Source organism: Salmonella sp. SG203 (assembly GCF_013350575.1).
Classification (GTDB): Bacteria; Pseudomonadota; Gammaproteobacteria; order Enterobacterales; family Enterobacteriaceae; genus Salmonella; species Salmonella enterica.
Genome location: NZ_SNMT01000001.1, coordinates 459,785 through 515,682, shown reverse-complemented (window position 1 = coordinate 515,682; position 55,898 = coordinate 459,785). Strand labels below are relative to the sequence as shown.

Sequence of the window (55,898 nt, the reverse complement as noted above, 5' to 3'; positions counted from 1 at the left end):
ATCATGATTACCCACGATCTGGGCGTGGTCGCGGGTATTTGCGATAAGGTCCTGGTAATGTATGCCGGGCGTACCATGGAATACGGTAAGGCGCGCGATGTCTTTTATCAGCCCGTTCATCCGTATTCGATAGGCTTGCTTAATGCGGTGCCGCGTCTGGATAGCGAGGGGGCGGAAATGTTGACGATTCCGGGCAATCCTCCCAATTTATTGCGTTTGCCTAAAGGTTGTCCGTTCCAGCCGCGTTGTCCTCATGCGATGGAGATCTGCAATAATGCGCCGCCACTTGAAGCGTTTAGTCCTGGTCGCTTGCGCGCCTGTTTTAAACCGGTGGAGGAACTGCTATGAATGCTGTGATTGAACAACGTAAAGTTCTCCTCGAAATCGCCGATCTGAAAGTACATTTTGATATCAAAGAAGGGAAGCAGTGGTTCTGGCAACCGCCGAAAACTCTGAAAGCGGTGGACGGCGTTACGCTACGCCTGTATGAAGGCGAAACGCTGGGCGTGGTGGGCGAATCCGGCTGCGGCAAGTCGACGTTTGCGCGCGCCATTATTGGTCTGGTGAAGGCGACAGATGGTAAAGTCGCCTGGCTGGGAAAAGATCTGCTGGGCATGAAAGCGGATGAGTGGCGCGAGGTGCGCAGCGATATCCAGATGATTTTCCAGGACCCGCTGGCGTCACTCAACCCGCGAATGACGATTGGCGAAATTATCGCTGAACCGCTGCGCACTTATCATCCTAAACTTTCGCGCCAGGACGTGCGTGACCGCGTGAAAGCCATGATGCTGAAAGTGGGGCTGTTGCCGAACCTCATCAACCGTTATCCCCATGAATTTTCCGGGGGGCAGTGCCAGCGCATCGGTATCGCCCGGGCATTGATCCTGGAACCTAAGCTCATTATTTGCGATGAGCCGGTGTCGGCGCTGGACGTTTCTATTCAGGCGCAGGTGGTGAATTTGCTCCAGCAGTTACAGCGAGAGATGGGGCTGTCGTTGATTTTTATTGCGCACGATCTGGCGGTCGTAAAGCACATATCCGATCGTGTCCTGGTGATGTATCTCGGTCATGCGGTAGAATTGGGCACCTATGATGAGGTGTACCATAATCCACTGCATCCTTATACCAAAGCGCTGATGTCGGCGGTACCGATTCCCGATCCCGATCTGGAGCGAAATAAGAAGATACAATTGCTGGAGGGCGAATTACCTTCGCCCATTAACCCGCCTTCCGGCTGCGTGTTCCGTACACGCTGTCCGCTAGCCGGGCCAGAATGCGCGCAAACGCGACCGGTGTTGGAAGGGAGTTTTCGCCATGCCGTTTCCTGCCTTAAAGTAGACCCGTTATAATCGCAAGGGCTGACAATTCGTCAGCCCTTCTTTTAGGTGAGGTTACCGTGTCACTTTCTTTGTCGTCGGTTCGCCGTCGTCTTTATCATAATCTGTTCGATTTGACTACGCGCTCAGGTCGCCGTTTTGAAGGGTTATGCGCGCTGTTTGCGCTGCTTAGCGTACTGGTCATTTTTGTTGAATCAGGCGTAGGAACGGAATATCACCTGACATTTGATGAATGGCATATTTTTGTCTGGCTGGAGCTCTGCGTTACCCTGATATTTACCGGTGAATACTTGCTCAGACTGTTTAGTTGGCCCGCCCCGGCAAAATACGTTTTTAGTTTCTGGGGATTTATTGATCTGGTGACGATTTTGCCGCTGTACGTCATGTGGCTGTGGCCGGAAATTAGCCTGAACTATATGTTTGCCTGGCGCGCTATGCGAGCGATTCGCGTGCTGCGTATTCTTAAACTGCTACGCTTTATGCCATCGCTGCGGGTATTCTGGAGCGCCATTATTAGCGCGCGTCATCAGCTTATTCTGTTCTATTCATTTATTGCGATCGTGATGATTATTTTCGGTGCCCTGATGTATCTTATTGAAGGACCGAAATATGGCTTCACGACGCTTAATGCCTCGGTGTATTGGGCGATAGTGACAGTCACAACCGTGGGGTATGGTGATATTACGCCGCATACGCCGCTGGGACGTATTGTCGCGTCGGTGCTTATTTTGATTGGTTATTCGGTGATTGCGATTCCTACAGGACTGATTACCACGCACATGAGCAGCGCGTTTCAAAAACGTCACTGGCAGCGAAAATGTCCGCAGTGCCAGCAAAGCCAGCATGAACATAGCGCGCAATATTGTAACCGATGCGGCAGTAAGCTACCGGATTAAACAGGCTTGCCGGAGGGCGCAATCAGACGCCATCCGGCCTGAACCGCTTATTCGCGCCAGAGAATATGGCACAGCTTGTGGTCCTTTTCCCGGCACAGCAGAACGCGGGCGAAAATGTCGTTAATTTCGCCGTCTTCGGTATCCGCCAGGCCAATCACCACCTCGGCAAAAAAGTCTGGATTCAGGTCAAAATCGACGTGCTCTTGCCAGTCTTCAGCGGGATCAAACAACTCCGCGCCGCCGCGCTCCTCGAATTGCAAATTGAACAGAATGATATCAGCCGGATCAAGATTATCCGCCGCCAGCTCAAGAAAAATATCGTAAGCCTGCTCAAGCGTTTCGTCTTCAGTCAGGCGATTGTTCAGATCCATTTCCATAGTGACTACCTGTTTACTCATGTTGGTCACGTTTTACAGCAATGGACTAAAGAAGTAAAACAATCGCTCGGTAATACGCTGCCATAACGGACGTTTTACCCACAAACGCGCATCTAACAGGCGGGAGCGCGAAATATAATCGTCCTGTACCGCAGCCAGATCGGCGCCGAAACCCGTATCATCAATGACCAGCGTAATCTCGAAATTAAGCCACAGGCTACGCATGTCGAGATTCACGGTACCGACCAGGCTCAGTTCGCCATCGACCAGCACGCTTTTGGTATGTAACAGCCCGCCTTCGAACTGATAGATTTTCACGCCCGCCGCCAGTAACTCGCTAAAAAAGGCGCGACTGGCCCAGCCGACGAGCAGTGAATCATTTTTACGGGGCAGGATAATACTGACATCCACGCCGCGCTGCGCAGCGGTACAAATGGCGTGCAGCAGATCGTCGCTGGGGACGAAATATGGCGTGGTCATAATTAAATATTCGCGCGCAGCATAGGTGGCGGTTAATAGTGCCTGGTGAATGAGATCTTCCGGAAAACCAGGACCGGAAGCAATGGTATGAATGGTATGCCCGCTGGCCTGCTCAAACGGCATAATATTCACGTCCGGCGGGGGAGGCAGAATGCGTTTACCCGTCTCGATTTCCCAATCGCAGGAGTAAACAATCCCCATTGCTGTCGCCACGGGACCCTCCATCCGCGCCATCAAATCGACCCATTGTCCAACGCCGGCATCCTGTTTGAAAAAACGCGGATCCACCATATTCATACTGCCGGTATAGGCGATGTAATTGTCAATCATCACCATTTTACGGTGCTGGCGAAGATCCATACGGCGTAAAAAGACGCGCATCAGATTCACCTTCAGCGCCTCTACGACTTCAATGCCAGCGTTACGCATCATGGCCGCCCAGGGGCTGCGGAAGAAAGCGACGCTACCCGCGGAGTCCAGCATAAGCCGGCAGTGGATGCCGCGGCGGGCGGCGGCCATTAACGATTCAGCGACCTGATCCGCCATGCCGCCTGGCTGCCAGATGTAAAACACCATTTCGATATTATGCCGCGCCAGTTGGATATCGCGAATAAGCGCCTGCATGACATCATCGGAGTCGGTAAGCAATTGCAACTGGTTGCCTTTGACGCCCGCAATCCCCTGACGTCGTTCGCACAGCTTAAACAAGGACGATGCGACGCTACTGTTTTCTTGCGCGAAAATGTGTTTGCAGGCTTTGAGATCATTCAACCATTTGGCGGTAGACGGCCACATGGCGCGGGCACGCTCGGCGCGACGTTTGCCTAAATGCAATTCGCCCACGGACAAATAGGCGATGATCCCGACCAGCGGAAGGATATAGATGATTAACAACCAGGCCATTGCGGAGGGAACTGCGCGCCGTTTCATTAGAATACGTAATGTGACGCCGGCAATGAGAACCCAGTATCCCAAAATGACCAGCCAACTCACCACGGTGTAGAAGGTTGTCATAACTTTAAAAATCCTTTAGAAAGCGTGTTGTTAAGAGTTTACGCGTCAGGATTCACATGGCAAATAAAAACACGGGAAAAGCGCTGGTCTGCATCCGGCGAGGGGGTATAATGGCGCTTCTGTTACAGTGAGAGTCGTAAACATGAAGCGTAGTAGAACGGAAGTGGGGCGCTGGCGAATGCTACGTCAGGCGAGCCGCCGTAAAGCGCGTTGGCTTGAAGGGCAATCACGCCGTAATATGCGTATCCATACTATCAGGAAATGCATCTTTAATCGTCAGCGTAATTCATTACTCTTTGCGATTCACGGTGTGTGAGCCAGAAAGGGCACCGTATGCGGTGCCCAACAGGCCATCCTTTTCAAAAGATCTTCTTATACGGTTTGACCGAAACCTGCGCATAGACGCCCGCGGCGACGTAGGGGTCCGCATCAGCCCAGGATTGCGCTGCTTCTAAAGATTCAAATTCAGCAATCACCGTTGACCCGGTAAATCCGGCTACCCCAGGATCGTTACTGTCCACTGCGGGCATCGGCCCGGCAGTTAATAATCGCCCTTCATCATGCAGAAGTTGCAGGCGCGCCAGATGCGCGGGCCGTACCGAGAGGCGTTTTTCAAGCGAGTTGGCATTGTCCTGAGCGTAAATAACATACAGCACGGGTAGAGCTCCTTAATCGGTAAAAGTTGCTGATTACGTTATTGGAAAGGGCATTTAACTGCAATGTAAAGATACCGACTTTGTTAAACATGCACATTTTGTGTGGTGTTTTTGTGCGATATCATCTTTTAAATGCCGCTATCGGCAATGCCTTATTGAATATGATTGCTATTTGCATTTAAAATTCAGCTCTGGTTTTTCAACTGAAACGATTATGACTTCAATGACCCTTGATTTACCTCGTCGCTTTCCCTGGCCGACACTCCTTTCCGTAGGCATTCATGGTGCTGTAGTGGCAGGTTTGCTCTATACCTCGGTACATCAGGTTATTGAATTGCCTGCGCCAGCGCAGCCTATCACGGTGACAATGGTTTCACCCGCCGACCTGGAGCCGCCCCAGGCGGTTCAGCCGCCGCCGGAGCCGGTGGTTGAACCCGAACCGGAGCCAGAGCCGCTCCCTGAACCGCCTAAAGAAGCGCCCGTGGTGATTGAGAAACCCAAACCTAAGCCAAAACCCAAGCCAAAACCGAAACCGGAACCGGTGAAAAAGGTTGAAGAGCAGCCGAAGCGCGAAGTCAAACCAGCCGCGCCGCGTCCTGCCTCACCGTTTGAAAATAGCGCCCCGGCGCGGCCAACAAGCAGCACCGCCTCGGCGACCAGCAAGCCGGCGGTGAGCGTACCCACTGGACCTCGCGCTCTGAGCCGTAACCAGCCGCAATATCCGGCGCGAGCACAGGCGTTACGTATTGAAGGCCGCGTAAAGGTGAAGTTTGACGTGACCTCTGCTGGGCGAGTGGAAAATGTACAGATTCTGTCCGCGCAGCCAGCCAATATGTTTGAGCGTGAAGTTAAGAATGCGATGCGAAAATGGCGCTATGAAGCAGGCAAGCCGGGTTCCGGGCTGGTGGTCAATATTATCTTCCGTCTGAACGGTACGGCGCAGATTGAGTAATCTCTGGCGCCGCCAGCCAGGAATATACCATCACCTGCTGGCGGCGTAAGCGGGTATACTTAACCCTGAACCGGGAGCGGGCGAGGTTTACCGTCCGGATCGACGGCAACATAAATAAACAGCGCCTCGGTGGCCTTGTAGCGCTGTCCAATCGGTTCTGACGCGACTTTTTTCACCCAGACTTCAATATTGATGCTAATAGACGTCGTACCGCGTTTAACGCAGCGCGCGTAGCAGCATACGACATCGCCAACCGCGACGGGGCGCAGAAATGTCATTCCTTCCACGCGTACGGTTACAACCCGACCGTGCGCGATCTCTTTGGCCAGTATCGCGCCGCCAATATCCATTTGCGACATCAGCCAGCCGCCAAAAATATCGCCGTTCGCATTGGTATCGGCAGGCATGGCCAATGTACGTAAAACCAGCTCGCCCTGAGGAGTATTATCCATTGTTGTCATTGTAAAACCGACTATCAGAAAAAATTACAGCCGCGATGCTACTATGAATTTTGTGTGGAGAATAGTGGGAATAAAGGTACTGACGGGAAAGCGCAGGGCGTAAAGGCGAAGAAAATATCGCCAGGCGTTCGCAGTCTGGCGATGATAAGTCACGGGAGGGTTATGATTTATCTTCCTGTGGCAGATGCCGGTAGATATAGACGCCGCTCAGCAGGGTAAAAATGAGCGTCAGCGCCGTGAGTCCAAAGACCTTAAAGTTAACCCAGATATTTTGCGGCAACCAGAAGGCGATATAAATGTTAGCCAGACCGCACGCAATAAAAAACAGCGCCCACGCCAGGTTCAGCTTTGACCAGACCTGCTGCGGCAACGCCAGTTCTTTACCTAACATACGTTGAATTAACGGTTTTTTCATCACCCACTGGCTTATTAACAGCGCGCCGGCGAACAGCGCATAAATAACCGTCACCTTCCATTTAATAAATTCATCGTTATGGAAGAAGAGCGTCAGACCGCCGAAGACGGCAACCAGAACAAAGGTAATCAGCGCCATCTTCTCTATTTTCCGATAGCGCACCCAGCTATAAATCAGCACGATTGCCGTCGCGACAATCAGTGCGGAGGTCGCCGCATAGATGTCATAAAGTTTATAAAACGCAAAAAAGACAACCAGCGGTAAAAAATCCAGAAACTGCTTCATTCTTCGATTCCATCATCAACGAGCGTCGAATGCGCCGCGTAACGGCGCATTGCGGATTATTGGCGAATCAACATATACAGGCGGAATAAGTAGATAAGCAATACTGCGGAAATCAGATTGCTCAACGTATTCGCCAGTACAGCGCCTACATTTGGGGTCAGTACAGCGAAGCTGGGCGCGAACAGCAATAGCAATGTTTTAGCCAGTAACCAGCCTATCACCGCAGGCGCGACCAGTCTCATGTTAGCCCAGGCTAAACGCATACTGCTGCGCATTGCGGCAAACACGCCCATTTTCTCTTCAACCAACATCACTGGCGCAAGCGCCAGCACAATGGCCATAATAATCCCCGGAACGACAATCAGCATTATACCGATTTGCACTAACAGGGTAGTCAGAAAAATGAGAATAAACAGTTTAGGCAATGCAGGGGCGCTGGCGCCGATAGCGCGCAGCGCGCTAACCCGATGTCCCGCTGAAACTAACTGAATCATCAGGATGATACCGCCGGCCAGAATAGCGTTGCCGATAAGCCCGGAAAACGTCGAGGCGGCAGAGGCGCGCAACAGGATCTGCTGCTGCTCCGGCGTCATATTTTGTACCAGCTCAAACAGGCCAGCGCTGCCTGCCAGATGTTCTCCTTCACTGAGTTGCGCGATTTGCGCATCGCTGGGTGAAAAGGCATGACCTAAGACCACCGTGATAAATGCGCACAGCAACGAAACCAGCAAGATAGTAATAAATTGATTTCGGAAAAAATTTCCGGCGTCACGGTAAACGGACTTCGCCGTGATAGACATGCACTCTCCTTGAGTTTTGCAGGTGTTAATTTGCGGGCAATTGTACCCTGGATAACTCTACAGTGGCAGCATCAGCAGTTGTATGGAAAAGCATATCTTTGTAAAGCGGCGGTAATCCGTATCGCGCGCGGGCGCGATTACACGCCTCATTCACTTCGCCTCCTTCGCCCGATATCGAAAATTCGCGACAGGTTGAAGGGCGGTTTTCATAAATAGCGCAACTGACGTTTTCACCCGGCGTGCCAATTAGCGCTTTACAGTGCGGCTGTTTTTGGTTGGTACCGGCCATACAACGTAAAAAAGGGGTAACAGGCTCGGTTAATGACGCCGGAACGCGTCCGCTGGCATCGTCGCCTTCAGCCCAATAAAAGGAGACACGAAAATAGGCACAACAGGCACCGCATGTCATGCATGGGTTAAGAACGCTCATGATTCACCTGCAAAAAACTCACGTATCAATAGATTACAACGGAAATTAATCTGTCCCGCAGTGTTCGCGAATCTTACCGCCACGCGCCATTGCGGGACATTGATTACCTTAGCCAGCCTTTATCGCCAGGGCAACAGGAGCAGACAAATATTTGCATAGCGTGAATATGTCAAAATTGATCTGAATTCCTATAACCAGGATTTTCAATACAAGTTCTAAATTAATCTGGATCAATAAATGTTAAATTATAAGAACAAATGTGATCTGTGTTAGATCACTTATTACTTCATTGTGGGTATATTCATCACGCTTTTATAACCATAACGATGGAGCGGGTATGAAAAAATTTACAGTGGCGGCACTGGCGTTAACAACTCTTCTCTCAGGCAGCGCGTTCGCGCACGAAGCCGGAGAATTCTTTATGCGTGCAGGTCCGGCAACCGTCAGACCTACAGAAGGGGCGGGTGGTACGCTGGGGCATTTAAACGGGTTTGATGTGAGTAATAACACGCAACTCGGCCTGACATTCACTTACATGGCGACGGACAATATCGGGGTTGAATTGCTGGCGGCCACGCCGTTCCGCCATAAGGTGGGTACGGGCGCGACGGGCGATATCGCCACGGTCCACCTGTTACCGCCAACGTTAATGGCGCAGTGGTACTTCGGCGATTCCAGCAGCAAAGTGCGTCCTTATGTCGGCGTGGGGGTGAACTACACCACCTTCTTCGATAACGACTTTAACGATAATGGTAAAAAGACCGGGCTGTCCGATCTGAGCTTTAAGGATTCCTGGGGCGCGGCAGGGCAAGTTGGGGTAGATTACCTGATTAACCGCGACTGGTTAATTGGCGCCTCTGTCTGGTACATGGATATTGATACTACCGCCAATTATAAAATGGGCGGCGTGCAGCAGCATGACAGCGTGCGTCTGGACCCATGGGTATTTATGTTCTCGGCAGGCTATCGTTTCTAATCGCGTGATGTTGTGACGAAAAAAGACCCCGCCAGGCGGGGTCAAAAAAGGACATGACACACGGATTTTACTTGTCGGAACTCACTTGTCTTCTTTCGGTTCGCCGCAGCCTAGTTCTGCGCCAGTGAGAGGATCAACGGTGGGGTCCGATTTCGTTCTTTCTGCCATCGCTTTGAGCAGCGCCAACTGCTCGCGCGGCAATTTCACTGTCGCCAGGCCATCGCCGCCATCAACAGCAGGCATCGGTTCTGCGACATAGTTGAAGTTCTCATCGCTATTCCAGCTACCTCGCGGATCGTCGCCTTGCGACATGTTGTAGTACACGTCGGTATACTGTTCTACCGGCGGTAATTTACCCGGCGGGAAGTTGTTACGAATCGAATACAGCGCCTTTTCAAAAGAGAGCTGGTGCGCGACTTCACGGGTCATTAAGAAACTGAGCGTGTCTTTTACGCCAGGATCGTCGGTCAGGTTAATCAGGCGTTCATAAATAATCTTCGCTCGCGCCTCGGCCGCGATGTTTGAGCGTAGATCGGCTGTGACTTCGCCGATAGTATCAATATAAGCCGCGGTCCACGGTACGCCGCCGGAGTTTGTCAACGCAGGGCCGCCGCCATACAGCAGAGAGGTGATATGGCTGTCATTACCATTCTGCGTCAGCGAGCGATAAAGTTCCGCTTCGTTTTCGGTACCTTCCGCCAGCTCGCCTTTAGCGCCTTTATTAAGCATTCCTACCAGTGAGCCGATAATTTCCAGATGACTCAGCTCCTCGGTGGCGATGTCCATTAACATCTCTCTACGACCGGCATCATCATCGCTTAAACCTTGCGTGAAGTAGCGGCAGGCGGCCGCCAGTTCGCCCTGCGGGCCGCCAAACTGTTCCAGCAGCAGGTTCGCTAATCCAGGATTAGGTTCGCTCACTCGCACAGTATATTGAAGTTGTTTTACGTGTCGAAACATATTGCCTCCTGCTTATTATTTATTTTTTGGCTTCAACGCCATCTGCTTCAGATCGCAGTAAAAATTGTTCCGTTGTCTGCGGAATATGTTTGATCAGCCAGTCAGCCATTTGCATTTCTTCTTTCAGAATGGCTTCAATCGTCGGAATTGAGGCAGTGTCGCCAGCTTTTTTTGCCGCCGCCAGCAGGGAGGTATAACAAGCAATTTCGAACTGCTCGAAAACATAACCGCTAATTGAGCCTTTGACAATTTCATCGGAAGGGAACATGCCACCGATAGATTGCCCCATTGCTGCCATTTTACTCATGGAGTCTTTCAACACCGAACGGGAAATGCCATTACGGTCCAACACTTCTTCGAGCATGGTAATTTGATGTTTGGTTTCACTAATATGTTGTTCAATTCTGGCTTTTATATCAGGATAATTTTCAATACGGCTGGCCATAGATTCAAGCATCGATTCTGCCTGTTTTTCCATGGCATGGGCGTCACGAAGCCAGTCATGATAATGTTCAGTATAATTCATTTTAAATTCCTCAATGCGTGATAATCTGCTCCGATAATAAAATCGGAATCATGCAAGCTGATAATTAAAAATATTATTTCGATTTTCGTTCAGCACTTTTATTAACATTGCTGACTGCTAAATCGGTAAGTTTTAAATCAGTTTGTTTTTCCTCGTCGAGGGTTTCTTTGAGCAGTTTTAATGCCTTGCTATAGCCGAGCTGCTCGGCCAGGGTGGCTAGCGTGCCGTAGCTGGCGATTTCGTAATGCTCGACTTTTTGCGCCGCGGCGATAAGCGCTGCATCGCGTACTTCGTTTTTCTCCGTACTTTCGATGACTTCATTGGCTTCTTCAATCAGCCCTTCCATAGCGACGCATTTCATTCTTTTCAGTTTAATGCCAGATTCAGATTCGACGATTTGATCAATACGTTCAATCTGACCCTGGGTTTCTTCAAGATGAGATTGAAAGGCCTGGCTTAATTTTTCATTGGACGTGGCTCTGGCTAGTTTAGAAAGAGCCTTGGTTAATTGTTTTTCTGCACTATAGGTATCTGAAAGTAGATGGATAAAAAGGTCTTCAACGGTTTTGATATTCATAAATCTAATTCTCCTGGGCAAAATACTGCGAGCCAGAAGACTCGCAGATTGCTTGATAAAAGCATGTGTTGTATTTACATTACAGTAAATCAGGAATTATCGGATTTACGTCCGCCGTGACTATTCTGACCACCTTTTTTACCGGCTTCAGAAGCTCGTTGCGGATCGTTTTTGAAATTCCCACCGCTATGCTGACCGCCTTTGCGGCCCGCTTCAGATGCTTTTTCACGATTCTCGGCGAAATTTCCTGAACCACCACGATGTTCGGCCATATTATTTCTCCTGTCTCGTTGCTTGCTGAAAAAATCGGTTTTAACCGTGTCGACACCCTATTAAAATTAGTTGGTTAAACCGATTAGTCAAATTGACGGAAATAGTTGTGATTTACCGCGTAAATAACGCACAAAAAATGGTTTAGAGATAATATATTCTATATTTTCTTTTAGAATAAGCGATTTAACAGAAAATGCTTTGCATTGTTATTAATAACAAGCGTCACTATCTGCAGCCATAGAAACGTTAATGCATTGTTTGCTGACATTTCTTTACATAAAGGCGGGGGAAATTGACGTGAAAACGCTAAATTTTTCGGCGTGATTAGGAGTTTTCTTAGCAAAAATTGACTTCAGACTTTTTGAAAGCTGGACGGGGAATAACACCAAAAAGATTGATGATGTACGTCTGAATCGTGATTCTGGTTCGGCGCCAGCCACTCATTAAGCCGCCAGCGTTATGCTGACGGCTTAACTCGTTATGCGCGGCTGGCGGCTTTCATGGCTGAGACAAAGGACCTGAGCTCCGCCAACATCTGTTCGGGAGACGCGAGGTTTTTCTCGATAATCTTGACAATGGCTGAGCCGGAGATAGCGCCAGCCGCCCCGGCACGCACGGCCGCAGACACCTGTTCCGGCGAGGAGATACCGAAGCCCTGTAATGCAGGCGCGGCATGGTACTCTTTAAGCTTCTCAAGGAGATGATGCAACGGCAATGCGCCACGGTTTTCCGCGCCGGTGACGCCCGAACGGGAAAGCAGGTAGGTATAACCGCGGCCGTAAGATGCGACCTGGCGCAGAAGATCGTCATCCGCATTTGGCGGGCAGATGAAGATCGGCGCGATATTATGCCGTAACGCCGCCTGGCGGAAGGGGGCCGACTCTTCAACCGGGACATCTGCGACCAGCACGGAATCTACGCCAACCTGTTCACAACGGGCATAGAACGCATCTATGCCGTTATTGAACACCAGATTCGCGTACATTAGCAGGCCAATCGGAATGGTCGGGTGTTTTTCACGAATCAGCGCCAGCATTTCAAAACACTGAGCCGGCGTGACGCCAGCAGCGAAGGCGCGTAAGTTCGCATTCTGGATGGTAGGGCCATCGGCCAGAGGATCGGAGAAGGGAACCCCCAGCTCCAGAGCGTCGGCGCCAGCGTCAATCAGTGTGTCGATAATTTTCAGTGACTGTTCAATGCCAGGGTCGCCCAGAGTTACGAAGGGGACAAAAGCGCCTTCCCGGCGATCGTTGAGCTGTGCAAATAAATTTTCGTAGCGTTCCATCAGATTTCCCCTCGCGCTTTCAGGATATCGTGTACGGTAAAGATGTCTTTATCACCGCGGCCAGAGAGATTGACCACCAGCAGTTGCTCTTTTTCCGGCTGCTCGCGCATCATTTTCAGAGCGTGCGCCAACGCGTGGGAGGATTCCAGCGCCGGGATAATTCCCTCATGGCGGCACAACGTTTTGAAGGCTTCCAGCGCCTCATCATCGGTAATGGAGACATAATCCGCGCGTCCGATGCTGTTCAGGTACGCATGTTGCGGCCCAACGGATGGGAAATCGAGCCCGGCGGAAATGGAATAGGACTCTTCAATTTGCCCGTCTGCTGTTTGCATCATCGGCGCTTTCATCCCGAAATAGATGCCAACGCGACCATGTTTAAGCGGCGCGCCATGCTCGCCGGTTTCAATACCGTGACCGCCAGGTTCAACGCCTATTAGCCCGACGCTGGTATCATTAATAAAATCCGCAAACATCCCGATAGCGTTTGAGCCGCCACCGACGCAAGCGATAACGGCATCTGGCAGACGGCCCTCTTTGTCGAGGATTTGCGCTTTCGTCTCTTCGCCAATCATGCGCTGGAACTCGCGAACGATGGTGGGATAGGGATGCGGTCCTGCCGCCGTGCCGAGCATATAGTGCGCCGTTTCGTAACTACCGGACCAGTCGCGCAGCGCCTCGTTACAGGCATCTTTTAGCGTAGCGGAGCCGCTATGAACCGGGATAACCTCAGCGCCCATCAGACGCATACGGAAGACGTTCGGCGACTGGCGCTCAACGTCTTTGGCGCCCATATAGATACGGCATTTCAGACCCAGCAGGGCGCTGGCGAGCGCAGAGGCGACGCCGTGCTGACCGGCTCCGGTTTCAGCGATAATCTCGCTTTTCCCCATCCGTTTGGCCAGCAGCGCCTGACCCAGTACCTGATTGGTTTTGTGTGCGCCGCCGTGCAGTAAATCTTCGCGCTTTAAATACAACGTGGTACGCGTACCGGCGGTAATGTTCTGGCATTTCGTCAGCGCGGTGGGGCGTCCCGCGTAGTTTTTTAGCAGATCGGCGAATTGCGCCTGAAATTCAGGATCTTTTTGCGCGCTGACGAAGGCCTCTTCAAGCTGGTTCAGCGCAGGCATCAGGATCTGCGGCACATACATGCCGCCGAATTCACCAAAGTAGGGGTTGAGAAGTGTTGTCATGTTTTTTCCTTAATATGCGCGCAGTGTCTGAAAAACCGAGGCCAGAAGACGAGCATCTTTGATGCCCGGCTGTGACTCCACACCTGAATTAAAATCGAGACCGGCACAGCCGACTTGCGCCGCCTGGACGCAGTTATCGGCCGCCAGCCCGCCCGCCAGTAACACATTATCCAGCGGTTGCCCCTGTAGCAGTGACCAGTCGAAGCGCTGCCCGCTGCCGCCTTGCCCATTGTCGAAAATGTATTTATCGACATGGTGATAATCGCGTGCGGGAAGGGCATCGCTAACGCTCAGCGCCTTCCAGATTTGCACCTGTTTGGGCAACGCCTCGCGCAGCGCGTTGACATACGCCTGGTCTTCGCTGCCATGTAGCTGTACGGCAGAAAGCGCCAGGACGGCGGCTTTCTGGCAAACATCGGCGATATCAGCGTTCTGGAAAACGCCGACATACTGCAATGGCGCGCCGCTTATCACTTCTCGCGCCTGCTCAACGCTAACCGCGCGCGGAGATGAGGGCACAAAAATCAACCCGCCATATATTGCGCCAGCGTCACAGGCAGCTTTGGCGTCCTGGGCGCGGGTCAGGCCGCAGACTTTATTTTCGCCAAGCAGCACGCGACGGACGGCGGCGTTAAGATCGTCATGCGCCATTAACGCCGAGCCAATTAAAAAACCGTTAGCGAAGTGGCTCAGTTCGCGTACCTGACCATAGGTGTTAATCCCGGACTCGCTGATGACAGTCACGCCGTGGCCCAGTTTTGGCGCCAGCTGGCGGGTGCGATTCAAATCAATCGACAGATCGCGCAGATCGCGATTGTTGATACCTACCACTTTTGCGCCTAACGCTATCGCGCGCTCCCGTTCTTCGTCATTACTGACCTCCGTGAGCACGCCCATTTTCAGACTGTGCGCGACGGCGGAGAGTTGGCGATACTGTTCGTCATCCAGAACCGAGAGCATCAGTAAACAGGCATCGGCCTGATAGTAACGGGCAAGGTAGATCTGATAGGGATCGATAATAAAATCCTTACACAGAATCGGCTGCGGCGCGCTTTGGCTAACGACCGGCAGAAAATCGAAGCTCCCCTGAAAATATTTTTCGTCGGTGAGCACCGAGATTGCCGAGGCGTAATGTTGATAAATACTGGCAATACGCGTCGGATCGAAATCATCGCGAATCACGCCTTTTGATGGCGATGCTTTCTTACACTCCAGAATAAAGGCGGTACGCGCGCCCTGGAGCGCATCATAAAAATGGCGTGTACTTGGCTGGATCTCATTTTGAAAACTGGCCAGCGGCTGTTGCTGTTTGCGGGCTTCTACCCAAATCGCCTTGTCTGCGACGATTTTCGCTAAAACGGTTTGCATTATTTACCCTCTTGCCGCCAGTGCGGTGACTCTGTCATATGCGGTGCCGTTGCGCAGAACATCAAGCACGGTTTGCGCGTTGGCTTTGAGATCTTCCTGACCATGCAGACGCATCAGCATCGCCACGTTGGCGGCGACGGCGGCCTCATGCGCGGCATCGCCTTTACCTTGTAATAACCGCGTCAGAATGTCACGGTTTTCTTCCGGCGTGCCGCCAGCCAACTGATCCTGATGGTAAGGCGTCAGGCCAAAATCCTCCGCCGTAAGTTGATAGCTTTTAATTTCGCCGTCATGCAGCTCCGCGACAATCGTCGGCGCATGGAGCGAAACCTCATCCATGCCGCCGCTATGTACCACCGCCGCGCGCTGATAGCCCAATACTCGTAAGGTTTCCGCAATCGGCAGCACCAGTTCCGGGCTATAGACGCCAATCAACGCCAGCGGCGGATGCGCCGGGTTGATCAGCGGGCCGAGTACGTTGAACAGGGTTCGCGTTTTTAACTGTTGGCGAACCGGCATCGCGTGACGGAATCCGGTGTGATATTTCGGCGCGAACAGGAAACAGACGCCCAGTTCATCTAACGCCTGACGTGATTTATCGGCGTTCATATCCAGATTAATACCGAACGCCGCCAACAGATCGGATGACCCCGATTTGCTGGACACGCTGCGGTTGCCGTGTTTCGCCACTTTCAGTCCACAGGCCGCCGCGACAAAGGCGCTGGCGGTAGAGATATTGATACTGTTGCTGCCATCGCCGCCGGTACCAACGATATCCGCAAACAGATACTCCGGGCGCGGGAACGGGGCGGCATTTTCCAGCAACGCAGTGGCGGCGCCGGCAATTTCATTGGGATGCTCGCCGCGAATTTTCATGCTCACCAGCGCGGCGGCGAGCTGTTCAGGCTTAAGTTCGCCGCGGACGACCGCCGAAAACAACTGATGGCTCTCTTGTTGCGTCAGTGTTTGCGCCTGATAGAGTTTCTCCAGAATCGGCTGTAGGGTGTTGGTCGGTTCCAGCTTTTGTTGCGCCCAGGCTAATGTTTGCTCCAGCAGACGCGCGCCCTGTGTCGTCAGGATGGACTCAGGATGAAATTGAAAACCGCAAACGCGATCCGCATCATGACGTACCGCCATCACCATGCCGTTGAAATGGGCGTTAATGGTTAGCCCGGCAGGAACATTACTGCCGACCAGCGAATGATAACGCGCGACCGGTAGCGGATTCGCCAGCCCGGCGAACATCGCCTGACCGTCATGCTCAATGCTGGAGGCTTTGCCATGCAGGATTTCTCCCGCCTGACCGACATAACCGCCGTAAGCTTCGACAATGGCCTGATGCCCCAGACAAATGCCGATGATCGGTAACTTGCCGCGTAGTCGGGTCAGCAGCTCCGGCATACAGCCTGCCTCGCTGGGAACGCCCGGACCGGGGGAGAGCATTAGCACCGGATTTTTCATTGTCGCCAGGCGATCGATAAGCGTCTGCGCCGGAATATGGTTACGGTAAATCACCACGTTATGACCGTTGGTCCGTAGCTGATCTGCCAGGTTCCAGGTAAACGAGTCGATGTTATCGAGCAGCAGAATATCAGCCATCAGAAGGTCTCCTGTGCATGATGCGCGGTGGCGATAGCACGCAATACGGCGCGCGCTTTATTACGGGTTTCATCGGCTTCAGACTGCGGAACAGAGTCCAGCACAATTCCGGCGCCCGCCTGTACGGTGGCGATACCGTTCTCCACCAGCGCGGAGCGGATAACAATACAGGTGTCCAGATCGCCGTGGGCGGTGAAGTAACCGACCGCGCCGCCATAGCTGCCGCGGCGCTGTCCTTCCGCATCGGCAATCAACTGCATGGCGCGTACTTTCGGCGCGCCGCTCAGGGTGCCCATGTTCATGCAGGCGCGATAGGCGTGCAGCGCGTCGAGATCGTGACGCAGTTCGCCCACTACCCGGGAAACCAGATGCATCACGTACGAATAGCGGTCAACTTTTGTCAGATCGGCAACGTAGCGACTGCCCGGCGTACAGATGCGCGCCAGGTCATTGCGCGCCAGATCGACCAGCATCAGATGTTCGGAAAGCTCTTTATGGTCGGTACGCATGTCCAGCTCAATACGGCTGTCGAGATCTCTGTCCAGCGTACCATCGGCGCGGCGACCGCGTGGACGGGTACCCGCGATGGGATAAATCTCAATCTGACGGCTGGCGGCGTCATATTTCAGCGAGCTTTCCGGCGACGCGCCGAAAAGCGTGAAATCATTATCCTGCATAAAGAACATATACGGGCTGGGGTTGCTCTTTTTCAGCACGTAGTAGGCAGCCAACGGCGACGGGCAGGGCAGTGAAAAGCGGCGCGACGGCACCACCTGAAATATCTCGCCCGCGCGGATGGCTTTTTGCAACTGGCGTACCACCGCGCCGAACGCGTCATCGCTCTGATTGCATTCACAGCGCATGTCCGGCACCGGCGTCACCGGCAACGGCGGCGCAGGCTGGGTTAACTGTTGGCTAAGGTACGCCAGGCGGGCGTTGAGGCGCTGTTTTTCCCGGTCGCTGGCGGTGAACAGACTGGCCTGAATACGGGTGCTTTTTTTCTGATGATCTATCACCATCAGCGTTTCCGCTAAATAAAAGCAGTAGTCCGGGCAGTTATTGCCAGCCTCAAGGTGTGGCAGTGCTTCAAAGCCAGCGACCAGGTCGTAGGCAAACAGACCGCCGAAAAACATAGCCTCCCGCTCTTGCGTCGGTATGTTCACCACTCCCTGTAACAGGCGGAACGCATCAAATACCGACAGAGAGCATAAACGGGCGTCTTCATCTAATAATGGGCTGACGGGCGGAAAGCGTAGAATGCGACCGGCAGGCAGGACCTCGTTCTCCACGCCAGCGGGCAGGGCGGTATCCAGTAGCGGCAATAACGAGGCGCCATTATCAGATAACGCCTGAATAGTGACAGTGTCACCTAAAGCGGTAATGCGCAGCGCGCTATCTACCAGCAGCAGGCTTTTTAAATCGTCTTTACTGTCGATATCCGCGGATTCCAGCAGCAGCGTTGCCGGGCGATCGCCGCAGACCTGATGAAAAAGCGCCGTTGGGTTTTCCCGGTAGGCGGCATCGCAGGTCAACAGTTCGAGCGTGGGTTTTGGTGTTTGCATGGTTATTCTCATTATTTTGTTCAAAAAAAAGCCCGCTTGACAGGCGGGCCGGGTATCGTTTGGCTGATTACAGCTGTTCATACACCGCCCGCTATCAGGAAGTGCGCCACCAACCGTGTAATGCAAATGTCGCTGCCATTTTAGATACCCTCTTCATGTGAACTTTCGTACTAGTTAACTAGTTCGATGGAATAATGTCAACACCTATTTCAGTATATTTGCCGGAACCGTTATGATGTACATGACATACCTTTATCTCTATGGGAGCCGCCTTGAGCGACACGAATTACGCAGTGATTTACGATCTGCACAGTCATACCACGGCGTCCGATGGACTGTTGACGCCAGAAACATTAGTACACCGTGCGGTAGAGATGCGAGTCGGCACGCTGGCGATTACCGATCATGACACCACAGCCGCGATTCCTGCGGCAAGAGAAGAAATTTCACGTTGCGGGCTGGCCCTGAATCTTATTCCCGGCGTGGAGATTTCAACGGTCTGGGAGAATCATGAGATTCACATTGTGGGTCTGAATATTGATATTGCGCACCCGGCAATGCGCGATTTTCTGGCGCAGCAGACACAGCGGCGTCAGGCGCGCGGTCAGCTCATTGCGGAGCGTCTGGAAAAAGCCCACATTCCCGGCGCGTGGGAAGGGGCATTGAGACTGGCCAATGGCGGCGCAGTGACGCGCGGCCACTTCGCCCGCTTTCTGGTGGAGTGCGGCAAAGCCGCGACCATGGCGGATGTTTTTAAAAAATATCTCGCGCGTGGGAAAACCGGTTACGTTCCGCCGCAGTGGTGTACAATAGAACAAGCTATTGATGTCATTCATCATTCTGGCGGTAAGGCGGTGTTGGCCCACCCGGGACGCTACGACCTTAGCGCTAAGTGGCTGAAAAGATTAGTGGCGCATTTTGCCGACCATCACGGCGACGCGATGGAAGTGGCGCAGTGCCAACAATCACCCAATGAACGCACCCAACTGGCGACGCTTGCGCGTCAGCATCATTTATGGGCATCGCTTGGATCTGATTTCCATCAGCCCTGCCCGTGGATTGAGTTGGGGCGTAAACTCTGGCTGCCCGCTGGCGTTGAAGGCGTATGGCAGGCATGGGAACAGCCGCAAATATCACAGTGAGGGAAGTATGAGCCAGTTTTTTTATATCCATCCGGATAACCCACAGCAACGGCTGATTAATCAGGCCGTCGACATTGTGCGTAAAGGCGGTGTTATTGTTTATCCAACCGATTCCGGCTATGCCCTTGGTTGTAAAATTGAAGACAAAGGCGCAATGGAGCGCATTTGCCGCATCCGTCATCTGCCGGACGGCCACAACTTCACGCTGATGTGCCGCGATTTGTCCGAGTTGTCGACCTACTCCTACGTCGACAACGTGGCATTTCGTCTGATGAAAAACAATACGCCGGGTAATTACACCTTTATCCTGAAGGGGACAAAAGAGGTGCCGCGCCGTCTGTTGCAGGAAAAGCGTAAAACTATCGGCCTGCGCGTACCGTCAAACCCGATTGCGCTGGCGTTATTGGATACGCTGGGCGAACCGATGCTCTCGACGTCGTTGATGCTGCCTGGCAGCGACTTTACCGAGTCGGACCCGGAAGAGATTAAAGATCGGCTGGAGAAGCAGGTGGATCTGATCATCCACGGCGGTTACCTCGGTCAACAGCCTACCACGGTAATCGATTTGACCAATGACTCCCCGGTGGTGCTGCGCGAAGGCGTCGGCGACGTTACACCTTTCTTATAAGGGCGTAAGCCTGTATACTACGCGGCCTTAAAATGGCGCGGCAACGCGCCGTTCATTCTCCTGTTCGACGCCTGTGAAGGCGACACCTGAAGGAAGCTCTATGAGCGAAAAGTTACAAAAAGTGCTGGCGCGCGCTGGCCACGGCTCTCGCCGTGAAATCGAATCCATTATTGAAGCGGGACGTGTCAGCGTTGACGGTAAAATCGCCACGCTTGGCGATCGTGTTGAAGTCACTCCCGGTTTGAAAATCCGTATTGACGGTCACCTGATTTCGGTGAAAGAGTCGGCGGAACAAATTTGCCGCGTTCTGGCCTATTACAAACCAGAAGGTGAACTGTGTACCCGCAATGACCCTGAAGGGCGGCCAACCGTTTTTGATCGCTTACCGAAATTGCGCGGCGCGCGGTGGATTGCGGTAGGACGTCTGGATGTCAACACCTGCGGGCTATTGTTGTTTACCACCGACGGTGAACTGGCGAACCGCCTGATGCACCCTAGTCGTGAAGTTGAACGTGAATATGCCGTGCGCGTGTTCGGTCAGGTGGATGAATCGAAACTGCGTGATTTAAGCCGTGGCGTACAGTTGGAAGATGGTCCGGCGGCATTTAAGACCATTAAATTCAGCGGCGGCGAAGGCATTAACCAGTGGTATAACGTGACGCTGACGGAAGGGCGGAACCGCGAAGTTCGCCGACTGTGGGAAGCGGTAGGCGTTCAGGTCAGCCGTCTGATCCGCGTTCGTTACGGCGATATCCCGCTGCCGAAAGGCCTGCCGCGCGGCGGCTGGACTGAGCTCGACCTCGCGCAAACGAACTATCTGCGTGGTCTGGTAGAGCTTCCGCCGGAAACCTCGTCGAAGGTTGCCGTCGAAAAAGACCGTCGTCGTATGAAAGCGAACCAGATCCGTCGGGCGGTAAAACGCCACAGCCAGATAGCTGGCGGACGCCGCTCCGGTGGGCGTAATAACAACGGGTAATCTCTACCACGGTCTATAGGCCGAGAATCATCAGACAAGAGGGTTTGTGCCGGATGGCGGCGCAAACGCCTTAATCCGGCCTACGGTTAATAATCAATTCCCATCTGGGCTTTTACGCCCGCGTCGAAAGCATGTTTAACCGGACGCAGTTCGCTGACGGTATCCGCAAGATCAAGAATATCCCGGTGACAGCCGCGACCTGTAATAATCACCGTCTGGTGACCAGGGCGCGCGTTTAGCGCGCTTATGACCTCTTCCAGCGGCAAATAGTCATACGCCACCATATAGGTCAGCTCATCCAGTACCACCATATCAAGCAGCGGATCGGCCAGCATCCGTTTCCCATGCTGCCAAACGGCCATACATGCTGCGGTGTCTGCCTCGCGATTTTGCGTCTCCCAGGTAAATCCCGTTGCCATCACCTGAAATTCGACGCCATGCGGTTCCAGCAGATTACGCTCGCCGTTGGGCCAGGTGCCCTTAATAAATTGCACCACGCCTACGTTTTTACCGTGTCCTACGGCGCGGGCGGCAGTCCCGAAAGCCGCCGTGGTTTTGCCCTTACCATTGCCAGTAAACACGATAATAATACCGCGCTCTTCCTGTGCCTGGGCGACACGGGCGTCAACCCGATCTTTTACCTTCTGCTGGCGCTGCTGATAACGTTCATCACTCATTGGGCGATTCCTGGTTTACGGCCCGGTTGGGCGTCAAAGGTCATACCGGTTTTACGGCGACTGTCGTCGCCCATAAGCCACAGGTAAAGCGGCATAATATCGGCAGGCGTTTTTAATTTCTGTGGATCTTCCGTCGGAAAGGCGCTGGCGCGCATACTGGTGCGCGTGCCGCCCGGGTTAATGCAGTTAACACGCAGAGAACGGTTCTGGTATTCGTCCGCCAGCACCTGCATCATTCCTTCAGTAGCAAACTTCGAGGTGGCATAGGCGCCCCAGTTGGCGCGTCCCTGACGGCCAACGCTTGATGACGTAAAGACCAGCGAGCCGGCATCGGACTTCAGCAATAACGGTAACAGCGCCTGGGTGAGCATAAAGGTGGCATTAACGTTTACCTGCATGACATCCTGCCAGATCTGCGGATCTTGTTCGCTCATTGGGCCGATTTCCCCCAGTAACCCGGCATTGTGCAGGACGCCATCCAGGCGGGGATAGTGCGCGGCGATGCGGTCGGCCACTTGCCGGCACTCTTCAGCGGTGCAGGTCAGCAGATCGAGCGTAAACCACTGTGGTTGAACATGTTGCTCGTCAGCAATGTGCTGCGCGACCCGACGCAGTTTCTCTTCGTTGCGTCCCAGCAGAATCACCGTTGCGCCATAACGCGCATACGTGAGCGCGGCTTCCCGCCCAATGCCATCGCTGGCGCCAGTGACCAGAATAATGCGGTTTTGCAATAGATCTTGTTTCGGTTGGTAATGCATGGCTACTCCTCAACGGCGTGGTGCACCGTCCTGCCAGGTTGTCTTATCTTCGCGTTAACTTTTCGGGTTTATGCCTGAAAGCGCCTTTTTTTTCAATCAGACAGGGGCGATAACGCCGTAAAATGAACGTCTTGTCATACTTTTTCTTCCTCAACAGGCATACGGATGAAGAGAGACTGACTTCGATGCCTGTTGTACACTGAGCGCAAGTCGCGTTATTTAATCAAGGTGGGAGTCGTGGAATTGTTGTCTGAATATGGCTTATTTTTGGCAAAAATCGTCACCGTTGTGGTGGCCATTGCCGTCATTGTGCTGCTGATCGTGAATGCTACGCAACGCAAACGTCAGCGCGGCGAGCTGCGCGTGACCAATTTGAGCGAGCAGTATCAGGAGATGAAGGATGACCTTGCTGCGGCGTTGATGGATGGCCATCAGCAAAAACTGTGGCATAAAGCGCAGAAAAAAAAGCATAAGCAGGAGGCGAAAGCCGCCAAAGCGAAAGCGAAGCTGGGGGACATTGCGACATCGGACAAACCGCGCGTATGGGTGATAGATTTCAAAGGCAGTATGGACGCTCACGAAGTTAATGCGTTACGCGAAGAGGTCACGGCGGTGCTGGCAGTGGCGAAACCCGGCGATCGGGCGGTTGTGCGTCTGGAAAGCCCCGGTGGCGTTGTGCATGGCTATGGCCTGGCGGCATCGCAATTGCAGCGCCTGCGCGATAAAAATATTCCGCTGACCGTGACGGTGGATAAAGTCGCGGCAAGCGGAGGTTACATGATGGCCTGCGTGGCGGAAAAAATTATCGCGGCGCCGTTCGCTATTGTGGGGTCAATTGGTGTTGTCGCGCAAATCCCGAACTTTAACCGCTTTCTCAAAAGTAAAGACATTGATATTGAACTGCATACCGCAGGGCAGTACAAACGTACCCTGACATTGTTAGGCGAGAATACGGAAGAAGGGCGGCAGAAGTTTCGTGAAGATCTCAACGAAACGCACCATCTGTTCAAAGAGTTTGTGCAGCGGATGCGTCCGGCTCTGGACATTGAACAGGTCGCCACGGGCGAACACTGGTACGGTCAGCAGGCGCTGGAGAAGGGACTGGTTGATGAGATTAACACCAGCGATGAGGTTATCCTCGGCCTGATGGAAGGGCGCGAGGTGCTGAATGTGCGCTATATGCAGCGTAAAAAACTGATCGATCGTGTTACCGGCAGCGCGGCGGAAAGCGCGGATCGGCTGCTGCTGCGCTGGTGGCAGCGTGGACAAAAGCCGTTGATGTAAACCGCTATTGCCGGATGGCATTCAGCGCCATCCGGCATGGATTAATCCACCAGGTGATACTTCTCAGACAGCACATGCGCCAGGTGTTTAAACATGTTAAACACCGCGGTGCTTTTAGGGGTCGGTAACCCTTGCTCGTCTAAAAAGTAATCGCCGCTGAAAACCAGCACGCCATTTCTCTGCGTTACGCCGGTGGCGACAATACCTGCCATCGTGTCTTCATGTTCCCGAATAATTTTGTTGGCTTCAAGCAACAGTGTTTCGCGATCGATAGGTTGCGTCTCTTTATGCATTTTTTACTCCTTAAACAAGGAGATTAGTCTACGCTGAGCACTTCTGATGGGCAAATATTCTCACAGGAAATTGATGGATTTGTCATGTTGCGTTCACTGGCAAGATTTGTTTTTGCATGCTAATAAAGTTGCGTATCGAATTTTATCAGGTACAGTGTGACGCTTTCGTCAATCTGGCAACAGAATTGCTTGACATTCGACCAAAATTCCGTCGTGCTATAGCGCGTGTGTGCAAAAAAGCCTGTTAACTCAGTCACCTGAGGGTTACATTTCGTACACAAAGCCAGTACAAGGGGTTGATATCCGCAGACGCAGAGACCATATATCGTTGTCTCGTCGCCAGTGGAAGGTGAATCAACGTGCGACGCATTCCTGGAAGAATCAACTTAGGTAAAGGTGAATATGGGTAAAGCTCTTGTCATCGTTGAGTCCCCGGCAAAAGCCAAAACGATCAACAAGTATCTGGGTAATGACTACGTGGTGAAATCCAGCGTGGGTCATATCCGTGATTTGCCGACCAGTGGCTCAGCAGCTAAAAAGAGCGCCGACTCTACCTCCACCAAAACGGCTAAAAAGCCCAAAAAGGATGAACGTGGCGCTCTCGTCAACCGTATGGGGGTTGACCCGTGGCACAACTGGGATGCGCACTATGAAGTGCTGCCCGGTAAAGAGAAGGTCGTCTCTGAACTGAAACAGTTGGCGGAAAAAGCCGACCACATCTATCTCGCAACCGACCTTGACCGCGAAGGGGAAGCCATTGCATGGCACCTGCGGGAAGTGATCGGCGGCGATGACGCGCGCTACAGTCGCGTAGTCTTTAACGAAATAACCAAAAATGCCATTCGCCAGGCGTTTGAACAGCCGGGCGAGCTGAACATTAACAGGGTCAACGCCCAGCAAGCGCGCCGCTTTATGGATCGCGTGGTAGGCTATATGGTCTCGCCGTTGCTGTGGAAAAAGATCGCCCGTGGTTTGTCGGCAGGTCGCGTTCAGTCTGTCGCGGTCCGTCTGGTCGTTGAACGCGAGCGCGAGATTAAAGCGTTTGTTCCGGAAGAGTTCTGGGAAATTGACGCTAATACGACGACGCCGTCTGGCGAGGCGCTACCGCTACAGGTCACGCATCAGAACGACAAGCCATTCCGGCCGGTAAATCGCGAGCAGACGCTTGCCGCCGTCAGCTTGCTGGAAAAAGCGCGCTATAGCGTACTGGAGCGTGAAGACAAACCGACCAGCAGCAAACCTGGCGCGCCGTTTATCACCTCCACGCTACAACAGGCGGCCAGCACCCGGCTGGGCTTTGGCGTGAAGAAAACCATGATGATGGCGCAGCGTCTGTATGAGGCGGGCTACATCACCTATATGCGTACAGACTCCACCAACCTGAGTCAGGATGCGGTCAACATGGTGCGCGGCTATATTGGCGATAATTTCGGCAAGAAATACCTGCCGGATAACCCGAACCAGTACGCCAGCAAAGAAAACTCTCAGGAAGCGCACGAAGCGATCCGTCCTTCCGACGTTGCTGTCATGGCGGAGTCGCTGAAAGACATGGAGGCTGACGCGCAGAAGTTGTATCAGCTAATTTGGCGTCAGTTTGTCGCCTGTCAGATGACGCCAGCACAATATGACTCCACTACGCTTACCGTTGGCGCAGGCGAATTCCGTCTGAAAGCGCGTGGGCGTATTTTGCGCTTTGACGGCTGGACAAAAGTGATGCCGGCGCTGCGTAAAGGCGATGAAGATCGCACATTGCCTGCCGTGAATAAGGGCGATGCGCTGACGCTACTTGAATTGACGCCTGCTCAGCACTTTACTAAACCGCCAGCCCGTTTCAGCGAGGCTTCTCTGGTTAAAGAACTTGAGAAGCGCGGTATTGGTCGTCCGTCTACCTATGCGTCGATTATCTCGACCATTCAGGATCGCGGCTATGTTCGCGTTGAAAACCGTCGCTTCTATGCGGAAAAAATGGGTGAAATCGTCACCGACCGGCTGGAAGAAAACTTCCGCGAATTGATGAACTACGATTTTACCGCGCAGATGGAAGATAGTCTGGATCAGGTTGCGAATCACCAGGCCGAGTGGAAAGCGGTACTGGATAACTTCTTCAGCGATTTTACTCAGCAGCTCGATAAAGCCGAGAAAGATCCGGAAGAAGGGGGGATGCGTCCTAACCAGATGGTGCTGACCAGCATCGACTGTCCAACCTGTGGCCGTAAAATGGGAATTCGTACTGCCAGTACGGGGGTTTTCCTTGGTTGTTCAGGTTATGCGCTTTCGCCGAAAGAGCGTTGTAAAACGACCATTAACCTGGTGCCGGAAAATGAAGTTCTGAACGTGCTGGAAGGCGACGACGCCGAAACCAACGCCCTGCGCGCCAAGCGGCGCTGTCAGAAGTGCGGTACGGCGATGGACAGCTATCTGATCGATCCGAAGCGTAAATTGCATGTGTGTGGTAATAACCCGACCTGTGACGGCTACGAGATTGAAGAAGGCGAGTTTCGCATCAAAGGGTATGACGGCCCGATCGTTGAGTGTGAGAAATGTGGTTCCGAAATGCACGTGAAAATGGGGCGTTTTGGTAAGTACATGGCCTGTACTAACGACGAATGTAAAAATACCCGTAAGATCTTGCGTAACGGCGAAGTTGCGCCGCCGAAGGAAGATCCTGTTCCATTACCGGAACTGCCGTGTGAAAAATCGGACGCGTACTTTGTGCTGCGCGATGGCGCCGCAGGGATATTCCTGGCGGCCAATACGTTCCCGAAATCACGCGAAACGCGCGCGCCATTAGTCGAGGAGCTTTACCGGTTCCGCGATCGCCTGCCGGAAAAACTGCGTTATCTGGCGGATGCGCCGCAGCAGGATCCGGAAGGCAATAAAACCGTTGTTCGCTTTAGCCGCAAAACAAAACAGCAGTACGTTGCGGCGGAAAAAGACGGGAAGGCGACGGGATGGTCAGCGTTCTTCGTCGACGGCAAGTGGGTTGAAGGCAAGAAATAACCCCTGCCTGTCGCCACTGTAGTCAAGCGGGCCGCGTAAGCGGCCCTTTTTTATATCCCCTTCATATTTCAAGTGGCTTATGTGTTGGCTACGGATTACTCGGCCCATCTATGGGCCTCGTCCTGACGGGCCGTCGCACGCGATGTTCAAATCTGCTCCCGGCAGATTTGTCGCTCACCCCAGTCACATCGTTATCTATGCTCCTGGGAACTCACTCCCTTGCCGCCTTTAAGCAGCTCGAATTATTTTGGGTATAGCGGTCTTATTATTTTATCGCGCTGGCTATACAGTTCAGATATAAATGATATAGTGGTTATAGTTAACACCTTTTTTATTATTAAATCGTATTAGCAGCCCAATGATGTCTGCAGATAAACGATGGCCTGATGGCGCTAATCTGGATGATGTATTATGAAATTGCAGCAGCTTCGTTACATTGTTGAAGTGGTTAATCATAACCTTAACGTCTCCTCTACCGCTGAGGGGTTGTATACTTCCCAGCCGGGGATCAGCAAGCAGGTTAGGATGCTGGAAGATGAGCTTGGCATCCAGATTTTCGCCCGCAGCGGTAAGCATCTGACTCAGGTGACGCCCGCAGGCCAGGAGATTATTCGTATTGCGCGTGAGGTGCTTTCCAAAGTCGATGCCATTAAGTCGGTCGCCGGCGAGCATACCTGGCCGGATAAAGGCTCGCTCTATATTGCGACTACCCATACTCAGGCGCGTTACGCATTGCCAGGCGTGATTAAAGGCTTCATCGAGCGTTACCCGCGCGTTTCGCTGCATATGCACCAGGGGTCGCCAACGCAGATTGCGGAAGCGGTATCGAAAGGGAACGCCGATTTCGCGATTGCCACGGAAGCGCTGCATTTATATGACGATCTGGTGATGTTGCCATGCTATCACTGGAACCGTTCGATAGTGGTGACGCCGGATCATCCATTGGCGGCAATGTCTTCCATAACGATTGAAGCGCTGGCGCAGTATCCGCTGGTGACGTATACCTTCGGCTTTACCGGCCGTTCCGAACTGGATACCGCTTTTAATCGCGCAGGATTAACGCCGCGGATCGTCTTTACTGCAACCGATGCGGATGTGATTAAAACGTATGTCAGGTTGGGGCTGGGCGTTGGCGTCATTGCCAGCATGGCGGTCGATCCGCTTGCCGATCCTGATTTAGTGCGGATTGACGCGCACGATATTTTTAGCCACAGCACCACAAAAATTGGTTTTCGTCGTAGTACTTTTTTACGCAGCTATATGTATGATTTTATCCAGCGTTTTGCGCCGCATCTGACGCGTGATGTGGTGGATACGGCGGTGGCGTTGCGTTCTAATGAAGAAATTGAAGCGATGTTTCAGGATATAAAGCTGCCTGAAAAGTAATATCACCGTCGGTTTGCGCCGTAGTGGCATGGCAGACAAAGCCGCCTTTTGCAATATCCCTCGAAGTATTACGGGTAATGATCAGCAAAATAGTGTTGAATTACCCGTCCCGCCAGTTTCTTTTTCCAAATAGTTATCTTGAGTCAAAAGATTGATTTATTCACTGGCAACGATTCGTAAATTGACTGGATTTTTGACTAAAGTTTATTTAGGATTTGTCTCATCTGATGATTAATTGTACCGATTGTTTGGTGCTGAAATGATAAGTGATACCGATAGCATGAGGTTAGTAATGCCTTCTGAAAACCAGGAACCGCGCCGCGACCCTGAGCTCAAACGTAAAGCATGGCTGGCGGTTTTTGTGGGTTCTGCGTTGTTCTGGGTAGTGGTAGCGCTTGTTATCTGGCATTGGTGGGGCTAAGTGAGCATTACGTCGGAACGCGAGCGCGTGGTCGCGCCCCCGATTCAATCTGGTGACGATGATAACACCCCGGATACGACCGTTTTTCGGTCTGTTCCGCAACACTGGACGCTCACACCGCAGCAGCGGGCATTTATTGATGCTTTTGCTGACGAGGTGTCACAAAAATAATATTCGTCTTTTTATTGGCGTTACTGTTTTATTAACGCTGTCTTATTACACCGCAGCAACCGTGTGCTGAGCGCTTCTCAGTATTGATTAAACACAGTTGGTGTCGCCTATGTTAACGTCAAATATAAAGTATTGGTCATGGACTGGCGCGTTTATATTATCGCTACTGTTCTGGGCCGAGTTAATCTGGATTGCCGTCTAATCTCGTCAAAGCCCGATAATGCGTTATTTATCGGGCTTTTTCATCTTCGCTTCTCGCCTGTTAGGTTTCTCCTCTTTTAGCAATTTGGGTTGTTATCAAAACGTTACATTTTGTTTGTGTTATCTTTAATACAACCCTGTGGAGAATCAGGGTAACGCAACCCTGTAATTAAAGGAGGAGCTATGTCGTCAACCCTACGAGAAGCCAGTAAGGATACATTGCAGGCCAAAGATAAAACGTATCATTACTACAGTCTGCCGCTGGCTGCCAAATCCCTGGGCGATATCGCCCGTTTGCCCAAATCACTTAAAGTGTTACTGGAAAATCTGTTGCGCTGGCAGGACGGCGAGTCTGTGACTGATGAAGATATTCAGGCGCTGGCCGGTTGGCTTAAAAATGCCCATGCCGATCGTGAAATTGCCTGGCGGCCCGCCCGTGTCCTGATGCAGGACTTTACCGGTGTGCCTGCCGTTGTCGACCTGGCGGCGATGCGTGAAGCCGTTAAACGCCTCGGCGGCGATACGACGAAAGTGAACCCGTTATCGCCGGTTGATCTGGTTATTGACCATTCTGTGACGGTCGATCATTTCGGCGATGACGATGCGTTTGAAGAAAACGTGCGGCTGGAAATGGAACGTAACCATGAGCGTTATATGTTCCTGAAATGGGGAAAGCAGGCATTCAGCCGTTTCAGCGTGGTGCCGCCCGGAACCGGCATTTGCCATCAGGTTAACCTGGAATACCTGGGTAAAGCCGTCTGGAGCGAATTACAGGACGGGGAGTGGATTGCTTACCCGGACTCGCTGGTGGGGACTGACTCCCATACGACCATGATTAATGGTCTGGGCGTATTGGGGTGGGGCGTGGGTGGTATTGAAGCGGAAGCGGCGATGCTTGGTCAGCCCGTGTCGATGCTTATCCCGGATGTCGTCGGCTTTAAGTTAACCGGTAAACTTCGGGAGGGGATCACTGCCACTGACCTGGTGCTCACCGTCACGCAAATGCTGCGTAAGCATGGCGTCGTGGGTAAATTTGTTGAATTTTATGGTGACGGTCTGGATTCGCTGCCGTTGGCGGATCGCGCGACTATCGCTAATATGTCGCCGGAATATGGCGCCACCTGTGGTTTCTTCCCCATTGACGCCATCACCCTGGAATATATGCGATTAAGCGGACGTAGCGACGATCTGGTCGAGCTGGTTGAAACCTACGCGAAGGCGCAGGGAATGTGGCGTAATCCCGGTGACGAACCGGTATTTACCAGTACGCTGGAACTGGATATGGGCGATGTCGAGGCCAGCCTGGCCGGGCCGAAACGCCCGCAGGATCGCGTGGCGTTAGGCGATGTGCCGAAAGCCTTTGCCGCCAGCGCCGAGCTGGAGCTGAATACCGCGCAAAGAGATCGCCAGCCGGTTGACTATACGATGAACGGACAGCCATATCAGCTTCCGGATGGCGCTGTCGTCATTGCCGCCATCACCTCCTGTACGAATACCTCGAATCCCAGCGTGCTGATGGCGGCGGGATTACTGGCGAAAAAGGCAGTAACGCTGGGGTTGAAGCGTCAACCGTGGGTCAAGGCTTCTCTGGCGCCGGGGTCAAAAGTGGTATCTGACTATCTGGCGCAGGCCAAACTTACGCCTTATCTGGATGAGCTCGGTTTTAACCTGGTCGGCTATGGCTGTACGACCTGTATCGGGAACTCCGGTCCGTTGCCAGAGCCTATTGAGACCGCGATTAAAAAAGGCGATCTGACGGTAGGGGCCGTGCTTTCCGGTAACCGAAATTTTGAAGGGCGTATCCATCCGCTGGTGAAAACGAACTGGCTGGCGTCGCCGCCGCTGGTGGTCGCGTATGCGCTGGCCGGAAACATGAATATCAACCTCGCGACAGACCCGCTGGGGTACGATCGTAAAGGCGATCCGGTATACCTGAAGGATATCTGGCCTTCGGCGCAGGAAATTGCCCGCGCCGTTGAACTGGTATCATCGGATATGTTCCGTAAAGAGTATGCGGAAGTGTTTGAGGGCACGGAAGAATGGAAATCGATTCAGGTTGAATCGTCCGATACCTACGGCTGGCAGTTGGATTCAACCTATATCCGCCTGTCGCCTTTCTTTGATGAAATGCAGGCCCAGCCTGCACCCGTCAAAGATATCCACGGCGCGCGTATCCTGGCGATGCTGGGCGATTCGGTGACGACCGACCATATTTCCCCGGCCGGCAGTATCAAGCCGGACAGTCCCGCCGGACGCTATCTGCAAAACCACGGCGTTGAGCGGAAGGATTTTAACTCCTATGGATCACGGCGCGGCAACCATGAAGTGATGATGCGCGGTACGTTCGCCAATATTCGTATTCGCAACGAAATGCTGCCCGGCGTCGAAGGTGGCATGACGCGGCATTTGCCGGGTACGGAAGCGATGTCGATTTATGATGCCGCGATGCTCTACCAGCAGGAAAAAACGCCGCTGGCGGTAATTGCCGGGAAAGAGTATGGGTCGGGATCGAGCCGTGACTGGGCGGCAAAAGGTCCGCGGCTGTTAGGTATTCGCGTGGTGATCGCCGAGTCGTTCGAACGTATCCACCGCTCAAACCTGATTGGGATGGGGATCCTGCCGCTGGAGTTTCCACAGGGCGTAACGCGTAAAACGCTGGGACTGACCGGGGAAGAGGTGATTGATGTCGCGGATCTGCAAAATCTGCGCCCTGGCGCGACCATTCCGGTGACGTTAACGAGATCGGACGGCAGCAAAGAAACGGTGCCTTGTCGCTGTCGCATTGATACCGCCACCGAGCTGACTTACTACCAGAATGACGGCATATTGCACTATGTCATTAGAAATATGCTGAACTAAAGCCGTTTATCGGGCCTGCCGTAAACAGGTAGGCCCGCGCTTTAATACCAGTGGCTTACTTGCTTAGCAGGTGGCCCATTTTGGCCGCTTTAGTATCGAGATAATGCTCATTATTTGGATTACGACCCACAATGAGCGGAACGCGTTCGACGATATTAATTCCCGCCTCGGTCAGTATTTCGACTTTCTTCGGATTATTGGTCAGCAGGCGAACTTCATCTACGCCCAGTAATTTGAACATATCCGCGCACAGGGTGAAATCACGCTCATCGGCGGCAAAGCCGAGCTGATGATTGGCCTCCACCGTGTCATAGCCTTGATCCTGTAACGCATAAGCGCGAATTTTATTAAGCAGGCCGATATTGCGGCCTTCCTGACGGTGGTAAATCAGAATACCGCGTCCTTCTTCCGCAATATGCGTCAGCGCGGCTTCCAGTTGAAAACCACAATCACAGCGCAGACTAAAAAGCGCGTCCCCGGTAAGACATTCGGAATGAACACGAGCCAGTACTGGCGTTTTACCTGAAATATCGCCAAAAACCAGCGCGGCATGGTCGTGTCCGGTTGCCAGTTCTTCAAATCCCACCATCAGAAAGTCACCCAATGGGGTTGGCAGTTTGGCTTCTGCCACACGTTTAAGCTGCATGTATTTCTCCAGATTATGCTGACGCCTGCGGTGTCGTCGCCTGTTGGCTTGTATCTCGCTATTTTGCCATAAGGCGGCGGACATCACCTAATCACTACCACGTAATTGCTCAGGAATGGCACAAATTTGTCAATTTTCCAGTCCGGCGAGAATTTTCAGTTATGATTGTGATACTTACTTATAAAAGGAGCATCCATGCTTTCAATTGCGAGGCGCACCGCGGCAGGCGCCGCCCTGTTGCTTATCATGCCGCTTGCCGTATGGGTATCAGGCTGGCAGTGGCAGCCAGGACATCAGGTCTGGTGGCTAAAAACGCTATTCTGGATAACGGAAACCGTGACCAAACCCTGGGGCGTTATCACGCATGTGATTCTTTGTGGATGGTTCTTATGGTGCCTGCGATTTCGCCTGCGCGCCGCCATTATGCTGTTTGCGATTCTCGGCGGGGCGATTATCGTCGGGCAGGGCGTGAAGTCATGGGTAAAGGAGCGCGTACAGGAGCCGCGGCCATTTGTGGTCTGGCTTGAAAAAACGCACCATATTCCCGTCGATGAGTTCTACACTTTAAAGCGTACAGAACGCGGACATTTAGTGAAAGAGCAGTTGGCCGGGCAACAGAACATCCCCGTTTTCCTGCGTCAGCACTGGCAAAAAGAGACGGGCTTTGCGTTTCCCTCCGGACACACCATGTTTGCAGCGAGCTGGGCGCTTTTGGCCGTGGGTCTGTTATGGCCGCGCAGACGGACTTTCACCATCGCGTTTTTGTTAGTCTGGGCGACCGGCGTAATGGGCAGCCGTTTGCTTCTGGGAATGCACTGGCCGCGAGATTTAGTGGTCGCCACGCTCATCTCCTGGCTATTAGTTACCCTGGCGACCTGGCTGGCGCAGCGAATTTGCGGGCCGCTTATGCCGCCTCGCGAAGAAGCGCAAGAAATTGCTGAACGCGAGCAGGAAAGCTGACAACGGTTGATTTTCTGACTATTGCCCTTAAATCATCTGATGGCGGGCGCATTTCCATTTCGCGCGAGGCGGGAAAATGGTAATTTAGAAGGCTGGATGCGGTAAGTTGGACACGATTTATTCGCGCAAACCACATAACGGGAAGTAATGTGAAATATTTACTCATTTTCTTACTGGTATTGGCGATTTTTGTTATTTCGGTGACGCTGGGCGCGCAGAATGATCAACAGGTGACGTTTAACTACCTGCTGGCGCAAGGGGAGTATCGTATCTCCACGTTGCTTGCTGTGCTGTTCGCCGTCGGTTTTGCGATTGGCTGGCTGATTTGCGGCCTGTTCTGGCTGCGGGTCCGCGTTTCCCTTGCCCGCGCTGAACGTAAAATTAAACGACTGGAAAACAAGCTCTCGCCAGCAACCGACGTTGCGGTCCCTGCCGATTCGTCGGTTGTAAAGGAATAATCATTTATGTTGGAGTTGTTATTTCTGCTGTTGCCTGTAGCCGCTGCCTATGGGTGGTATATGGGTCGCAGAAGTGCGCAACAAACAAAACAGGATGAAGCTAACCGCCTGTCGCGCGATTATGTCGCAGGGGTTAACTTCTTGCTGAGTAACCAACAAGATAAAGCGGTGGATCTGTTCCTCGATATGCTTAAAGAGGATACCGGCACCGTTGAGGCTCATCTCACTCTCGGTAATCTGTTTCGCTCACGCGGCGAAGTCGATCGCGCCATTCGTATTCATCAAACGCTCATGGAAAGCGCTTCATTGACCTATGAACAGCGTTTACTGGCTGTTCAGCAACTGGGGCGCGACTATATGGCCGCCGGTTTATATGACCGCGCGGAAGATATGTTTAACCAACTTACCGACGAAACGGAATTTCGCGTAGGCGCGTTACAGCAGCTCTTGCAAATCTATCAGCTAACCAGCGACTGGCAAAAGGCGATCGAAGTAGCAGAACGGCTGGTGAAACTGGGCAAAGATAAACAGCGTATCGAAATCGCCCATTTTTACTGTGAGTTAGCTTTACAGCAGATGGGCAATGACGACATGGATCGCGCGATGGCGTTGCTGAAAAAAGGTGCCGCCGCAGATAAAAATAGCGCCCGGGTGTCTATCATGATGGGGCGCGTTTATATGGCGAGAGGGGATTACGCCAAAGCGGTCGAAAGCCTGCAACGTGTGATCGTTCAGGATAAAGAGCTGGTCAGCGAAACGCTGGAGATGCTGCAAACCTGTTATCAACAGCTCGGTAAAAATGCCGAGTGGGCGGAGTTTTTACGTCGCGCCGTTGAGGAGAATACCGGTGCTGGCGCTGAGTTAATGCTTGCCGATATTCTGGAAGCGCGTGAAGGTAGTGACGCAGCTCAAGTCTATATCACGCGTCAGCTACAGCGACATCCTACCATGCGGGTGTTCCATAAGCTGATGGATTACCATCTCAACGAGGCGGAGGAAGGGCGAGCGAAAGAAAGCCTGATGGTACTGCGTGATATGGTTGGCGAGCAGGTGCGCAGTAAACCGCGGTATCGTTGTCAGAAATGCGGTTTTACCGCCTATACCTTGTACTGGCACTGTCCGTCCTGCCGGGCATGGTCGACCATTAAACCTATTCGCGGACTTGATGGGCAGTAGTATATAAAAAAAGCCTCACTTTAGTTACAACATACTTGATGACATAAAGTTAGAAACGACGCTGGCATCGGCGACCAGGGCTTATCAGGTTGTCAATCGAACCTGTTAATTTCCCTGCGCCGCAGGTAGAATGCACGCCGTTTATCCAATTTGCGCCACTTCCGGTGCCCATCATCAAGAAGGTCTGGTCATGACGTTTACTGCTTCATCTTCTTCCCGCGCTATTACTGAATCGCCTGTCGTTGTGGCGTTGGATTACCATGAACGCGATAAAGCCCTGGCGTTTGTCGATAAAATCGATCCTCGCGATTGTCGCTTAAAAGTGGGCAAAGAGATGTTCACGCTGTTTGGTCCACAGCTCGTTCGGGATCTCCAGCAACGTGGGTTTGATGTCTTTCTTGATCTAAAATTTCATGATATTCCCAACACCACGGCCCGGGCAGTCGCCGCAGCGGCAGACCTGGGCGTCTGGATGGTAAACGTTCACGCGTCTGGTGGGGCGAGAATGATGGCCGCAGCGCGCGACGCGCTGGCGCCATTCGGTAAAGATGCGCCGTTGCTCATTGCTGTGACCGTGTTGACCAGTATGGAAACCAGCGATCTGCGCGATCTGGGCGTGACGTTGTCACCGGCGGAACATGCGGAGCGGCTGGCGCGCCTGACGCAGCAATGCGGGCTGGATGGCGTGGTCTGTTCCGCTCAGGAAGCGGTCAGATTTAAACAGGTCTTTGGCGCTGCATTTAAGCTGGTGACGCCGGGCATTCGGCCCGCAGGCAGCGAGGCAGGCGACCAGCGACGCATTATGACGCCCGAACAGGCATTATCCGCCGGCGTCGACTATATGGTGATTGGCCGCCCGGTTACGCAATCGGTAGATCCGGCGCAAACGCTGAAGGATATTAACGCGTCACTGAAACGGGAGGCATAATGAGCGATTCCAATAGTCGTCTGGTTTATTCAACACAGACGGGGCGCATTGAAGAACCTAAAACGGCGCCGGTTCGTCCCAAAGGGGATGGTATCGTTCGCATTCAGCGTCAAACCAGTGGCCGTAAGGGTAAAGGCGTATGTTTGATTACCGGTATCGAGATGAATGATGCGGAATTAACCAAACTGGCGGCTGAACTGAAGAAAAAATGCGGCTGTGGCGGGGCAGTAAAAGAAGGGATTATTGAAATTCAGGGTGATAAACGCGACTTGATAAAATCATTGCTGGAAGCTAAAGGAATGAAAGTAAAATTAGCTGGCGGCTAATGAAAACGCCACGGTTGTAAATTACCGTGGCGTAAAAGTCAACTTTGTCTATTTTTGTAATCCAGACCTGAAAAGAATAAACGTATTATTTTGAGCCGTTCAATATTTAAACGTCTGGATTATTTTCCAACCTGGTGACCAATCACGCCGCCGACCGCCGCGCCGCCCAGGGTGCCTAATGTACTGCCGTCCGTTAACACTGCGCCGCCTAACGCCCCAGCCCCTGCGCCAATAGCCGTGTTGCGATCGCGCTTGGACCAGTTTGAGCAGGCGCTCAGAGACATTGCTACGGTGATTGCCAGCACAGCAGCGGCCATTTTTTTGCTCATCATAAACATAATACTCTCTCCTGAATTAACGATTCACGGAATTAAGCTCACTATAACTATAGTTAAAATAAAACATGTTAAGAGATTTTCCGTAAAACCTGATTGCGCAGGGGTATATCACGCAGGTGATAGTCACTTCCTGTTATTTCGCTAATATTAATTTTACGACGTTACGCTCGTTACAACAGGTAAATAGTCTTAATTGGGATGTCAGAAAAGTCTTAGAGAGAGGATGATTTGCCATAGAGGGCAAACCATCGGGAAATATTTTAAACGGATGAGCCAATAACATTGACTAGCAGCCCTGCATGCTCTAACTGCATTTGATCGCTGGCGGAAATTTTGGAATCCGTAATGACACGATGGAAGCGAGAGAGCGGGCCCAGGGGATAGGGATGCACACAGCCAAATTTGGAGCTGTCGGTGAGGACAATCGCTTCTGAGCCTTTTTCCAGAACAGCGTTAACCACATCCGATCGCATCATATCGCGTCCGGTAAAGCCGGTATCAGCCTGCCAGCCATCAATACCGATAAATGCTTTGCTGAAATGCACTTGATGGATAAACTGTCGCGTCAACGGCCCTACCATGCTTTCACTTTTTTTCTGATAGATTCCACCGAGGAGAATGACTTCGCAAGGGGTTTCTTTGAGCAGATGCGCGATATAACTGCTCACGGTGATGATCGTGACATCTTTTTGTTCCGCCAGCGTCCGGGCCAATAGCGCATTGCTACTGCCATTTTCAATAAAAACGGATTCCCCAGGACTGACCAGCGAGGCGGCGAACTCCGCCAGTCGGCGTTTTAGCGTGTAGTTCGTCATCATGCGAGTCTCTACGTCATCGCTCTCAAGCGAAACGGCGAAACCGTGCGCACGGCGTAAATAGCTCTGTTTTTCCAGGGTATTCAGATCCTGACGAATCGTGACTTCAGATACGCCGGTAATTTTCGCCAGTTCAGCAACGCTCATCTGGCCTTTATCAACCACCATTTGCAAAATTGATTGTTGTCGGGAGTTCATAGTATTAATTTTATTCGTTAAGAGGAGTCAACAGACAGTCAGAGAGCCGGGAAGGGCTAACGGCCATCCCGGACAAATAATCGCTATCAGATTTCCCAGGGCGACCCGGGAGCCTGGGATGGCGAGATACCGTCTTTAACCTGATCTAACAGCTCTGCTCTCAATATTTCAAGGTTATTGATGGCCGAGTGGTAATCGCCAGCAACAAGGATATCCAGCACGGTATCAATGCGTGCGGCAATTCGTTGTGCTTCGATATCAGACATGTTTGTCATCCTTAATGTCAGAAAAGGTTTCAATTCATGATGCAGAAATTAATCTGAAAAGAGAAGGGAAAAATAGGGCTATGCCTGTCTGCACAGGCTGTTCTCCCTATTATCGTCGCCATTAACGCATTTTTTTCGTCTGATAACGTTTGTACCAGCGTTCAAAAGAAACGGCGGGCATAGGTTTGGCGAATAAAAAGCCCTGTCGTTCATTGACGCCGTTTTTTGTCAGGAAGGCATCTTCTTTAGCATTTTCTACACCTTCGGCAATCACTTGTAAATTTAGCGCCTGAGCCACCGCGACAATCGCCCTAACCAGAGATTGCGACAGCGGTTGCTTATGGATATCTCTGACGAAAGCCTGATCCAGTTTAACGGCATCAATAGGGAACCGGGCGAGTTGAGAAAGCGAAGAATACCCTGTGCCAAAATCATCCAGATGAATCTGGGCGCCGAGCTGACTAAATTGCTGGATAACCGATAGCGCCAGCGTGTCGTTTTCGATCAGGCAGCTTTCCGTTAGCTCGACATCGATCGGGCAATACTCAAAATTCAGATCGTACAAAGCCTGTTTAAGCGCAGTAAAAAGCGTCTGGTCGGCCAGTTGTCGCGCCGAAAAGTTAACGGCTACGCGCAAGTTAATCCCCTTATCGCGCCATTTCGCAATCTGGCGAACTACATCCAGAATCACCCAGCGGCCCAGCGGGACGATGAGTCCTGACTCTTCGGCGTATGAGATGAACTCCAGCGGCGGAATTAATCCGCGTTCCGGCGATTGCCAGCGTACCAGCGCTTCCAGGCTACGTACTTCGCCGCGCCAGGTAATTTTGGGCTGATAGTGAATAAGTAACTGGTCGTTTTCTAGCGCTTTTCGCAGGTTTGTATCCAGCCAGTGATAGTCAAATACGCGCTGATTCATTTCCGGCGAAAAAACGCAGAACTGACCGCGGCCGCCTTCTTTGGCGTTATACATTGCGGTGTCGGCAGTGCGAATGAGACTTTCGCTGTCCTGTCCGTGCCGGGGGGCCAACGAAATGCCAATGGCGCATCCCGTGTAAACTTCAATGAGTCCAATACGAAACGGTTGCCGCAGACGGGTAAGGATTCGTGAGGCTACTGCTTCCAGCGCGGCCTGAGACGTATGGGCAGCGAGGACAATGAATTCATCTCCCCCCAGTCTGGCCAGCAATTGATCTTCCTCCAGACAACTCAACAGCGCCAGCGAAACGGCCTGTAAGAGCTGATCGCCAAACATATGCCCATAGGCGTCATTAATTTTCTTGAAGTTATCCAGATCGAGATAAACGATACCCACCTGCGACTCGCCAGCCGAGGCAATAGCATGATTAATAAATTCATGGATAGCATTGCGATTGGGCAGGCCGGTGACGGTGTCTGTATTCGCCAGTATGCGTAAACGCTCCTGAGCCCGCCTTTCTTCGGTGATATCCGTGCCTGCGCAGATCAGGAAAATTTCGTTTTTTCCGCTACCGTTATGGACAAATTTATTACGAAATAAGAACAGGCGTTGGCCTTTACGGGTCTTTATCCAGCGTTCGATTTCATAGGCATTGCCATTGCGAAAAAAATTCTCAATGTAGTGTCGGGAGGCAACCGCCTCCCGGCGGCTCATAAATAATTTAAAGACGCTTTGACCAATTACATCTCGCTCTTTTAAGCCTGTGTACTCTTCGCATAACCGATTAAATCGACAGATTTTTCCCCGACTATCCAGTATCGCAATGACTGAGTTGGCTTCTGATACGATTTGCTCGGCAAAAGAGAGCTCCTGCGCCTGCGTTGGCGCGATGGCAGGCGCATCAGGCCAGGTTGCCAGGCTGCCAGCCCATTCACGGTTATTAATCTTACGGCCTACCAGGTGCACTGCGGTAACCTGTTTTTCTATCAACAACTTTATCAGCAGACTGGACGTAATCGCCGTTATTTCCCGGATACGCCCGGCTTGCTCCGGCGATAGCTCAACCGTTTTTTCTGCATCCGTTTCACCTGTCGGGGAGAGATACAGCACGTTGCGGTCATCAGCCAGACGCCAGTGAGAGTGAAGGAGATTTAGCGCCGTTTGTTCCTGAATCTGTTTCATCATGCGTACCATCCCATTTAAGCGCCAGGTGCCCGAAAAGAAAGGTTAGCCATGTTATAAATAAGGGTAATTATGGCTGAACGTATTGTTTTATCTATGTATTCATATGTAATCCAGATTCTGGAAAAAGCATAGTCGCCAGCTAAAAATAACAAGAAATGGGGCGCTTGAATAAGATTAAACTTAGAGCATGACGGAAGGGAGAAGAAGAAAAGAAACGGCCTTTGCCTTCTCAGCAAAGGCCGTTAAGCGAGCTCAACGTGGTTACGCTGCCGGTCGGGCAATAATGCTGCGGGTTTCCATGCGAACTTCCGCAATAGTGACATCAATGACATCCGTCACTTTATAAACCGTCTCACCTTTAATCTGTACCGTACCGTTTTCCTGGCTGCATACCAGTTCATCGCGAACGGCGTGCAGGAACGGGGCAGGGATAAAGGCGATAGCGCCGTTATCGACCAGTCGCACACGCATACCTCCGCGGCTGACGTCAATAATTTCTGCCGCGAAACGGGTATTTGTCCCCGCCTTATCGTTAAGGAAGCGTGCATATAACCAGTCGCCGACATCGCGCTCCGCCATGCGGTTCAGGCGACGGCGTTCCGCCATTTGCTGGGTGATATCTTCCTGCGGACGCGCAATAGCTTCCCCCTTGATGACCGCTTTCAGCAGGCGATGGTTAATCATATCGCCATACTTACGGATGGGAGAAGTCCAGGTGGCGTAAGCCTCAAGGCCAAGACCGAAATGCGGCCCCGGCTCGGTGCTGATTTCCGCAAAAGACTGGAAGCGACGAATGCGGCTGTCAAGGAAACCGGAGGGCTGCGCATCCAGTTCGCGACGCAGTTTACAGAAGCCTTCCAGCGTCAGCACCTCTTCGGCATCGACATGCAGACCATGCGTTTTCAGCAGCGCGGCCAGCGCGTCGGCATTCGCGGGATCGAAGCCCGTATGTACGTTGTAAATACCGAAACCGAGCTTATCGCGCAGTACGCGCGCGGCGCAAAGGTTAGCGGCGATCATCGACTCTTCTACGATACGGTTAGCGATACGGCGCGGTTCCGCCACAATATCCAGTACTTCGCCTTTTTCGCCAAGCACAAAGCGGTAATCCGGGCGGTCTTTAAAGACTAACGCATGATGATGACGCCACTCACTGCGGCTTAGACAAATACGGTGCAACAGACGAATCTGCTGGGCAATGCCTTCGTTATCCGGCTGCCAGGTGCCGTTATTTTCCAGCCAGTCGGAGACATTGTCGTACGCCAGCTTGGCCTTCGATTCGATGGTGGCCGCAAAAAAGGCGATATCATCGTCAATGGTGCCGTCCGCGGCGATTATCATGCGACAGGCGAGCGCCGGACGCACTTCGTTGGCGCGCAGTGAGCACAGATCGTCAGACAGCTCACGCGGCAGCATAGGAATATTGAAGCCCGGCAGGTAGTTGGTGAAGGCGCGAATTTTCGCGGCGTTATCCAGCTTACTGCCTTCGGCAATCCAGGCGGTAGGATCGGCGATAGCCACCGTAAGCTGGAGTCTGCCGTCCGCTAATTCCTCAGCATAAAGCGCGTCATCCATATCTTCAGTGCTGGCGCTATCGATAGTGACGAAATTCAGCGCGGTAAGATCCTGGCGCTCCAGCCCTTCGTCCAGCATCTCCGTCGCTACGCCGTTCGGCGCTTCTTTTTCCAGGTTGTGGCGGGCAAGCGTAACCCACCAGGGAACAAAGTGATCGTCGGCAAAGGTGATGTACTGCGTTAAATCGGCGTAAAACGAACGGTCGCCTTTAAGCGGATGGCGGCGCATTTCGGCAACCGCCCAGTCACCTTCTTTGAACTCATGCTGAACGCCGCGCGCGGCGCGGCAGGGAATCGCGTCTTTCAGCAACGGATGATCCGGCACGATGGACAGGCGGTCATTTTTACCCTGAACTTTTCCCACAAAACGCGTCAGGAACGGTTCGATCAGTTCTTCCGGCTCGGCAGACTCACGTTCTTTTTCCGTGTGGATGACCGCGACGATACGATCGCCATGCATCACTTTTTTCATCTGCGGCGGAGGAATGAAGTAGCTTTTTTGCGCGTCAACCTCAAGGAAGCCAAAGCCTTTTTCCGTGGCTTTTACGACCCCTTCAGCGCGCGGCGTCTGGGAATGCAGTTGCTGTTTAAGCTGCGCTAGCAGCGGGTTGTCCTGAAACATATTCGTCTATTTTCGTAGCCAAAAGAGCGGCTGACAGTTTTACGCGATTCTGCCTGGCGCAGCAAGCGCTCTTTCAGTAATGGATGAGTTAATAGGTTTCGCCCAACGCGATTTTTAAACGATTTAACCATCCGCACACGCCACACCAGCCTAACATATTAATGGCCTGCTCCGATGAAACTCCCCTGGTGAGTAGCGGGAAAAAATGCGCGGCGCTAAAGCGATCGGGCGCTCTGGTGAGCCATTGTATCGCCTGTGTCAGTGCGGGCTCAAGTTCCCAACGAGCGATGTCGTCGTCTTCCTGGCGTAACGTGATGACAGCACGGCGCCACGCGCCAGGTTGGGTTGCCTGTTCGTTAAAGCAGGCGGCGCTGCCGTTGATACGTGATGTGAGGAGCGTGATAAGTGGAAGTAAAGAAGGGGGCGATGCAGTGTGTAATGTGCTGGTCAGTATGCGTTCGAGTAACGCGAATGAAGACGGATCGCGCATGAGTACCGGCGCCATCATTTGGCATTGTGAAGACGAATATTGCCGCCGAACTTTGGTATGGGCTGGAGGATATTCTACCAGACTGGCGGCGGGCCGCCATATCGTCTGGGGGTTTTGAAACCGCGCGGCCCTGGCAAAGCGCTGCATCTCCTGGCCGGGCAGTTCGCGCACGGGCAGACGGCAAAACGCCTGAAATATCGCCGCTACCCGCGCCTGAAAACCGATAAACCCAATGATCTGATTGATGAGTACGGTATCCCGGGCGGTTAATCCCACCTCTGCAAGCTGTTCGCGGGCTCGCGTATTGATAACGGAGGGGGAGCCGGCAAGCTGACGAGCGTATTGCGTAATTTGCGCCAGCCGTTGATTGCTCTCTCTTGAGGCGTCAGGGCCAGGTAGCGGCGCCAGACGCGCGGCATAATAGCGGCACAAACGCTGAACCCCAAATACCTGAGCGGCGGTCAGCGCGGTGCTCATACGTTCATAGGTGCTAAACGTATGAAGCCGGTCGTTGAGAACCGTGCGGGGAAATAAGACATCCGCCAACTGGCGAGCGGGCTTTAACCATGACTCAAAAGGCGTCAACGCGGTTTCTGCTACCGTTAAATCCAGTAAAAAACGATCGTTAACATACGCGGCTTCCGGCATTAGCGAAAGCGGGGTTTGTGACGACATAGTGGATTGTGTTTCATGATACCAGTGGCTTTTACCCGCTTTTCGGCATTGTTCCATAGGGTTTCCCGAGGATGAAATGGCGATCGATAATGATTCGGCGTCGGATCGTTTATGGTGGATTATCCTGGCGTATGCGGGAAAGGGATGAAAGATTGTTAGGTGATAACAAATATCAGAACGCTATATAACGAGATGAGTGGTGAGTGAGGGGAATGGGGCAGCACAGCCGTGCCGCCCGCTAATAAACTTAATGCGCTTACTTCAGTTCCAGTTCATTCATTGCCGCAATGCTGAACCCGCCGTCAACATGGACGACTTCGCCAGAAATGCCTGCCGAGAGATCGGAACACAGAAACGCCGCTGAGTTACCCACATCTTCAATGGTCACGGTGCGACGAATTGGCGTAACGGCTTCACAATGCGCCAGCATTTTACGGAAGTCTTTAATACCGGACGCCGCCAGCGTGCGGATCGGGCCCGCAGAGATGGCGTTGACGCGAACGCCTTCCGGCCCCATTGCATTTGCCATATAACGCACGTTGGCTTCCAGAGAGGCTTTCGCCAGACCCATGACATTGTAGTTCGGGATGGCGCGCTCCGCTCCCAGATAAGACAAGGTCAACAGCGCAGAACCCGGATTCAGCATGGTGCGGCAGGCTTTCGCCATGGCAACAAAGCTGTAAGAGCTAATATCGTGAGCGATTTTAAAGCCTTCGCGGGTAACCGCATTAACATAATCGCCGTCCAGCTGATCGCCAGGCGCGAAACCAATCGAGTGTACGAAACCGTCAAATTTCGGCCAAACGTTACCCAGCTCTGCAAACATAGCGTCAATGCTGGCATCTTCAGCGACATCACACGGTAAAACGATGCTGGAACCCAGCTGGGCAGCAAATTCTTCTACGCGGCCTTTCAGTTTGTCGTTCTGGTAGGTGAACGCCAGTTCAGCTCCTTCGCGGTGCATCGCCTGTGCGATACCGTAGGCGATGGACAGTTTACTGGCCACGCCAGTGACCAGAATGCGCTTACCGGAAAGAAAACCCATAGCTTTAATCCTTATAGTCATTGCTTATTTTTTGCTTTTACGAACAATGGTTAACAGCAACTTTTCAACATTATTCGAAATTAGTCTGAAATTATATCCCACTCCTGGCCCCGTGTGTCACGCTATTTTTCCGCCACTATCACCGGCAGGTGACGTTCTAAAACCACACGGTAACAAAGTCCCTGAGGATTTTGAGCACTCCCCAGGGCCAAACTGGCAAATCAAAGAGTCTAATGGGACAGGCCCTACGGTGCAGTATACCAGCTGGTGTAAGGTTCGCCTCATCCAACCAGAGATACCGGGACGGATAGCAAGTACGATAGCGATGCGCCTTCCACCAGACAAATAAAGGTTCTGTAGGAAGCCAGAATATTCATCCGAATGGTTTACCTCACCTATTAGCGATGTTATGGACATGTAATTTTAACCAGCAAATGCTTAACAAAAATAATTTCTTTTTTAGGTGCTGAAGGTTTTCTCTATTTATTGATGCAGAGTAATACTGAATATGAAAAATTTTGGAAATCAGGTGATTACAGTAGTTACAAATCAGGTTTTTATATGTTTGCATGTATATTATAATAAATTTTCAGAGGATGAGACATATGCCGTTTACATTTCAGATCGGAAATCATAGTTGCCAGATATCAGAAAGGTATTTAAGAGATATCATCGATAATAAAAGAGAGCATGTTTTTTCAACGTGTGAGAAATTCATAGATTTTTTCAGGAATATATTTACCAGGCGAAGTTTAATTTCTGATTATAGAGAAATCTATAATCTACTGTGCCAAAAAAAAGAGCATTCCGATATTAAGGGGCCTTTCTCTCCAGGACCATTTTCGAAGCGAGATGAAGACTGTACACGATGGCGCCCACTTCTTGGATATATTAAACTTATTGATGCCTCCAGACCTGAAACAATGGATAAATACACTGTAGAGATATTAGCACATCAAGAAAATATGTTACTACTACAGATGTTTTACGATGGAGTATTAGTGACCGAGACGGAGTGTTCTGAACGTTGCGTCGATTTTTTAAAAGAAACGATGTTTAATTATAATAACGGGGAAATTACGCTTGCCGCTTTGGGTAATGATAATCTACCGCCGAGCGAGGCAGGTAGTAATGGAATCTATGAGGCTTTTGAGCAACGTTTGATAGACTTCCTGACCACGCCCGCCACGGCGTCTGGTGATGAGAGCGGCGCTATTGATCAGACGGATGCATCACAACCAGCGGCAATAGAGGCGTTTATTAACTCGCCGGAGTTTCAGAAAAATATTCGCATGCGTGATATTGAAAAAAATAAAATAGGTAGCGGAAGTTATGGGACAGTCTATCGGTTACATGATGACTTTGTTGTTAAGATTCCAGTTAATGAGCGGGGAATAAAAGTGGATGTTAACTCTCAGGAACATCGTAATTGTCATCCTGAGCGTGTCAGTAAGTATTTGAATATGGCCAATGGCGACAAGAATTTTTCTCGTTCGGCCATCATGAATATTAATGGTAAAGACGTTACGGTTTTAGTTTCAAAATATATTCAAGGTCAGGAGTTCGATGTTGAAGATGAAGATAACTATCGAATGGCGGAGGCGCTTCTTAAATCCCGGGGGGTTTATATGCATGATATAAATATCTTAGGTAATATTCTGGTTAAAGAGGGGGTTCTTTTCTTTGTCGATGGCGATCAAATCGTGTTGTCACAAGAATCACGGCAACAGCGAAGCGTTTCTCTTGCAACAAGGCAACTGGAAGAGCAAATTAAGGCCCATCACATGATAAAATTAAAGCGGGCCGAGACCGAAGGAAATACTGAAGATGTTGAATATTATAAGTCACTTATTACGGATCTTGATGCGTTAATCGGAGAGGAAGAACAGACACCTGCGCCAGGAAGACGTTTTAAACTAGCCGCGCCTGAGGAGGGGACTCTTGTGGCTAAAGTATTAAAGAATGAATTAAAAAAATAGCATTTAGTTCCGTTCTTTTCTGCGAATCGCCGGGGCTCATTCGCTACAGATTTACCGATCAATTATTGAGAGTTGCTATTCGTTTAAAGGTCGTTCGGGGGATCTGGACAGCCTGCAGCGGAGATGCAACTCGCCATTAGGGTTGGCGATGCCGCGCTGCCATAGTGGGTGAAATGCCTCGCAATGGTGTAACAACATTAACTCGCCTTGATTTTTCCCCTCTGCCTGACAAGAAAAACCTGGCTTTACGGATGGTCTCATGCCGTCGTATTAGCGTTGTTCGGCGTAGTATGTAAATTTCCTTATAGCAATAGAAGAACATTCTCAAAACATAAAATTAGCAAGTTATCATGAAGTTAACATATATTGTTTTTTTCGATCATTTTTTATATATTGATCGTTTTTATTGATTGATTTGCGTTAAAAGCGCATTATCAGGGAGTTAAGATCAAGTGGAGTGGTCACATGCGCTATTTTTTTATGGCAGAGCCGATAAGGGCAATGGAGGGGGATTTACTGGGTGTCGAAATCACTACCCATTTTGCATCGTCGCCCGCTCGTCCGCTACATCCTGAGTTTGTTATCTCGTCATGGGACAATTCGCAGAAGCGCCGTTTTCTGCTTGATCTGTTGCGGACAATCGCGGCCAAACATGGCTGGTTTCTACGCCACGGCCTATTCTGTATCGTAAATATTGATCGGGGTATGGCGCAGCTTGTCCTTCAGGATAAAGATATTCGCGCATTACTACACGCCATGCTATTTGTGGAGCTGCAGGTCGCTGAACATTTTTCATGTCAAGATAACGCCTTAATCGATCCTTTAATACACGCGCTTCATAAGCAACCTAATCCATTATGGCTGGGCGACCTGGGCGTAGGGAACGCAACCGCTGCGCCATTAGTTTGCGGGTGTTTTAGCGGCGTAAAACTTGATCGCAGCTTTTTTATCTCACAAATTGAAAAAATGACGTTTCCGCTGCTCGTCAAACATATCCGGCATTATTGTGACAAGATTGTGGTGGGTGGCCAGGAAAACGCACGCTATTTGCCGGCGTTAAAAACGGCAGGCATTTGGGCAACCCAGGGCACGTTATTTCCTTCCGTTGCGTTAGAAGAGGTTGAAACATTGCTGTTGGGCAGTCGCATGAACACCCTCAGAGAATCGAACTGAGGGTATTTGTTTCGCTTAGCGATCCTTTCGCCATGCGTCAGCGGTCAGCGCCTCGCCAAAATGGCCTGCGATTAAACGGCGGGTAAGCTCATGTAGCGGAGAGGCGAGCACATCGGCGGTGCTGCCGCGTTCAACCACTTCCCCCTGATGCATCACTAATACCTGATCGCTAATATGTTTCATCATGCCGATATGCTGCGTGACATAGATATAGGAGATGCCTTGCTTTTCCTGCAATTCAAGCATCAGATTGATGAGCTGCGAGCGCATGGACATATCAAGCGAAGCCAGCGCTTCGTCCGCGATAATGACTTTAGGGCGTAAAATCAGCGCGCGGGCCAGGCCCAGACGCTGTTTCTGCCCCGGCGCCAGCATATGCGGGTAGTAGCTCACGTGATCGGGCAATAGCCCCACCATACGCATCGTCTCGACAATCTGTTTGCGCCGCTGTTCCGGCTCCAGATCGGTATTAAGGCGCAGGGGGAAGTCAAGGATCTGCGAAATACGTTGACGTGGATTCAGTGACGTTGAGGGGTCCTGAAAAATCATTCGAATACGTTGGCTTCGAAACGAATAGTCGCCGTAATGCAGGGGATGATCGTCAATAAGAAGCTCGCCGCTGGTGGGTTCAATCATGCCGGCCAGCATCTTTGCCAGCGTGGATTTGCCGGAACCGTTTTCGCCGATAATGGCCAGAGTCTGACGCTCACGAAGCGTAAAGCTTAATGGTTTCACGGCGTCGACGGTCTGGCGGCGAAACCATCCTGTCCGGTAGCGAAAGGTTTTACTCAGGTTGCGCACTTCAAGCAGAGTTTCCACCATATCACTCTCTCTCCATATTCAGCGGAAAATGACAGGCATAGAGATGATTTTTCGCGCCGGTTAAGCGTGGCGTGATAATGCATTCTCGTTGCGCGTAAGGGCAGCGCGGCCCCAGACGACAACCTATCGGTAACTGCTCCAGTAGCGGGATCGCGCCCGGCAGCGTATTGAGACGGCTTTTATGCGGCATCGCGCTGCCAAAATCCGGAATCGCGCGGATAAGCGCCTGCGTATAAGGATGATGTGGCGTCGTCACCAGATCTTTACTTGGCGCGGTTTCTACCGTCTGGCCGCAGTATAAGACGTTGATTTTGTCAGCCCACTGACTCAGCATTTGCAGGTCGTGGCTAATCAACAGAATGGTGGTATTACTGTTTTGATTCAGTCGGGTCAACAGGCGAAAAATTTGCGCCTGCGTCGTTGGTTCCATTGAGTTGGTGGGTTCATCAGCGATCAGGAGTCGCGGTTGATTCGCCAGCGCGATAGCGATCATGACTTTCTGACACTCGCCATCGGTCAGTTCATAGGGAAAACTGCGCATCGCGTCTTTATGATCTTTAATTCCCACCCGGTGCAGTAATTCAATTGCACGCCGTTTACGCCAGCCTAAACGCTGCCACCAGCGGCCTTTATAGGTCCAGGCGGGAATATTTTGCATTAACTGGCGGCCGACGCGTTCGGAAGGATCAAGGCACGACTGCGGCTCCTGGAAGATCATCGACACATTATGCCCGACCAGCTTACGCCGTTCACGAGAGGAGAGGCGCAGCAGATCGATATCATCAAAACGCATACGGTCGGCAGTGACTCGCCAGTTGTCTTTCGCGACGCCGCAAATAGCTTTAGCAATCAAGCTCTTTCCGGAACCCGATTCACCTACCAGGCCGCGAATTTCACCTTCGCTTAATGTCATACTGACGCGATCGACCGCTTTTACCCAACCTTCGCTGGTTTTAAATTCAATGGTGAGATTGCGGATATCCAGTAACGGCATTATTCCACCCCCGCAATAATCGCACGACGAATCCCATCTCCGAGCAGGTTTACCAGTAAAACACTGAGCGTTATCGCCGCGCCGGGTAGCATAACGGTCCACGGCGCGACATAGATTAGCTCCAGCGCATCCCCCAACATAGCGCCCCATTCAGGAGAGGGAAGCTGCGCGCCGAGATCTAAAAATCCCAGCGCGGCGATGTCCAGAATCGCCATCGACAGCGCCCGGGTAATTTCGGTGACCAGACCGGCGGTAATATTCGGTAAAATGGCGAACCACAGAATATTCAGCGTTGTCGCGCCATCCAGACGGGCGGCAATGACGTACTCTTTTTCCAGTTCATCATGCACCATGCTGTAGACGGAACGTACCATTCGCGGCAACAGGGCCAGCCAGACGGCAAACATCGCGTGTGACAGATGTGGGCCGGCAAATGCCACGACGATAATCGCCAGCAAGAGCGAAGGGATGGAAAGCAGCGTGTCCAGAATATGGTTCAGCACGGCAGAGCGTAAACCGTGCGTCGCGCCTGCCACTACGCCGAGGACTAATCCACATAGCGTAGCCGCCAGCGTTACGATAAACGCGCCGCCGACCGTGGGCGCCGCGCCGCTTAACAGGCGGCTCAGCACATCGCGCCCCAGATCGTCAGTCCCCAGAAAAAAGGAGACTTCGCCATAGCGTGACCAGGAGGGTGGCAGTAGCTGATAGCCCAGAAATTGCTGATCGATACCATAGGGCGCGATCCAGCCGCCAAAAATACACAGCAACGCCAGACCGGCGCATCCATACAGACCCACCATCGCAGGCGCGTCGCTATAAAATTTACGCCAGGCAGTGCGCAGGGTGCCTGGCGGGCGCTTTTCGCTGTATACGCTATCGTAAGGCATACCATTCCTTATGTTTCAGAGGGTTAGCCATAGCACCCAAAATATCGGAAATCACATTGACCACAATAACCAGCGACCCAATGACCATCACGCCAGCGGAAATAGCGGCATAGTCCTGCTGACGAATGGCGTGAATTAACCATCGTCCCAGCCCAGGCCAGCTGAAAACCATTTCGGTAATCATCGCCAGCGTTAACATGGTTGAAAACTGCAGACCAAGACGGGGAATGACCGGCGGCAGCGCATTATGCAACACGTGACGGCGTAAAATCGTAAAGCGCGATAAGCCGCGCGTGGCCGCCGCTTTAACGTAGTTCTGATCGTAGACCTCAATAGTGCTGATTCGCATCAGGCGGATCACTTCTGTGGTCGGCGCGACGGAGAGCGTGAGCACCGGTAAAACCATATGCCGTATGGCGCTCATCACCATTTCATCACGCCATGGCGAATCTGAAATCCAGGCGTCAATGATGGCGAAACCGGTAACCGGTTTAACTTCATAAAGCAGGTCAAATCGCCCGGATACCGGCAGCCACCCCAGCGTGAGCGAAAAGAACAGTGTGAGCAGAAGCGCCAGCCAGAAAACCGGAATTGAGAAACCTAATAGCGCCAGCGCGCTGATAAAACGATCCGGCCATTTGCTACGCGTCACGCCAGCCAGCATCCCGACCGGGATGCCGACCATCAGCGCAAAACCAAAGGCGAGAATGCACAGCTCCATCGTGGCGGGAAACACCTCTTTAAGCTGTTCGGAGATCAGCTGGCCGTTAATGCTGGACACGCCAAAGTCCCAGTGCAGCAGACCGTTGAACCAGAAAACCCAGGCATTCCATAATGATGCGCCTTGTAGCGGCGCGTGCGGCGTAAAATAGCTCAGGCTAAAGCCGATAAAGGTCAGGAAGAAGAGCGTCACCAGCAACAGCAATAACCGACGCAGGGTGAAGATAATCATGGTTTTTTCACCTCTTCGTGTTTTTCGCGGGAGACGCCGGCAAAAGACGCATTGCCGAACGGGCTTAACACCAGCCCTTTAATATCGTAGCGGTAAGCCTGCAGGCGTAGTGATGATGCCAGCGGCAGTATCGGCAGCTCTTTCTCCAGGATATTCTGCGCTTCCTCATACGCTTCTATGCGCGAAGCCAACTGCTGCGACGACAGTGCTTTACGCAGCACGCTGTCAAATTCCGGGTTACACCAGTGGGCGAAATTGGTTTGCGAATTGATGGCCGCACAGCTTAACAGTGGTCTGAAAAAGCTATCCGGATCGTTGCTGTCCGTGGCCCAGCCGGATAAGGTCAGATCGTGATTCATATCCATCAGGCGCGCCTCCTGAAAACGACCTTCAACCGGCACAATGACCACTTTTACGCCAACCTGCGCCATATCCGCCTGAATAAGCTCCGCCGTTTTTAGCGGACTTGGGTTCCAGGCCTGAGAACTGGTCGGCACCCAGAGATGCAGCGTAAGATTCTCAATGCCCAGCGCTTTTAGCTGTTTGCGCGATTTTTCCGGATTGTACTCCGTAATTTTGGCATCGTTATCGTAAGCCCATGAGGCTCTCGGTAAAATGGAGGCTGCGGTTTCCGCCGTGCCGTAATAAATCGACTGCATCAGACGCTGGTTGTTGATCGATAAGGCCAGCGCATGGCGCACTGCGGGATTATTCAACGGCGGCTTATCGGTGTTAAAGGCCAGATAGGCGATATTCATCCCCGGGCGCAACGTCAGACGTAAACGCGGATCGTCGCGTAAAATAGTTAGCTGGCTGGCGGCGGGCCAGGCCAGAACATCGCATTCACCGGTCAGTAATTTCGATAAACGCCCGGTACCGCCGGAGCCTAAATCCACCACCACTTGCGGCATTAGCGGTTTGCCGCGCCAAAACCCATCGTGGCGCTGGAGACGAATAAACTGCCCGGCACGGTACTCCGAAAGCTGGAAAGGCCCGGTGCCGACCGGTTGCCGATCAAGCAGTTCCTGACGATCTTTTCGGCTAAGCTGCGCGGCGTACTCAGCGGACATGACGGAAGCGTAGTGCGTGGCCAGATGCCATAAAAAGGAGGCGTCTGGCTGCGTCAGGCGAAACTCAACGGTGTTATTGTCCAGCTTACGCACGCTTTTTACATTGTCGGCGAACTGTAGGCTATCAAAGTAGGGGAAGCTACTGCCGTTGATGTTATGCCACGGATGTCGACGATCGAAAATCCGCTGAAAGGTAAAGACGACATCATCAGCATTGAGTTTTCGGGTCGGCGTAAACCAGGCGGTTTTTTGAAAGGAAACGTCGCGGCGCAGGTGAAAACGGTACGTTGCCCCGTTATCCAGCACTTCCCAGCTTTCTGCCAGCTCTGGGACTAAACGATAAGTATAGGGATCAACATCCAACAGGCGGTCATATAACTGGGCGGCCAGGGTATCGACGATGAGGCCGCTACTCGCTTTTTGCGGATTAAAGGTGTTGACCTGCCCGCTGACACAATACACAAAGCCGCTATCGCGAATATCTGCACTCGCAGTTTGTTCGGGCGCAGTCGCAGCCGTAGCCTGACTACTTAGTAGACCCGCTATCACGATCAGAGACGATAAAACCAGGCGCATAATAGTTAAGTTTTTGAAGTTCAATTTGCAAAGTGTATCGCACTTCGGCCCGCCACGTAAAAATGTCGGTGGATAACTGGCGTAAATGTCGTCAATTAGCCGGAGAAATAGCTAAAGCTGATGCTTTTTAAGCAAGGCGCGAAACTGGTGGTAGGTGAGCGCCAGCAAATCGGCGGCTCGTTTCTGGTTAAACTTCGCCTGCTGTAAGCTACGTTGCAGCAGCGCTTTTTCCTGTTGCAGTTGAAACTCACGTAATTTGAGCGGCAGGTCAGGCGTGACGGATGCCGCTGGCAGGGCGGGCGCGGGCGGTTCAGCGGGATGGCGTTGAAAAGGATCGATAACAATTTCATCCAAAGGTTGTTCACTACTGCCGTGGCGATACACTGAACGTTCGACTACGTTTTTCAGCTCGCGGACATTACCCGGCCAGGCGTAATGCAACAACGTTTCTTTTGCCCGATCGGTAAAACCGGGAAATAAGGGCAGACGTAGTTCACGACACATCTGAATAGCAAAATGCTCGGCCATCAGCATGATATCGCTCTGGCGTTCGCGCAGCGGCGGCAGTTGTACAACATCAAAAGCCAGCCTGTCGAGCAGATCGGCACGAAATGTCCCTTCCTTCACCATGGCGGGTAAATCGGCATTAGTGGCGCATACTAATCGCACATTAACCTGTAACGGCTGGCTGCCGCCGACGCGCTCTAGCTCGCCATATTCAATCACCCGCAGTAGCTTTTCCTGTACCAGCATCGGCGCTGTCGCCAGTTCATCCAAAAACAGCGTGCCGCCATCGGCGCGTTCAAAGCGACCGGGATGACGTTTTTGCGCCCCGGTAAAAGCGCCCGCTTCATGACCAAACAGTTCGGAGTCCAGCAGGTTTTCGTTAAGCGCCGCGCAGTTAAGCGAGATAAGCGGCCCCTGCCAGCGTGAAGAGAGATAGTGCAGGCGATTGGCGATAAGTTCTTTACCCGTACCGCGTTCGCCAATAATCAGCACTGGCTTATCCAGCGGCGCGAGCCGGGAGACTTGTTCCAGTACTTCAAGAAAACGGTTTGCCTCGCCGAGCAGGTTATCTTTAAATTCAGCCATGATGAAAATCGCCACTTGTTAGTGTTTTTCACCACTTTATCCTTTTTTGCTGGCGAGGTAAAACGAAACAATTTCTTTATTATCAGTGATATGAAAAGTTGGCACGCAAATTGTATTAATCATGTAGCAGGGCATCGCCCCGTTATCAGAACATTATGTGAGGATTGAATTATGGGTATTTTTTCTCGTTTTGCCGACATCGTGAACGCCAATATCAATGCGTTGTTGGAAAAAGCGGAGGATCCGCAGAAGCTGGTGCGCCTGATGATTCAGGAGATGGAAGATACGCTGGTGGAGGTTCGCTCGAACTCCGCGCGTGCTTTAGCGGAAAAGAAACAGTTATCCCGTCGTATTGAACAGGCTACGGTTCAGCAGACCGAGTGGCAGGAAAAAGCGGAACTGGCTCTGCGCAAAGATAAAGACGATCTGGCGCGCGCCGCATTGATTGAAAAACAAAAGCTGACCGATTTAATTGCTACGCTTGAACAGGAAGTCACGCTGGTGGATGACACGCTGGCGCGCATGAAGAAAGAGATTGGCGAGCTGGAAAACAAACTCAGCGAAACACGCGCTCGCCAGCAGGCGCTGATGCTGCGTCATCAGGCGGCAAGTTCTTCCCGCGATGTCCGTCGTCAGCTTGACAGCGGCAAACTGGATGAAGCCATGGCGCGGTTTGAATCCTTTGAACGTCGTATCGATCAAATGGAAGCGGAAGCGGAAAGCCATCGTTTTGGTAAGCAGCAATCGCTGGACCAACAGTTTGCCAACCTGAAAGCCGATGATGAAATCAGCGAGCAGCTGGCGCAGTTGAAAGCCAAAATGAAGCAAGATAATCAATAATGACAATGGCGGCGCCGGTACGCGCCGTCGCTCATCAGCTTTAGGTGTAAGGAGAACGCATGAGCGCGCTATTTCTGGCCATCCCGTTAACCATTTTTGTGTTGTTTGTGTTACCGATTTGGCTGTGGCTGCATTACAGCAACCGCGCCGGTCGGGGAGAACTGTCGCAAAGCGAGCAGCAACGCTTACTGCAACTCACAGACGATGCGCAACGTATGCGCGAGCGCATTCAGGCGCTGGAAGACATTCTTGATGCAGAGCATCCGAACTGGAGAGAGCGCTAATGGGTGGAATCAATCTGAATAAAAAACTATGGCGTATGCCGCAAAAGGGCATGGTGCGTGGCGTTTGCGCCGGGATCGCCGACTACCTTGATGTACCGGTAAAACTGGTGCGTATTCTGGTCGTGCTGTCGATTTTCTTTGGGCTGGCGTTTTTTACCGTAGTGGCCTATATCGTTCTGTCTTTTGTACTGGACCCTATGCCGGATAATCTGGCCGCAGGGAAACCGCAGCCGACCAGCGGCGAACTGCTGGATACCGTAGACAGAGAGCTTGCCGCAGGCGAAAAGCGTTTGCGAGAAATGGAACGCTACGTCACGTCAGATACGTTCACACTGCGTAGTCGTTTCCGTCAACTTTAAGTGTTATATCGGGAAGGTGAAGATGAAT

62 protein-coding genes, 1 pseudogene and 1 other annotated feature (2 of these 64 running past the window's edge) are annotated in these 55,898 nt (G+C 52.0%); of the genes and pseudogenes, 27 read left to right on the top strand and 36 right to left on the bottom strand.

The features are described from left to right. The 3 genes in view from HV477_RS02600 to HV477_RS02590 are tightly spaced (at most 47 nt apart) and all read left to right on the top strand, a layout consistent with a single transcriptional unit that may run on beyond the window. Nucleotides 1-348 carry the final stretch of an ABC transporter ATP-binding protein gene (locus tag HV477_RS02600; RefSeq protein WP_000058857.1) on the top strand. Its footprint begins 660 nt before the window's first position, so the window shows 348 of its 1,008 coding nt (coding positions 661-1,008); its start codon lies off the left edge, out of view; it ends in the stop codon at nt 346-348. Continuing rightward, nucleotides 345-1,349 carry a murein tripeptide/oligopeptide ABC transporter ATP-binding protein OppF gene (gene oppF, locus HV477_RS02595; protein WP_000994698.1) on the top strand — a complete coding sequence of 335 codons (1,005 nt, stop codon included), beginning with the start codon at nt 345-347 and terminating at the stop codon, nt 1,347-1,349. Before HV477_RS02600 ends, oppF begins: the two co-directional genes overlap by 4 nt. Before the next feature lie 47 nt (nt 1,350-1,396). Further along, nucleotides 1,397-2,233 (top strand): ion transporter, encoded by an 837-nt coding sequence (locus HV477_RS02590; RefSeq protein ID WP_000059071.1) that lies wholly within the window; start codon nt 1,397-1,399, stop codon nt 2,231-2,233. A 47-nt stretch (nt 2,234-2,280) separates the two neighbouring features. Here the strand turns inward: HV477_RS02590 and HV477_RS02585 are convergent, their stop codons facing one another. Both HV477_RS02585 and cls read right to left on the bottom strand, forming a co-directional pair. After that, nucleotides 2,281-2,610 (bottom strand): HI1450 family dsDNA-mimic protein, encoded by a 330-nt coding sequence (locus HV477_RS02585; RefSeq protein WP_000425070.1) that lies wholly within the window; start codon nt 2,608-2,610, stop codon nt 2,281-2,283. Between the two features lie 33 nt (nt 2,611-2,643). Continuing rightward, a complete protein-coding gene (gene cls, locus HV477_RS02580; RefSeq protein WP_000206886.1) occupies nt 2,644-4,104 on the bottom strand; it encodes a cardiolipin synthase in 1,461 nt (486 codons plus the stop codon). Between the two features lie 142 nt (nt 4,105-4,246). Here cls and HV477_RS02575 point away from each other — a divergent pair, with 142 nt between their 5' ends. After that, nucleotides 4,247-4,420, top strand: coding sequence for a YciY family protein (locus HV477_RS02575; protein ID WP_001531561.1), 174 nt, complete (start codon nt 4,247-4,249; stop codon nt 4,418-4,420). Nucleotides 4,421-4,463: 43 nt separating this feature from the next. On the opposite strand, the gene HV477_RS02570 is transcribed toward HV477_RS02575, so the two are convergent. Then, nucleotides 4,464-4,760, bottom strand: a complete 297-nt coding sequence (locus tag HV477_RS02570; protein WP_000967605.1) for a YciI family protein — start codon at nt 4,758-4,760, stop codon at nt 4,464-4,466. Between the two features lie 223 nt (nt 4,761-4,983). Between HV477_RS02570 and tonB the strand changes: the two genes are divergently transcribed. Beyond that, nucleotides 4,984-5,712, top strand: a complete 729-nt coding sequence (tonB, locus tag HV477_RS02565; protein ID WP_079898838.1) for a TonB system transport protein TonB — start codon at nt 4,984-4,986, stop codon at nt 5,710-5,712. A gap of 59 nt (nt 5,713-5,771) precedes the next feature. On the opposite strand, the gene yciA is transcribed toward tonB, so the two are convergent. From yciA to HV477_RS02545, 4 genes are all read right to left on the bottom strand, one after another. Beyond that, a complete protein-coding gene (gene yciA / locus HV477_RS02560; RefSeq protein WP_000210317.1) occupies nt 5,772-6,173 on the bottom strand; it encodes an acyl-CoA thioester hydrolase YciA in 402 nt (133 codons plus the stop codon). A 160-nt stretch (nt 6,174-6,333) separates the two neighbouring features. Next, on the bottom strand, nt 6,334-6,873 hold the full coding sequence (locus HV477_RS02555) for a septation protein A (RefSeq protein WP_000808682.1): 540 nt from the start codon (nt 6,871-6,873) through the stop codon (nt 6,334-6,336). A gap of 56 nt (nt 6,874-6,929) precedes the next feature. Further along, on the bottom strand, nt 6,930-7,673 hold the full coding sequence (locus HV477_RS02550) for a YciC family protein (RefSeq protein ID WP_000028507.1): 744 nt from the start codon (nt 7,671-7,673) through the stop codon (nt 6,930-6,932). Nucleotides 7,674-7,698: 25 nt separating this feature from the next. Next, a complete protein-coding gene (locus tag HV477_RS02545; protein ID WP_000114955.1) occupies nt 7,699-8,103 on the bottom strand; it encodes a YkgJ family cysteine cluster protein in 405 nt (134 codons plus the stop codon). A gap of 337 nt (nt 8,104-8,440) precedes the next feature. Here HV477_RS02545 and ompW point away from each other — a divergent pair, with 337 nt between their 5' ends. Further along, the gene (gene ompW, locus HV477_RS02540; protein WP_000714798.1) at nt 8,441-9,079 is read left to right on the top strand and encodes an outer membrane protein OmpW; all 639 of its coding nucleotides are present in this window, start codon (nt 8,441-8,443) and stop codon (nt 9,077-9,079) included. A gap of 81 nt (nt 9,080-9,160) precedes the next feature. On the opposite strand, the gene HV477_RS02535 is transcribed toward ompW, so the two are convergent. From HV477_RS02535 to trpL, 10 genes are all read right to left on the bottom strand, one after another. Beyond that, complete coding sequence (locus HV477_RS02535) at nt 9,161-10,039, bottom strand: manganese catalase family protein (RefSeq protein WP_000488348.1); 879 nt, start codon at nt 10,037-10,039, stop codon at nt 9,161-9,163. A 19-nt stretch (nt 10,040-10,058) separates the two neighbouring features. Then, nucleotides 10,059-10,565, bottom strand: coding sequence for a ferritin-like domain-containing protein (locus HV477_RS02530; RefSeq protein WP_001109977.1), 507 nt, complete (start codon nt 10,563-10,565; stop codon nt 10,059-10,061). Nucleotides 10,566-10,638: 73 nt separating this feature from the next. Further along, nucleotides 10,639-11,142 carry a ferritin-like domain-containing protein gene (locus tag HV477_RS02525; RefSeq protein ID WP_001022826.1) on the bottom strand — a complete coding sequence of 168 codons (504 nt, stop codon included), beginning with the start codon at nt 11,140-11,142 and terminating at the stop codon, nt 10,639-10,641. Nucleotides 11,143-11,231: 89 nt separating this feature from the next. Next, nucleotides 11,232-11,414 carry a general stress protein gene (locus HV477_RS02520; RefSeq protein ID WP_000807657.1) on the bottom strand — a complete coding sequence of 61 codons (183 nt, stop codon included), beginning with the start codon at nt 11,412-11,414 and terminating at the stop codon, nt 11,232-11,234. A gap of 479 nt (nt 11,415-11,893) precedes the next feature. Next, nucleotides 11,894-12,700, bottom strand: coding sequence for a tryptophan synthase subunit alpha (trpA, locus tag HV477_RS02515; protein ID WP_079825271.1), 807 nt, complete (start codon nt 12,698-12,700; stop codon nt 11,894-11,896). Beyond that, a complete protein-coding gene (trpB, locus tag HV477_RS02510; RefSeq protein WP_000209485.1) occupies nt 12,700-13,893 on the bottom strand; it encodes a tryptophan synthase subunit beta in 1,194 nt (397 codons plus the stop codon). The genes trpA and trpB overlap by 1 nt, the downstream gene beginning before the upstream one ends. Before the next feature lie 9 nt (nt 13,894-13,902). Then, nucleotides 13,903-15,261 (bottom strand): bifunctional indole-3-glycerol-phosphate synthase TrpC/phosphoribosylanthranilate isomerase TrpF, encoded by a 1,359-nt coding sequence (gene trpCF, locus HV477_RS02505; protein WP_048590496.1) that lies wholly within the window; start codon nt 15,259-15,261, stop codon nt 13,903-13,905. Nucleotides 15,262-15,264: 3 nt separating this feature from the next. Continuing rightward, complete coding sequence (gene trpD / locus HV477_RS02500; RefSeq protein WP_000763492.1) at nt 15,265-16,860, bottom strand: bifunctional anthranilate synthase glutamate amidotransferase component TrpG/anthranilate phosphoribosyltransferase TrpD; 1,596 nt, start codon at nt 16,858-16,860, stop codon at nt 15,265-15,267. Beyond that, on the bottom strand, nt 16,860-18,422 hold the full coding sequence (gene trpE / locus HV477_RS02495; protein WP_001194376.1) for an anthranilate synthase component I: 1,563 nt from the start codon (nt 18,420-18,422) through the stop codon (nt 16,860-16,862). Before trpE ends, trpD begins: the two co-directional genes overlap by 1 nt. Nucleotides 18,423-18,444: 22 nt before the next feature. Then, nucleotides 18,445-18,540 (bottom strand) — a sequence feature (Trp leader region). After that, nucleotides 18,517-18,561: a trp operon leader peptide gene (gene trpL, locus HV477_RS02490; protein WP_010989026.1), complete on the bottom strand. Its 45-nt coding sequence runs from the start codon at nt 18,559-18,561 to the stop codon at nt 18,517-18,519. (Overlaps the previous feature by 24 nt.) Nucleotides 18,562-18,682: 121 nt before the next feature. Between trpL and rnm the strand changes: the two genes are divergently transcribed. The 3 genes from rnm to rluB all read left to right on the top strand — a co-directional run bounded on the left by rnm (nt 18,683) and on the right by rluB (nt 21,168). Further along, nucleotides 18,683-19,564, top strand: a complete 882-nt coding sequence (gene rnm / locus HV477_RS02485; protein ID WP_052932110.1) for an RNase AM — start codon at nt 18,683-18,685, stop codon at nt 19,562-19,564. Between the two features lie 7 nt (nt 19,565-19,571). Continuing rightward, on the top strand, nt 19,572-20,192 hold the full coding sequence (locus HV477_RS02480) for an L-threonylcarbamoyladenylate synthase (RefSeq protein WP_000077250.1): 621 nt from the start codon (nt 19,572-19,574) through the stop codon (nt 20,190-20,192). A 100-nt stretch (nt 20,193-20,292) separates the two neighbouring features. After that, nucleotides 20,293-21,168, top strand: a complete 876-nt coding sequence (gene rluB, locus HV477_RS02475; RefSeq protein ID WP_001291233.1) for a 23S rRNA pseudouridine(2605) synthase RluB — start codon at nt 20,293-20,295, stop codon at nt 21,166-21,168. A gap of 86 nt (nt 21,169-21,254) precedes the next feature. On the opposite strand, the gene cobO is transcribed toward rluB, so the two are convergent. Continuing rightward, nucleotides 21,255-21,845 (bottom strand): cob(I)yrinic acid a,c-diamide adenosyltransferase, encoded by a 591-nt coding sequence (cobO, locus tag HV477_RS02470; RefSeq protein WP_001278856.1) that lies wholly within the window; start codon nt 21,843-21,845, stop codon nt 21,255-21,257. Next, nucleotides 21,842-22,603, bottom strand: coding sequence for a YciK family oxidoreductase (locus tag HV477_RS02465; protein WP_000559310.1), 762 nt, complete (start codon nt 22,601-22,603; stop codon nt 21,842-21,844). Before HV477_RS02465 ends, cobO begins: the two co-directional genes overlap by 4 nt. Before the next feature lie 237 nt (nt 22,604-22,840). On the opposite strand from HV477_RS02465, the gene sohB reads away from it, so the two are divergent. Beyond that, on the top strand, nt 22,841-23,887 hold the full coding sequence (gene sohB, locus HV477_RS02460) for a protease SohB (protein WP_000422082.1): 1,047 nt from the start codon (nt 22,841-22,843) through the stop codon (nt 23,885-23,887). Between the two features lie 41 nt (nt 23,888-23,928). On the opposite strand, the gene HV477_RS02455 is transcribed toward sohB, so the two are convergent. Then, the gene (locus HV477_RS02455) at nt 23,929-24,180 is read right to left on the bottom strand and encodes a YciN family protein (RefSeq protein WP_000548616.1); all 252 of its coding nucleotides are present in this window, start codon (nt 24,178-24,180) and stop codon (nt 23,929-23,931) included. Between the two features lie 402 nt (nt 24,181-24,582). On the opposite strand from HV477_RS02455, the gene topA reads away from it, so the two are divergent. The 6 genes from topA (at nt 24,583) to acnA (ending at nt 32,218) form a co-directional block, all read left to right on the top strand. Beyond that, a complete protein-coding gene (topA, locus tag HV477_RS02450) occupies nt 24,583-27,180 on the top strand; it encodes a type I DNA topoisomerase (RefSeq protein WP_052932109.1) in 2,598 nt (865 codons plus the stop codon). A 411-nt stretch (nt 27,181-27,591) separates the two neighbouring features. Then, nucleotides 27,592-28,566: an HTH-type transcriptional regulator CysB gene (gene cysB / locus HV477_RS02445; protein WP_023227062.1), complete on the top strand. Its 975-nt coding sequence runs from the start codon at nt 27,592-27,594 to the stop codon at nt 28,564-28,566. Nucleotides 28,567-28,846: 280 nt separating this feature from the next. Then, nucleotides 28,847-28,987 carry a YmiA family putative membrane protein gene (locus tag HV477_RS02440; RefSeq protein WP_213083417.1) on the top strand — a complete coding sequence of 47 codons (141 nt, stop codon included), beginning with the start codon at nt 28,847-28,849 and terminating at the stop codon, nt 28,985-28,987. Next, nucleotides 28,988-29,158: a hypothetical protein gene (locus HV477_RS02435; RefSeq protein WP_000029027.1), complete on the top strand. Its 171-nt coding sequence runs from the start codon at nt 28,988-28,990 to the stop codon at nt 29,156-29,158. A 109-nt stretch (nt 29,159-29,267) separates the two neighbouring features. Then, nucleotides 29,268-29,360, top strand: coding sequence for a small membrane protein YmiC (gene ymiC / locus HV477_RS28345; protein WP_223148964.1), 93 nt, complete (start codon nt 29,268-29,270; stop codon nt 29,358-29,360). Nucleotides 29,361-29,542: 182 nt separating this feature from the next. Further along, a complete protein-coding gene (acnA, locus tag HV477_RS02430) occupies nt 29,543-32,218 on the top strand; it encodes an aconitate hydratase AcnA (protein WP_079898776.1) in 2,676 nt (891 codons plus the stop codon). A gap of 55 nt (nt 32,219-32,273) precedes the next feature. On the opposite strand, the gene ribA is transcribed toward acnA, so the two are convergent. Then, entirely contained in the window at nt 32,274-32,864 is a 591-nt protein-coding gene (ribA, locus tag HV477_RS02425; protein WP_001176284.1) for a GTP cyclohydrolase II, read from the bottom strand. Nucleotides 32,865-33,059: 195 nt separating this feature from the next. On the opposite strand from ribA, the gene pgpB reads away from it, so the two are divergent. The 5 genes from pgpB to yciH all read left to right on the top strand — a co-directional run bounded on the left by pgpB (nt 33,060) and on the right by yciH (nt 36,712). After that, nucleotides 33,060-33,824 carry a phosphatidylglycerophosphatase B gene (gene pgpB, locus HV477_RS02420; RefSeq protein ID WP_000948651.1) on the top strand — a complete coding sequence of 255 codons (765 nt, stop codon included), beginning with the start codon at nt 33,060-33,062 and terminating at the stop codon, nt 33,822-33,824. A 149-nt stretch (nt 33,825-33,973) separates the two neighbouring features. Next, nucleotides 33,974-34,282 (top strand): LapA family protein, encoded by a 309-nt coding sequence (locus HV477_RS02415; RefSeq protein WP_000876301.1) that lies wholly within the window; start codon nt 33,974-33,976, stop codon nt 34,280-34,282. A 6-nt stretch (nt 34,283-34,288) separates the two neighbouring features. Continuing rightward, entirely contained in the window at nt 34,289-35,458 is a 1,170-nt protein-coding gene (gene lapB, locus HV477_RS02410) for a lipopolysaccharide assembly protein LapB (protein ID WP_000891378.1), read from the top strand. A 190-nt stretch (nt 35,459-35,648) separates the two neighbouring features. Beyond that, entirely contained in the window at nt 35,649-36,386 is a 738-nt protein-coding gene (pyrF, locus tag HV477_RS02405; protein WP_023197679.1) for an orotidine-5'-phosphate decarboxylase, read from the top strand. Then, on the top strand, nt 36,386-36,712 hold the full coding sequence (yciH, locus tag HV477_RS02400) for a stress response translation initiation inhibitor YciH (protein WP_001285199.1): 327 nt from the start codon (nt 36,386-36,388) through the stop codon (nt 36,710-36,712). The genes pyrF and yciH overlap by 1 nt, the downstream gene beginning before the upstream one ends. 119 nt (nt 36,713-36,831) lie before the next feature. Here the strand turns inward: yciH and osmB are convergent, their stop codons facing one another. From osmB to HV477_RS02355, 9 genes and pseudogenes are all read right to left on the bottom strand, one after another. Further along, nucleotides 36,832-37,050 (bottom strand): osmotically-inducible lipoprotein OsmB, encoded by a 219-nt coding sequence (osmB, locus tag HV477_RS02395; RefSeq protein ID WP_000480930.1) that lies wholly within the window; start codon nt 37,048-37,050, stop codon nt 36,832-36,834. 260 nt (nt 37,051-37,310) lie between these two features. Further along, nucleotides 37,311-38,063, bottom strand: a complete 753-nt coding sequence (locus HV477_RS02390) for a DNA-binding transcriptional regulator YciT (protein WP_001088593.1) — start codon at nt 38,061-38,063, stop codon at nt 37,311-37,313. Nucleotides 38,064-38,149: 86 nt separating this feature from the next. Then, nucleotides 38,150-38,329 (bottom strand): hypothetical protein, encoded by a 180-nt coding sequence (locus HV477_RS02385; protein WP_001279854.1) that lies wholly within the window; start codon nt 38,327-38,329, stop codon nt 38,150-38,152. Nucleotides 38,330-38,450: 121 nt separating this feature from the next. Next, nucleotides 38,451-40,433 carry a cyclic di-GMP phosphodiesterase gene (gene pdeR / locus HV477_RS02380; protein ID WP_079898839.1) on the bottom strand — a complete coding sequence of 661 codons (1,983 nt, stop codon included), beginning with the start codon at nt 40,431-40,433 and terminating at the stop codon, nt 38,451-38,453. A gap of 261 nt (nt 40,434-40,694) precedes the next feature. Beyond that, nucleotides 40,695-42,629: an exoribonuclease II gene (locus HV477_RS02375; RefSeq protein WP_000485041.1), complete on the bottom strand. Its 1,935-nt coding sequence runs from the start codon at nt 42,627-42,629 to the stop codon at nt 40,695-40,697. 244 nt (nt 42,630-42,873) lie between these two features. Beyond that, a pseudogene (locus tag HV477_RS02370) lies at nt 42,874-43,851 on the bottom strand (CMD domain-containing protein); the annotation flags it as partial. A 199-nt stretch (nt 43,852-44,050) separates the two neighbouring features. Then, nucleotides 44,051-44,839, bottom strand: a complete 789-nt coding sequence (gene fabI / locus HV477_RS02365) for an enoyl-ACP reductase FabI (RefSeq protein WP_000506501.1) — start codon at nt 44,837-44,839, stop codon at nt 44,051-44,053. 117 nt (nt 44,840-44,956) lie between these two features. Continuing rightward, nucleotides 44,957-45,256: a hypothetical protein gene (locus HV477_RS02360; protein WP_079898777.1), complete on the bottom strand. Its 300-nt coding sequence runs from the start codon at nt 45,254-45,256 to the stop codon at nt 44,957-44,959. After that, entirely contained in the window at nt 45,231-45,410 is a 180-nt protein-coding gene (locus tag HV477_RS02355) for a hypothetical protein (protein WP_010989024.1), read from the bottom strand. Before HV477_RS02355 ends, HV477_RS02360 begins: the two co-directional genes overlap by 26 nt. Nucleotides 45,411-45,444: 34 nt before the next feature. Here HV477_RS02355 and steC point away from each other — a divergent pair, with 34 nt between their 5' ends. Together steC and HV477_RS02345 are read left to right on the top strand one after the other, a co-directional pair. Next, nucleotides 45,445-46,818 (top strand): SPI-2 type III secretion system effector kinase SteC, encoded by a 1,374-nt coding sequence (steC, locus tag HV477_RS02350; RefSeq protein ID WP_079898778.1) that lies wholly within the window; start codon nt 45,445-45,447, stop codon nt 46,816-46,818. Nucleotides 46,819-47,283: 465 nt separating this feature from the next. Further along, the gene (locus tag HV477_RS02345; RefSeq protein WP_079898779.1) at nt 47,284-47,991 is read left to right on the top strand and encodes an EAL domain-containing protein; all 708 of its coding nucleotides are present in this window, start codon (nt 47,284-47,286) and stop codon (nt 47,989-47,991) included. A 15-nt stretch (nt 47,992-48,006) separates the two neighbouring features. Here the strand turns inward: HV477_RS02345 and sapF are convergent, their stop codons facing one another. The 6 genes from sapF to pspF all read right to left on the bottom strand — a co-directional run bounded on the left by sapF (nt 48,007) and on the right by pspF (nt 54,387). Then, nucleotides 48,007-48,813, bottom strand: coding sequence for a peptide ABC transporter ATP-binding protein SapF (gene sapF / locus HV477_RS02340; RefSeq protein WP_000230462.1), 807 nt, complete (start codon nt 48,811-48,813; stop codon nt 48,007-48,009). 1 nt (nt 48,814) lies between these two features. Further along, entirely contained in the window at nt 48,815-49,807 is a 993-nt protein-coding gene (sapD, locus tag HV477_RS02335; RefSeq protein WP_001128869.1) for a peptide ABC transporter ATP-binding protein SapD, read from the bottom strand. Beyond that, entirely contained in the window at nt 49,807-50,697 is an 891-nt protein-coding gene (gene sapC, locus HV477_RS02330) for a peptide ABC transporter permease SapC (protein WP_001146150.1), read from the bottom strand. The genes sapD and sapC overlap by 1 nt, the downstream gene beginning before the upstream one ends. Continuing rightward, nucleotides 50,684-51,649 carry a peptide ABC transporter permease SapB gene (gene sapB, locus HV477_RS02325; protein WP_000583298.1) on the bottom strand — a complete coding sequence of 322 codons (966 nt, stop codon included), beginning with the start codon at nt 51,647-51,649 and terminating at the stop codon, nt 50,684-50,686. Before sapB ends, sapC begins: the two co-directional genes overlap by 14 nt. After that, on the bottom strand, nt 51,646-53,295 hold the full coding sequence (gene sapA / locus HV477_RS02320) for a peptide ABC transporter substrate-binding protein SapA (RefSeq protein ID WP_079898780.1): 1,650 nt from the start codon (nt 53,293-53,295) through the stop codon (nt 51,646-51,648). The genes sapB and sapA overlap by 4 nt, the downstream gene beginning before the upstream one ends. A 111-nt stretch (nt 53,296-53,406) precedes the next feature. Next, nucleotides 53,407-54,387, bottom strand: coding sequence for a phage shock protein operon transcriptional activator (pspF, locus tag HV477_RS02315; RefSeq protein WP_001738297.1), 981 nt, complete (start codon nt 54,385-54,387; stop codon nt 53,407-53,409). A gap of 171 nt (nt 54,388-54,558) precedes the next feature. Between pspF and pspA the strand changes: the two genes are divergently transcribed. The 4 genes in view from pspA to pspD are tightly spaced (at most 59 nt apart) and all read left to right on the top strand, a layout consistent with a single transcriptional unit that may run on beyond the window. Beyond that, nucleotides 54,559-55,227, top strand: coding sequence for a phage shock protein PspA (gene pspA, locus HV477_RS02310; protein ID WP_000511010.1), 669 nt, complete (start codon nt 54,559-54,561; stop codon nt 55,225-55,227). A gap of 59 nt (nt 55,228-55,286) precedes the next feature. Beyond that, nucleotides 55,287-55,511, top strand: a complete 225-nt coding sequence (pspB, locus tag HV477_RS02305; RefSeq protein WP_001274953.1) for an envelope stress response membrane protein PspB — start codon at nt 55,287-55,289, stop codon at nt 55,509-55,511. Then, entirely contained in the window at nt 55,511-55,870 is a 360-nt protein-coding gene (gene pspC, locus HV477_RS02300) for an envelope stress response membrane protein PspC (protein ID WP_000508938.1), read from the top strand. Before pspB ends, pspC begins: the two co-directional genes overlap by 1 nt. 22 nt (nt 55,871-55,892) lie before the next feature. After that, nucleotides 55,893-55,898 carry the 5' portion of a phage shock protein PspD gene (pspD, locus tag HV477_RS02295; protein ID WP_001097607.1) on the top strand. The gene runs 213 nt beyond the window's last position, so the window shows 6 of its 219 coding nt (coding positions 1-6); the start codon lies at nt 55,893-55,895; its stop codon lies beyond the right edge, outside the window.

Excerpts from the sequence above, each read along its gene's own strand:
- oppF (WP_000994698.1), top strand. The coding sequence starts at position 345 with ATGAATGCTGTGATTGAACAACGTAAAGTTCTCCTCGAAATCGCCGAT.
- HV477_RS02585 (WP_000425070.1), bottom strand. The coding sequence starts at position 2,610 with ATGGAAATGGATCTGAACAATCGCCTGACTGAAGACGAAACGCTTGAG.
- cls (WP_000206886.1), bottom strand. The coding sequence starts at position 4,104 with ATGACAACCTTCTACACCGTGGTGAGTTGGCTGGTCATTTTGGGATAC.
- HV477_RS02575 (WP_001531561.1), top strand. The coding sequence starts at position 4,247 with ATGAAGCGTAGTAGAACGGAAGTGGGGCGCTGGCGAATGCTACGTCAG.
- tonB (WP_079898838.1), top strand. The coding sequence starts at position 4,984 with ATGACCCTTGATTTACCTCGTCGCTTTCCCTGGCCGACACTCCTTTCC.
- yciA (WP_000210317.1), bottom strand. The coding sequence starts at position 6,173 with ATGACAACAATGGATAATACTCCTCAGGGCGAGCTGGTTTTACGTACA.
- HV477_RS02555 (WP_000808682.1), bottom strand. The coding sequence starts at position 6,873 with ATGAAGCAGTTTCTGGATTTTTTACCGCTGGTTGTCTTTTTTGCGTTT.
- HV477_RS02550 (WP_000028507.1), bottom strand. The coding sequence starts at position 7,673 with ATGTCTATCACGGCGAAGTCCGTTTACCGTGACGCCGGAAATTTTTTC.
- HV477_RS02545 (WP_000114955.1), bottom strand. The coding sequence starts at position 8,103 with ATGAGCGTTCTTAACCCATGCATGACATGCGGTGCCTGTTGTGCCTAT.
- ompW (WP_000714798.1), top strand. The coding sequence starts at position 8,441 with ATGAAAAAATTTACAGTGGCGGCACTGGCGTTAACAACTCTTCTCTCA.
- HV477_RS02535 (WP_000488348.1), bottom strand. The coding sequence starts at position 10,039 with ATGTTTCGACACGTAAAACAACTTCAATATACTGTGCGAGTGAGCGAA.
- HV477_RS02530 (WP_001109977.1), bottom strand. The coding sequence starts at position 10,565 with ATGAATTATACTGAACATTATCATGACTGGCTTCGTGACGCCCATGCC.
- HV477_RS02525 (WP_001022826.1), bottom strand. The coding sequence starts at position 11,142 with ATGAATATCAAAACCGTTGAAGACCTTTTTATCCATCTACTTTCAGAT.
- HV477_RS02520 (WP_000807657.1), bottom strand. The coding sequence starts at position 11,414 with ATGGCCGAACATCGTGGTGGTTCAGGAAATTTCGCCGAGAATCGTGAA.
- trpA (WP_079825271.1), bottom strand. The coding sequence starts at position 12,700 with ATGGAACGCTACGAAAATTTATTTGCACAGCTCAACGATCGCCGGGAA.
- trpB (WP_000209485.1), bottom strand. The coding sequence starts at position 13,893 with ATGACAACACTTCTCAACCCCTACTTTGGTGAATTCGGCGGCATGTAT.
- trpCF (WP_048590496.1), bottom strand. The coding sequence starts at position 15,261 with ATGCAAACCGTTTTAGCGAAAATCGTCGCAGACAAGGCGATTTGGGTA.
- trpD (WP_000763492.1), bottom strand. The coding sequence starts at position 16,860 with ATGGCTGATATTCTGCTGCTCGATAACATCGACTCGTTTACCTGGAAC.
- trpE (WP_001194376.1), bottom strand. The coding sequence starts at position 18,422 with ATGCAAACACCAAAACCCACGCTCGAACTGTTGACCTGCGATGCCGCC.
- rnm (WP_052932110.1), top strand. The coding sequence starts at position 18,683 with ATGGGAGCCGCCTTGAGCGACACGAATTACGCAGTGATTTACGATCTG.
- HV477_RS02480 (WP_000077250.1), top strand. The coding sequence starts at position 19,572 with ATGAGCCAGTTTTTTTATATCCATCCGGATAACCCACAGCAACGGCTG.
- rluB (WP_001291233.1), top strand. The coding sequence starts at position 20,293 with ATGAGCGAAAAGTTACAAAAAGTGCTGGCGCGCGCTGGCCACGGCTCT.
- cobO (WP_001278856.1), bottom strand. The coding sequence starts at position 21,845 with ATGAGTGATGAACGTTATCAGCAGCGCCAGCAGAAGGTAAAAGATCGG.
- HV477_RS02465 (WP_000559310.1), bottom strand. The coding sequence starts at position 22,603 with ATGCATTACCAACCGAAACAAGATCTATTGCAAAACCGCATTATTCTG.
- HV477_RS02455 (WP_000548616.1), bottom strand. The coding sequence starts at position 24,180 with ATGCATAAAGAGACGCAACCTATCGATCGCGAAACACTGTTGCTTGAA.
- topA (WP_052932109.1), top strand. The coding sequence starts at position 24,583 with ATGGGTAAAGCTCTTGTCATCGTTGAGTCCCCGGCAAAAGCCAAAACG.
- cysB (WP_023227062.1), top strand. The coding sequence starts at position 27,592 with ATGAAATTGCAGCAGCTTCGTTACATTGTTGAAGTGGTTAATCATAAC.
- HV477_RS02440 (WP_213083417.1), top strand. The coding sequence starts at position 28,847 with ATGAGGTTAGTAATGCCTTCTGAAAACCAGGAACCGCGCCGCGACCCT.
- ymiC (WP_223148964.1), top strand. The coding sequence starts at position 29,268 with ATGTTAACGTCAAATATAAAGTATTGGTCATGGACTGGCGCGTTTATA.
- acnA (WP_079898776.1), top strand. The coding sequence starts at position 29,543 with ATGTCGTCAACCCTACGAGAAGCCAGTAAGGATACATTGCAGGCCAAA.
- ribA (WP_001176284.1), bottom strand. The coding sequence starts at position 32,864 with ATGCAGCTTAAACGTGTGGCAGAAGCCAAACTGCCAACCCCATTGGGT.
- pgpB (WP_000948651.1), top strand. The coding sequence starts at position 33,060 with ATGCTTTCAATTGCGAGGCGCACCGCGGCAGGCGCCGCCCTGTTGCTT.
- lapB (WP_000891378.1), top strand. The coding sequence starts at position 34,289 with ATGTTGGAGTTGTTATTTCTGCTGTTGCCTGTAGCCGCTGCCTATGGG.
- pyrF (WP_023197679.1), top strand. The coding sequence starts at position 35,649 with ATGACGTTTACTGCTTCATCTTCTTCCCGCGCTATTACTGAATCGCCT.
- yciH (WP_001285199.1), top strand. The coding sequence starts at position 36,386 with ATGAGCGATTCCAATAGTCGTCTGGTTTATTCAACACAGACGGGGCGC.
- osmB (WP_000480930.1), bottom strand. The coding sequence starts at position 37,050 with ATGTTTATGATGAGCAAAAAAATGGCCGCTGCTGTGCTGGCAATCACC.
- HV477_RS02390 (WP_001088593.1), bottom strand. The coding sequence starts at position 38,063 with ATGAACTCCCGACAACAATCAATTTTGCAAATGGTGGTTGATAAAGGC.
- HV477_RS02385 (WP_001279854.1), bottom strand. The coding sequence starts at position 38,329 with ATGTCTGATATCGAAGCACAACGAATTGCCGCACGCATTGATACCGTG.
- pdeR (WP_079898839.1), bottom strand. The coding sequence starts at position 40,433 with ATGATGAAACAGATTCAGGAACAAACGGCGCTAAATCTCCTTCACTCT.
- HV477_RS02375 (WP_000485041.1), bottom strand. The coding sequence starts at position 42,629 with ATGTTTCAGGACAACCCGCTGCTAGCGCAGCTTAAACAGCAACTGCAT.
- fabI (WP_000506501.1), bottom strand. The coding sequence starts at position 44,839 with ATGGGTTTTCTTTCCGGTAAGCGCATTCTGGTCACTGGCGTGGCCAGT.
- HV477_RS02360 (WP_079898777.1), bottom strand. The coding sequence starts at position 45,256 with ATGTCCATAACATCGCTAATAGGTGAGGTAAACCATTCGGATGAATAT.
- HV477_RS02355 (WP_010989024.1), bottom strand. The coding sequence starts at position 45,410 with ATGCAAACATATAAAAACCTGATTTGTAACTACTGTAATCACCTGATT.
- steC (WP_079898778.1), top strand. The coding sequence starts at position 45,445 with ATGCCGTTTACATTTCAGATCGGAAATCATAGTTGCCAGATATCAGAA.
- HV477_RS02345 (WP_079898779.1), top strand. The coding sequence starts at position 47,284 with ATGCGCTATTTTTTTATGGCAGAGCCGATAAGGGCAATGGAGGGGGAT.
- sapF (WP_000230462.1), bottom strand. The coding sequence starts at position 48,813 with ATGGTGGAAACTCTGCTTGAAGTGCGCAACCTGAGTAAAACCTTTCGC.
- sapD (WP_001128869.1), bottom strand. The coding sequence starts at position 49,807 with ATGCCGTTACTGGATATCCGCAATCTCACCATTGAATTTAAAACCAGC.
- sapC (WP_001146150.1), bottom strand. The coding sequence starts at position 50,697 with ATGCCTTACGATAGCGTATACAGCGAAAAGCGCCCGCCAGGCACCCTG.
- sapB (WP_000583298.1), bottom strand. The coding sequence starts at position 51,649 with ATGATTATCTTCACCCTGCGTCGGTTATTGCTGTTGCTGGTGACGCTC.
- sapA (WP_079898780.1), bottom strand. The coding sequence starts at position 53,295 with ATGCGCCTGGTTTTATCGTCTCTGATCGTGATAGCGGGTCTACTAAGT.
- pspF (WP_001738297.1), bottom strand. The coding sequence starts at position 54,387 with ATGGCTGAATTTAAAGATAACCTGCTCGGCGAGGCAAACCGTTTTCTT.
- pspA (WP_000511010.1), top strand. The coding sequence starts at position 54,559 with ATGGGTATTTTTTCTCGTTTTGCCGACATCGTGAACGCCAATATCAAT.
- pspB (WP_001274953.1), top strand. The coding sequence starts at position 55,287 with ATGAGCGCGCTATTTCTGGCCATCCCGTTAACCATTTTTGTGTTGTTT.
- pspC (WP_000508938.1), top strand. The coding sequence starts at position 55,511 with ATGGGTGGAATCAATCTGAATAAAAAACTATGGCGTATGCCGCAAAAG.